Genomic DNA, 57,671 nt, shown 5'->3' with positions numbered 1-57,671 from the left:
TACGGATCAGGAAGCGTTGGATGCGCTCCAGTTGTTAAGTCGGACTGAAGGGATTATTCCAGCTCTGGAAAGTGCGCATGCGATTGCTCATACGGTTAAATTAGCCCCAACCATGTCCAAAGATGAAACTATTATCGTAAGTCTTTCTGGACGGGGCGATAAAGATGTTGAATCCATTATGAGTTATCTTGGGATAGGGAGGGAGTAAGCGATGAACCGTATTGATCAACGATTTGCCGAGCTCAAAGAACGTGGAGAAACAGCCATGATCCCATTCCTGACCATTGGGGATCCCTCTCTGGAAGCATCTTTAGAGCTTATTTTGGAGATGGAACGCGCTGGTGCTGATTTGATTGAATTAGGCGTACCGTATTCGGATCCATTAGCCGACGGTCCCGTTATCCAACGCTCCTCTGAGCGGGCTTTACAGCGTAAAATTTCCATCTTTGATGTCATTGACGTTGCCCGTCAGGCACGCAACAGAGGCTCTAAGCTGCCATTTATTCTATTTACTTATTATAACCCTGTTTTGCAGATTGGTTTGGAACGTATTTTTAAAGCTATGCAGGATAATGAAATCAGCGGCATTATCATTCCTGATCTTCCCATGGAAGAAGATAAGGAAACAAAAGCTATTGCCGAAAAGTATGGCATACATCTAATACCGCTTGTCGCTCCTACATCCAACGAGCGAGTCAAACGGATTGCGGCAGCAGCTAAAGGATTCGTCTATTGTGTTTCATCTTTAGGCGTAACCGGAGAGAGAGCGGAATTTTTCGGGGGAATCGAGGATTTCCTTTCAACCGTAAGAGAAGCGGCTAACGTGCCGATCGTGGTCGGCTTTGGTATTTCGACTCGTGAACAAGTAGAACGCTTTGAGAAGCTATGTGACGGTGTAGTCGTAGGCAGTGCTATTGTGCGCACGATAGAAGCTGCTATGCATCATCTAGAGGCCGATGCTGCACATCCGGAAGGGCTTTCGCAAATTAGAAGCTTTGTGGAGCAACTAAAAGGTAAATAAAAAGCCCTATTCATATTGAACGGCCCCCTCTAGGATAACCTTGGAAAATGATAGGTTATTATATGATAATAAGTGCACACATGCAAAGACATTGGAAAAACTCACTGGTTGATCTGATGAATGTTATCCCCTTAGAATCGACATTGGAAAACCTTTGGGTTAAGCCGATGAAATTTCTAGGGGGTGTTTTTGTTTCTTAAAGAAATAAAAAGCAGAAACACTACAAATCAATCATATATGAGTTATTCCACATACCCAAAAAGTCATAGGGGATAGTGAGCATCGAGAAAACTCACAAGCTGACATCTATAGGATTCCGGCATCAGCTTGTGAGTTGGTCTTTCTTTTCATATTTAAAACAATTTAATTATCGTTCTTTATGGTCATAACTGAACTATTTCTGGATGCAATCGATTCGATGAGTCATTAATTTCTTGGCAAAATTTATTCATTCTTAAGATATTCAAATCTTCTTTGAATGTGATTCCTTTAAGATCCCCTTTGGAATCTAAATAATTGAGAATTAGATAGTAATTTCTCTTGCCTTTTTTCTTTTTTGTTCCTATACCGGACATTCCACCGACAATTGTCCCAAGTCCCGGTAACAAGAGAGTTCCAATAATTGCTCTCCCAACAACACTTTTGCTTTGTTCAATCAATTCCTGCTCGCTTTTCACAACCGCGGCTCGTAATCGATCAAAACTGATTTCGAATTTTGATGAATCTACTTCTATTAGCAATCTGTCTTCAAAGCAGAATAATTGACATAAGGCATTCTTTCTTATGCCTAAACCATCTACATAAATAGCTTGTAGAGCAGAAATAGCCCCTTTTTGCGCGGCTTCCTGTTGCATTTTCTTGTTTTGATTTCGATTCATAATCATTATTAATACTGAGTAAATAATGATTCCACTTAATAACAACCAAAGAAATAAGGAGAATATACGATCACAGCCCACATGTTATTCCCCATCGGATGGAGTATTTGCTCTAATTATGTCAATTCTTAGTGTAGCAAATGAGTGTGAACTTGACTACAACGATTTGGTATTATCTGTTACTTTGGATTCTTGATCCACATAAATTATTTCATGTGGCGGGTGGGCGGACGGAAACTCCTGTTGTAACGCTGTTTTTCCTTGCTACAGGGGGAGAAAAGCCGGCCAACGACACTGTAAGCACGAAAAACATGCTTATAGAGATGGAAAAGTGGTGGGCGGGGGGAAACTCCAGATGTAACGCTGTTTTTCCTTGTTACAGAGGGAAAAAAGTCAGCCAATATCACTGTAAGCATGGAAAACATGCTTATAGATATCAATCAGGTGAGAATTTGTATGGTTCCGTCGATTCAGCCGCGCGCATTTTCAAACATAAAGTTGAACCCCTACTTCCGACAAAGCTTTTAATTTCTCAAATAATGGAATAAATGGATAGTTAGATCCGCTGACTGTGACGCAAATGCATCAATTTAATTTTATTTACGAATGGAAATATGAAATTTCCTATTTACTGTTTGGCTTTAAAGCGTTACACTCGTAATTGTTAGCTATCACTAAGTTGGGGAAGAACATTGATGAATGGAAGCGTACCTTCTTGCTTGATACATACATAATAGTTCATTGATCATTTGAAACAGTCCTACACGTGAAGCTTGAAAATCAGCAAATAAAGGTAAACTACCTTTTTGCATCTTAATTATTTTTGTGGGACAATTAAAAGGTTCGGACATTAATTGACGAGGTGACCACCATGAAACCGAAACAAACGATTGTGCATTTACCCGTTTATCAACCAGGCAAACCTATTGAAGAAGTAAAACGTGAGCTCGGCTTGACCGAAGTCACGAAGCTGGCTTCCAACGAAAACCCTTTTGGCGCCTCCCCTAAAGCGAAGGCGGCTATTGAGGCAGAGCTTTCCAACCTGAGTTTGTATCCCGATGGCGGTGCGGTTCAATTAACAGCTGCTGTTGCTGAATTCCTAGGTGTAGCAACCAATCAACTTATTTTCGGTGCGGGTTCAGATGAAGTCATTTTGATGCTGGCCAGAGCTTTTCTTGTGCAAGGTGATGAAACTGTCATGGCTACACATACATTCCCGCAGTACAAGCATAACTGTGAGATTGAAGGCGCAATATCCATCGAGGTTCCTTTGAAAGATGGGACTCATGATTTAGATGCTATGCTGGCAGCCATTACAGATCGAACCAAGATCCTATGGATTTGTAATCCGAACAATCCGACCGGCACCATGAATACAGATGCAGAAATTAAAGCTTTCTTAGCTAAGGTGCCTGCGCATGTGCTTGTTGTTTTGGATGAAGCTTACTGCGAATACAATACGACTGGTGAATTTCCTGACAGCATTGAGCTGATTGGACAATACCGTAATGTGATTGCTTTGCGTACTTTTTCCAAAATTTATGGCTTGGCTTCTTTACGAATCGGCTATGGAATCGGACACCCGGATGTTATCCGTTCGATTAATCAAGTACGAGAACCGTTTAATACGACCAGATTTGCTCAAGCCGCGGCTCTTGCTGCGATAAAAGACCAGGATTTTATTAACAGCTGTCGAGAAGCAAACACAGCGGGTCTACATTACTTAACAGAACAGTTTGATCTGCTAGGGTTGGAGGCTTTCCCAGCACATGGAAACTTTGTTATGGTCAATGTCAAACGTCCTGCCGGAGAAGTATTCAATGGCTTATTGCGCAAAGGTATTATTGTTCGTGGAGGACATCAGCTTGGTTTTCCGACATCCATTCGTGTCACTATTGGTTCACGCGAACAAAATGAAAAATTCATTGCGGCATTAACGATCATTCTTAATGAAGTTGCCGTACAAGCCTAATATAAATGTATAAAGGTTGATTTCATGACGAAAATTGCGATATTTGGCGTTGGACTGATCGGTGGATCACTCGCGCTATGCTATAAAGGAAAACCGGAATTTACCGTTGTTGGCCACTCACCCAATCCAAGATCTGTTGAGAAACTGCTCAAAAGGAATGTTGTTGATGTGGCTACAACGTCTATGGAAGAAGCAGTAGAAGGAGCGGATTATATTTTTCTGTGTGTACCGGTAGGTATGCTGGAGGACTATGTCAAGCAATTGGTAAAGCTTCCTTTGAAAAAAGGATGCATTATTACAGATGTTGGAAGCACGAAAGCTTCCGTGACCGAAAGTGCTGCTGCGTTAGTTAGGGAAGGCATTTACTTTATTGGCGGCCACCCTATGGCTGGCTCTGAACGACATGGGGTAGAAGCTGCTTCCGTTTATCTTTTCGAGAATGCGTTTTATGTATTGACACCTGCAAAAGGTACACCTCAAGATGAAGTAGATCGACTTGCGAATCTTTTGAAGTTGACGAAAGCACAGATTGTACAGGTGGATGCTCGTGAACACGATGATATTGTAGGAGCGATTAGTCATTTACCGCATATTATTGCTGTAGCACTGGTGAATCAAGTTAGAGAATACAACTCAACGAATCCCTTGTATCAAAATTTGGCTGCTGGTGGTTTCAGGGATATTACACGTATTGCCTCAAGTGAGCCTACGATTTGGCGAGACATTCTTCTCAATAACCGTGAGGTGCTGCTGAAGCTTTTGACCGATTGGAATCTTGGAATCTCTCGCTTTATTGCTTTGCTGGAAAACAGTGACGGTGAAGGGATCGCCGAACAGTTTCGCATGGCTGGTGAATTTCGCAGTCATCTGCCTGAACGAAGAAAAGGCATGATTACATCCTTATTCGATATTTATGTCGATATTCCTGATCATCCTGGGATTATTGGCCAAATCACAACATTACTAGGTAATGCTAGAATTAATCTGAGCAATATCCAAATCATTGAGAGCCGTGAAGACGTACCGGGTATTCTCCGTCTGTCCTTTCGTAATCAAGATGATGCAGATCGAGCAACAGGGCTGCTTGGGCAAGATTATGCTGTTCACGTCTAAATGTCATGGACATATAAAAAGCTGAATGAACCCCTTTTGATGATGGATCAAAAGCGGAGTGCATTCAGCTTTTTTGAATCTATTTTAAAAGAATACTCAAACAAATGACGGTATGCTATAATGACATCTGCTGTAGTATATTTATTACTCCAAGGGTGAGGCGAACGTGATGATGATTCGTACAATGTGGAAGTACTTATTGCTTTTTTTACTCGTATTTATTAATTTTTTTCCTTCTCTTGTGAGCGCCAAAGATGTCATTTATTCCAAAGAAGTTACTGTGCTCGTGTACCACCACATTGATGATCACCTGCAAGGCGGAGTAACCATCACAACCGAACTTTTTAAGACCCAGTTGGAAGCATTGAACCGTAATGGATTCCGTTTCATCACCATGGATCAATTTAAAAATTTCATGACCAAGGGTGCGGATATCCCTGATAATGCTGTTTTGATTACGTTTGACGATGGTTACAGAAGTTTTTACACGAATGCTTATCCGATTCTGAAAAAAATGCATATTCCCGCGGTTAATTTTGTCATAACCAAAGATCTGGAAAATCCTCAGGGAAGCCAATTGCCTTCCTTATCAAGAGAAGACATTGTGCGTATGAGAAAAGAAAATCCGAATATTGATTTTCAATCTCATTCGGATCAGATGCATGTACAGAAAGATGGCAAGCCCATGTTGAACAACAAATTTATGATTAATGGAAGCATGGAGACGGATGATCAACTTAAATTAAGAGTTATCTCCGACACAAAGAAAAGTATGGCAAAGCTGATTGAACTAAATGGGGCTAAGTCCGTCGATGCCTATGCGTACCCCTTTGGAAGCTATGATGATCAAACGATAGATTTTCTGCATGAGGCAGGCATTAAATACGGATTTACAACAAAGACAGGTATCGCTTCTTTAAAATCAGATCCTATGCAAATTCCTCGAATAAATGCAGGGAGTCCATATGTTCAAGCCCAATCTATCAACAATTTGATCAAACAAGCGAAACGTCATCAATTGCAATCATTGAAATAAAAAATACAAGTAAACGTTTTCAAAATAAGTGTTGACAGAATGAAACCGTATACATATAATAAAAGTACAGTATGGTTTCTCTCCACTCCTATCCGATAATCGCACCATAAGTGCAACCGCCGATTCGGCGGTTTTTTTTTGTGTTTTAGTACCATATTTTTGAGTTTATATTATATAATGGGAAAGAAGAATCGTTGTCTATAACTTACATTTAACCTAACGGCACAAATGAGTTCACTAACTTTTTGTCGAATGGAGCAGGATTTTCGTGATTTATCAAGAAACTTTATAGGTAAGTAATTATGAGAATAACAATTCATTAATTTTTTACAAATTATCGCAACTTTTCACTCCACCTAAAGTACAACATGTATGAACAGTTGGAGTGGTACCCGGAATCGCGAGGAGGGTCGCCACGTAATGACCGATTCCCAGTTGATTAGAGAAATCAAGGATGGAAATGTTCAGCTTTATAATGAGCTTATGCGTCGTTATGAGCGTAAAATCCTTGCCTTTATTTTCCATATGCTGAAGAGTACGCAATTGGAGGCTATTGCTGAAGATTTGTGTAATGAAACATTTTATAAAGCGTACCGCAGCTTGCATTCATTCCGTGAAGTCGAGGCCTCATTTTCCACATGGTTATATACCATAGCCAGGAATACAGTTCTCAGTGAACTGCGCAAAAATAAAAGCGTTCAAGTATCTTTGGAACAAAGCGGATTAACCCCACACGCATCCTTTGACGCTATGCCTGAACAAGCCATGCTCCGCAACGAAAAAGTATCGATGGTACGTGAAGCTATAAATAGTTTACCGGAGAAACAACGATCGGCTTTAATACTTAGAGAGTACGACCAAATGGATTATCAGGAAATCGCGAACATACTAGGTCAGACGGTAAGCTCCGTGAAATCTTTATTATTCAGAGCCAGGGCATCGGTTAAGTTGCAGTTGGATCCTTATTTCAGTGAACCGATATTTGAAGAATCGAAGGGATGAAAAAGCTATGAAGTGTAGTGACATCCAGGAATTATTTGGGGTATATTGGGATTTGCCGAATGATGACCTGAGACGTGCCGCAGTGGATAAGCATATTGAGACTTGTCCAGCCTGTGCCGAGGAATTTCTAATATGGGAAGAAAGTACGCTTCTCATACGTACGGCCGCAATGGACAAGGAACTGCCTGATTACGAGCCGATGGTTTCCGCGAAGGTGATGAATCGGATTTATGAGAATGAATCATGGCGAATTCCTGTACCAGAGCGTATGTACGCGATTTCCTACACGTTCAGAAGGAATCTCACTGCCGTTATTGCCTTTTGTTTAGCATTGTTTGTGTTTAGTTTTTTATTTGCCATTGTCTATGAGGGCACACCGCAATCCGCCGTTGCTTTAGCAGACAATTCCTTGTTCGATTTGGAAGCTCCACAAGCTCTGAAAGCTACGGGTACAGAATCTATGAATGGGCATAAAATGGGGGATGCGGTCGCAAGTTTGAATCCCAGTTTTATGGAACCTCTTCGATTCCATGTAGGTCCTATTCATTCTTATCCACACTACTTATTGGTGGTTTCGATTTTAGGTTTAATCGGGACAATAATTATTATGAATTGGTTATCAAGAACGAAAGCTTAATGCTCCTGTAGGAGCATTTTTCATTTATAGTAAGATGGAGGGGCTAGGAATGACCACGATTGGATTCATACGTCATGGAAGCACAGAGTGGAATCGTTTAGGCAAACTGCAAGGCCAACTTGATACAGATTTAACGGAAGAGGGCCGTGAACAAGCTAGATTACTGGGAATGAGATTAGCCAAGGAAGATTGGGCAGGTATCATAAGCAGTGATTTGACAAGAGCGAAAGAGACTGCACAAATTGTTTCCGAACTTTCAGGCATTCCCTTCTTACATACGGATAGAAGGCTTCGTGAGCGTAAATATGGTCTGGTGGAGGGAACTACAGCAGCTGAACGCGAAGAGCGCTGGGGGGCCGACTGGAAGCTTCAGGAACTAGGTCAGGAATCGGATGGCGATCTATGGAAACGTTGGTCAGAATTAGAAGGGGAGTTGATTCAGAACTATCCCACTAGTAAAATTTTGTTAATCTCTCATGGTGGGTTTATCGTTCAGATTCTTAGAGTTTTGAAAATGAATCATGAAGATTTTTTACAAAATACTTCTCTAACAATTCTATTACGACAAGATGAGGCTTGGGAGCTTCAATTGTATAATTGCTTAGCTCACTTGCAATAGACAATCGAATAAGCAATGGAATAGGAAACATGACGCATGCAATGTGTCATGTTTTTTTATTTGTGTTGGAATATTTTCGGGAAAAAATCCCATAATGGTTACTAGAAACTTCGGAGCTGATAGCTTCGCCAATTGGGGGATTGAAGATGGAAATGAACCTAGCGGACATGCTTAGCTATGCAGATATTCATGATTTAGGACGAATCGCACATACGTATAATTGTGAATGCAATGGTCATTCCAAAAATGAACTGATTCAATCGATATTAAACACAGCGCTGCGCCGCGAGATATTCCAAAAGCAGATTGAGAATTTAAATTTGGAAGACATCCGCTTTTTGAACTCGCTGCTCTTCGATCCTCGCAATGCATTCAGTATCGAGGAGCTGACCGCTAGAGTTAGACAAGCCAGATTTCAGCAGGAGGATAAATCCGATTGGAACCCGCGTGAAATGATTATTAAGTTTAAACAGCTGGGATGGTTGTTTAATGGCTATTCGCAGCAAACCAAGTATTTGTTTCATGTTCCCCAGGATTTGAAGAATAGATTTAGCGATGTGTTAACCAGTCAGTTCAAACAAGCTTTGAAACTAACGGATGAACCTAACGTTTACCGAGATGAACAAATGTTAATCGTAGAGGATATTTTCCACTTCTTAACATACATCTCACATCATGATGAGATTCCTTTGACAGCGGATGGTGCCATGTATAAAAGGCAGCTTCAACAAATCATTGACCGTTTGTCTGTGCAAGAAGAGATGGTTCCCAGGGGCGTATGGAGATTTGGGTATGGTCGCATGTTTAAGGAATATCCGAATCGCTTTTCGTTTATTTATGATTATTGTTATTACCATCAGTACATCCGGGAGCAAGCGCAGACGCTTCACTTAACAGAAGAAGGGAAAACAAGATTGCTGGAAAGGAAGAAGGAAAATCTGGCTGATGTGTATCGCTTCTGGCTGCGTCTCTATAAAAACCCTATTCCAAACGTTCAAAGCATTGCTCAATGGATCGAGCGTTTAGGAGGAAACTGGGTAACAGCAGGATCGCTTGGCGGAGTTCTTTGTCAATTGGTGAAGCCATTTTATTACGACACTTCGGAATCGATTGTCGAGCAGCGTATTTTACAAATGATGATGCACTTAGGTCTTATCCGAATCGGGGAGGATCAAGAAGAGGGCTCGGTGATTCAAGTCACAAAGCTTGGCAAGAAGGTCATACAAGGTACATTTGTAGCAGAAGAAGACAAGATTGAGCTATATGCGGAGCAATAAAGCAGATGACGTACCGAAAGTAAGGCAATTAGGTAAAGGCACATTCCTGCTGAAACGGGCGTTTGATGGAAGCTTTCAAGGGCTGAATGAATATGATGAAGTAGGAGCATACACAAGATTTTTAGTTTTACTTATTTCTGCGAAAATGAAGCTCCTGACAAACCGCGGACAACATTTGGAGGTAGGTCTCATGGGAAAAATGAATGTATCTAACGATGCGCTGCTGGCACTTTTCGCGGAAATGGTTTGGGATGACGCCATACGCAAACATAAAGAAGAAAATCTCTATAAAGAGATTGATTGTGCATTAGCAAAAGGGGATCAAGCTACTTTTCTGGCACTCACATCAGAGCTTAGAACCATACAATCTATGGGGTAGTATGTGTTGGTAGATGAAATAAGAATGAATAAAAAGATGTAGGGACGCTGCTCCTACATCTTTTTTTGTTGTCTATTGTCTAAAAAAGAACTAAATTCAGCTGTGATTGCGTCCATTTAATAAAGAATGACTACATACAAGAGGTGTTTTCTATGAACAAACGAATAAAAAAACCGAGATTACGAAAGCCAATTGTCATATCCCTAATGATCTTCGGTCTGCTCGCTGCTTCGGTTTCCGTTTATGCCGCTTTCATTTATAACAAAGTAAATCAAACGATCAATCATATAGCTGCGCAAGATCCTAGTGTTAGGCAGAATCAGAGCGGAGTAAATGTAAATAACATCATCCCAGTCCAGCATGTCACGAAAGCATTGAATAAACCGATTACTTTTCTTTTAGCGGCTGTAGACGAGAGAGAAGGAAGTGACGGGTCTCTGAATACGGATGTCTTAATGCTTGCGAGTGTCAATCCAATTTCGCATCAGGCAACGATTGTTTCCATCCCCAGAGATCTTGAAATCACGTCTGCAAAGTCAGGTTTGGAAACTTCACACAAAGCGAATTATTTCTATGCCTATAATTATAATAAAAACAAACAGACAGCTTTAATGGAAACAAAAAAAATGTTTAGCGACATATATCAAGTGCCTATAGACTATATGGCAATAATCAATTTTGAAGGCTTTCGCCGGTTAGTCGATCAATTTGGAGGAATGATGATCGACGTAGAAATGGATATGCGATATGAGGATGACAGTGATGGTACCCATATTCATTTAAATAGAGGAAGTCAACTGCTGGATGGCAAACAGGTGCTTGACTATGTTCGTTATCGCAAATCGAATTTAGGCACCGCGGAATCTTCTGATATCGAACGCAACCAAAGAGAGCAGCTTGTGCTGAATCAATTACTGGATAAAATGACTTCGCTAAATGGACTTGCTGCTTGGGGGAAAGTACTCGATATTATCGGGGAGACCATTAAAACGGATGTTCCCGCGGATGAACTTCGCACCTATATGAGTTCGTATCGAGATTTGAAACCATCGGCTGTCAACTTTATTCATTTGGACGGTGAGTGGGAGAGCCCATATATTGTGATTAAGGAAAAGGATCTGGATAATGCCATGGAAGCATTGCGAGGACAAACTGGGCTAGTCATTGACAGCCCGGTAAGGACGGATTAAAGTACAAGAAGAGTTCGAATCAGCTTACATAGCAAGATCAGCTTTTGTAAATGATAGGGGAGGTACCATCTTTTGAAATTTAATGAAATACCTGTGCAAGAATGGCCGGATTTGAAACCATATTTAGATACTTGCTTGCTCCCAATAACCGGTTTGACAGGTTTTGAAGACCCCGCGCAGGTAACAAGATCTTTGGAGCAATTGCGTGATGCGCTTGAAACCATCGAGCTTCCCTATAAAGGAAGAGTCGTGACCTATCCGGCGCTGCATTACATAGCGGGAGCGGATATGAGGGAGCAGTTGCAAACCATCTCTCTTCGTCTTAAGCGTTCAGGATTTCGTTATGTGATTGTGCTTTCTATACATACAGAAGCAGCGCAATGGAAAGCGGATGATACAGACTTGATGATTATCCTGGATATGGAGCAATGGACAAGCCAATCTGTCGAGATGAAGTCAAGTATCAGCAAACAAGTGCAGCAATTATGGCAGCAAGTTGATTAACTTTCATACAAAAGCGTATTATTGGAAAAAAAATGCGCAGGATAAGGGGAGTAATGGATCTCTGTGGCTACCAAAAAGTTGTGACAATTTCGTTAAAATTTGTCCGAAGGCCAAGATTTCAATCGCTCAAAAGGAGTTATGGATTCTTGACGACCTAGTAGTCGTAGGCTATTATTAGTAATGTCCTAGTTATGTAGTGTAATGTCGAACGACACGTGATAGAGGTAACTGATGTCTAAGAGGGTTCTGACATCGGCCAATGTAGGAGGGTAGACCTGAGAATGAGTGATCACAACAATCACATTGAAGAGCAGCATGGGAAGAAACCCGGGACCAAACGCGAAATGTCTCGTCGACAATTTCTTTCTTACACCCTTGGTGGCGCTGGGGGATTCATGGGCGCCGGTATTATCATTCCGATGATAAGGTTTGCCGTAGACCCTGTCCTTCAATCTAAGAAAGCATCGGATTGGATTAAAGTTGTCGAAGAAAGTAAAATTACAAATGCTCCACAAGCGTTTACGTTTCAAGTTCATCAAGTAGATGGATGGTACGAAAGTGATGCTGAACTGGTTGCGTGGATTTCCAAAGACAGCGGCGGCAAGATCTTTGCATTGAATCCAACCTGTAAGCATCTCGGATGTACGGTAAACTGGAATGATAATCCAGCTTACAAGGATCAGTACTTCTGTCCATGTCATGGTGCTCACTATACCCAAGATGGGAAGAACCTTGCGGTAGCACCGAAACCATTGGACGAGTACACAACCAAAGTTGAAAATGGTTTCGTTTACGTGGGACAACTGCATGCTAACACAAGAGTATAAGGAGGCGTCACGATCAGATGTTTAAAAACGTATACAACTGGATTGACGAACGTCTTGATATTACGCCAATGTGGAGGGATGTAGCAGACCACGAGGTTCCTGAGCACGTTAACCCTGCTCATCATTTTTCTGCGTTCGTATATTGTTTCGGCGGACTGACGTTTTTCATTACAGTCATTCAAATTTTGTCAGGTATGTTTTTAACGATGTATTACACACCTGATATTATCAACGCTTATGCGAGTGTTGATTACTTACAACATAAAGTAGCTTTCGGTGTAATCGTTAGAGGTATGCACCACTGGGGAGCTAGTTTAGTTATTGTTATGATGTTTTTACATACCCTGCGCGTGTTCTTCACTGGTTCTTATAAAGCGCCACGTGAAATGAACTGGGTGGTAGGCATGCTCATTTTCTTCGTTATGTTAGGGCTTGGTTTTACCGGCTATCTGCTTCCATGGGATAACAAAGCGTACTTTGCTACGCAAGTAGGTATGAAGATTGCAGCGTCCGTACGCTCGCGGGACCGTACATTGAGACATTGCTGCAAGGTGGAGATATTGTTGGCGCACAAACACTGACTCGTTTCTTCGCCATTCATGTATTCTTCCTGCCGGGCGTTCTGCTCGCTTTGCTTGCCGGACATTTCTTTATGATTCGCAAACAAGGTATTTCCGGACCGCTATAATTGAAAGGAGGGTCATTGCGTGGCGCATGGTCATAAGTCTGACGAAAAAATCGTTTACGTAGGAGATTCCCGCGTAGTTAAGAAATCTCAAGAGCAACGACTGATTCCTAGAGATTATTCTGCATATCCGGGAAAATCAGAAGCGTTCATTCCTAACTTCTTGTTGAAAGAATGGATGGTTGGTGTAGTTGTTCTAGTCGGTATGCTAGTACTAGTTATGTCCGATCCAGCTCCGCTAGGTTATCCTGCGGATCCTAAAAACACAGCTTTCATTCCAATGCCGGATTGGTACTTCTTATTCATGTATCAATTGCTGAAATACCCCTATACATCAGGAGATTACGTCGTTCTTGGAGCGGTAGTTGTACCTGGTTTGCTGTTTGGAGGCTTACTTCTTGCTCCATTCTTAGACACAGGTAAAGAGCGTCGTTTCTACAGAAGACCGATTGCATCATCTTTGATGATTTTGTCCTTGGTAGCATGTACGTACTTGACGTATACATCATGGTCACATTACCAAGTTGAATTAAAAGAGAAAAACATCATTCCTGAGCACATCAAGCGTGAGGAAGAATTACACGCGAATAAGGGTGCAGCTGCAGGCGGCGGCGCTTCCAAAGAAACGAAGAAAGCTGCTGCGATTGTGGCTGCGGATGATCCTGGTGCAGAACTGTATAAGAAGGCGACTTGCTTGTCTTGCCACGGTGCTGGACTTAAAGGAATGCCAGCTTCAGGCGTACCTGCTTTGCTAGGTGTTGGTGATAAGCATTCCAAAGAAGAAATTCTGGGTATCATCAAAAATGGTAAAGGCAACATGGGTAAACAATATCAAGCGAACATTGATAAAGGCTTCTCAGATGCTGATATTGATAAGCTTGCGGATTGGTTGTCGAAGCAAAAAGCGCAATAAAAAACAGAACCTGATCGCGGAAGCGATCAGGTTTTTTTAAATCGATAGGCCCAGAGGAGGAGCTTCGTTGCGGCAAGGGTTGTCCTTTTCATTATTTTGGAGCAAGTCTTTTTTATTGAGTAAAACCATGCTATGGTTATTTTTTATTTTTAACTTCTTAGGCACGGTATATGGCTATGAATGGTACTGGGCTCAAATGATCGAAACGATTGCTCAACATCCGATAGGGTATGTGTTATTTGTACCGGATAGTCCGACTGCAAGCTTGTTCTTTACGTTGTCAGTTGGTTATTTGTTAGCGGATCGAGCTTTCGACAAGCCACGAAGTAAAGCGTACAAGGCATTGCGCGGCTTTATTGAAGCGTTTGCACTTATTACTTCATTCAAGTATGGGATATGGGCCGTAACCATGATTTGGGCTGGAGCTTGGTTGGATGTTCCAGTAGGTTGGGATGGCTGGATGTTGACGATTTCTCACTTGGCGATGGCGTTGGAAGTCCTTCTGTTTGTACGTTGGTACACCTATGGTTTGACTGCAATCTGTCTTGTGGCAATCTGGTCATTTTCGAATGATTTCATGGACTATCAAAAAGGAACGTTTCCATGGCTCTCTGAAGTTCTCCATCCATATCTATTCACGATCCAATGGTTCACGATAGGATTAAGTGTTTTAGGCATTTTAATTTCGATTGTATGTCTGCTTTTGCGTGAAAAAAAGAATAATAAGTGACATCGTTCACTGGTCTAAATTGGGACAAACCTCCATATGATGATGGTGAAGGAGGGATGTCCCATGTTTCATGTTACCTTAGTGAAACGGTTCACCACTGCACTTATGTTGACACTCATGATTACAATAAGCGCTGCATGCGCGGGTGCCAGCAGGACAAGCATCCAAACTGTCCCGGTTGCGAATGCTGCGGAGATTCAGAAAATACAATTTTTGAACCAAATTGCCGATGAGATGTACAAGAACACGATGGATGGCCAAGTTATCGAAGCGCGCAGCAAGCTCATGCAATTGTCGGATCAGATTCCAAAGATCCATTTTGAGGGGATTACTTCTGTAGAAGGGCTGAACGCATTGACTGAAACGATTACGCAGGCGAAGCGGGTTTATAATGCAGTGAAGTATTCTCCGGAAGATGGACAAATCGCGGTTGCCAAAATTCGTCTAGCTACGGACGCCTTAACGCATAAAAATCAGCCTATGTGGCTTCAATATTATAAAGTGCTGCAAGATGACAGGATTGGCCTCAGTGAAGCGATAAGAGTGAATAAAAAGCAGGAAGCCATAACAAATTTTGGCAAGCTTTCTCAACACATCGCTGTAATTCGGCCCTCCATACTCATTAGTCGAGATGCGGGATCGGTAGAACAATTGGATTCTATTCTGGTCCATATCCGTTCGAATTTAGATACCTCCCCATTACCGCTTCGTCAACTAGAGTCAGGCCTGGATCATTTCGATCGCATCATTAATGAGCTGTTCATGAGAAATAAGGATGCAATGGCTTTCGTTCCAATCACAGATCCAAGACAACCAATTATTTGGTCATTAGGAATTGGCCTTATCATCGTAAGTGTCCTTTCATTTGCTGGTTGGAGAATGTATCAATCAGGAAGGCACATTGTTTCCATGAAGCAGACCAAAGAAAGTGAAAATAGGTAAAGCAGCAAAAAGGTTGAGATCGCTTGAAAAAGCCTCTCAACTTTTTGCTGCTTTATTGCGTTTTGAAGCCTTCGCCAATCACATCATGCACGTCCCCGATAATAATAAAAGCGCTGGGATCCATAGCTTTAATGAGCTCACGAAGCCGTCTTGTTTCATAACGATACACCACGCAATACACAACTTCTTTTTGATGGCCGGAATAGGCGCCTTTAGCCGGAAAGAGGGTTACACCTCTGTCCAGCTCCTTCGTAATGGATTGTGCCAAGCTGCCTGCGTGATCGGTTATAATCGTAAAGGCTTTAGCGGCGTAAGCCCCTTCAGAAATGTAGTCAATGATGCGTGAAGTAACGAATACGGCAACAAGCGAATAGAGAACTTTTTCTTTAGGTAAATAGAGAAAGGAGGAGCCGATGACAATGACATCGATGATAAGGATGACTTGTCCGACACTCCATCCTTTCTTCTTGTGTCCTATACGGGCAAGAATGTCAGAACCTCCTGTTGTGCCACCGAAACGGAACACCAACCCGAGTCCAGTCCCAAGCGTAATACCGGCATAGAGCGTTGCAAGGAAGTAATCCTGAGTGGTGTGAAAGGGGATCAGAAAGCCAATTCGGATGAGAATTTCCATAATCCATAGAAAGAAGGACAGCGACAATACACCAAGGATAGTATACAGCATCGGACCTCTGCCGAAGTTTTTCCAACCGATATAGAAGAGAGGAATATTGAATAACAAAGTGGAGATAGATGGAGGTATGTTTAATACGTACTTGAGCAGTAAGGATACGCCTGTTAATCCACCCTCCATTAACTCATTGGAAATAACAAAATAATGCAAGCCGAAAGCGTATATGGCTGTACCGATCATGATCATGATGACATTTGTAAACTGATCCGTGAATCGTTCTTTAAAGATCATTCGCGTTCCTCCATAAGCATATTGGAAATCGAAAAAATTTGTCAACGTTTCTTGTTTAGTTTAACATAGTAACGATGGCCTGTTGAAGAAGATAGAAAGAAGGGTGAACATGTCGGAACGTACACTTAAAGATATACAACAAGAGGTTGATACTTATATTTCCCAGTTTAAGGAAGGTTATTTCAGCCCTTTAGCGATGCTGGCCAGAATGACGGAAGAAGTGGGTGAACTAGCCCGAGAAGTCAATCATGCTCATGGGGAGAAACCGAAGAAAAGCTCCGAAGCTGATAATTCGATCGAATTGGAGCTCGGTGATATTCTCTTCATTACTATCTGTTTTGCCAACTCGCTGGGCATTGATTTGACGGAAGCACACGAGAAAGTCATGCATAAATTTAACACACGTGATGCCAACCGATGGACCAAAATTAACACCGAAACTACATAAGCTTCATAAACTATACCATCCCTGGCTAGCGGGAGATTTACTTTCGAAGAAGGAGGATGGGCAGATGAATGGAGAAAATCAAATACAGAAAGCTTATGAATCCATACTTGGTCATGATTTCGAAAAAGCCATAGCATGGTTTGAAGAAGCGATAGCTGCAGAGCCAAACAATGCTGCCTATCACTATAAGCTATCTATTACATTCGCAAGAAGCAATAAGCTGCTTAAAGCGATTGAATATGCGTCCAAAGCGCTGGAACTGGAAGTTGAGAATGAGGTATACCGATATCATTTGCAGGTCCTTCATGCAAGAGAATTAGTCGAAAAAGCATTAAAGCAGTTAAGTTTGGAGTCTGAACATGCAGAACGTGTGATTTTTTTATTAAAAGAAGCCATAACCTTGGATCCGCTCTCGATTGAGGCATATTTAATCCTTGGCGAGGCCTTCGCTTCACGGAAAGACTACGCAAGAGCGTATCAAACGGTTCAAGAAGCGATTCGCCTAGAACCCCATCATGAGATAGCGAAGCAGAAAGCTGCTCTTTATCAACTTAAAATGAAATAGACGAAAATATATATAGAACAAGGAGCTATCAACGACATGGAGCAAAAAATTCGAGTAGCAGTCATCGGGGCAAGCGGAAGAATGGGGCGAGAAGTTGTAAAGACGGTGCTGACCGATCCCGAAATGGAATTGGTAGCGGGTATTAGTCGATCTTCTGGACCTGTTGATTTAGGTAAAATGGTAGGCCTTGAAGAATGCGGAGTCCTGATGCGCAGCGATTTGGAGCAGGCTCTGACAGATTTAAGGCCTGATGTTTTAGTTGATTTTACAGGACCGCAAACAGCCTTTTCTCATACGAACTTAGCGATTGAGCTTGGCATACGTCCTGTCATGGGAACAACGGGTTTCACGCCGGAGCAAATTGTTGAATTGGACAAGCTGTGTCAAGAGAAAGGTATCGGCGGATTAATTGCTCCTAATTTCTCGATTGGAGCAATTTTGATGATGAAATTTGCGGCGCAAGCCTCCAAATACTTTCCGCACTTGGAAATTATTGAATACCATGGTGATCAGAAGTTGGATGCACCTTCCGGTACTGCTGTAAAAACCGCTGAATTGATTGCTGAAGTCAGAGAAGAAATTCGTCAAGGTAATCCCAAAGAAGAAGAAACCATTGAAGGTGCGCGCGGTGGGTATTACAATGGATTTAGAATACATAGTGTGCGTCTGCCTGGTATTTTCGCTCAACAGGAAGTTGTGATGGCTGAGCCAGGGCAGGCATTAAAGATTAGACATGATTCTTATGATCGCGCTGCCTATATGCCCGGCGTAGCCATAGCTATTCGTAAAGTGATGACTTATAAGGGAATGATTTACGGATTTGAGCATTTTATAGATTAATAGGCCCTGAGGGAGTGGACATCTGCATGTTGAAGATCGCATTAATTGCTCACGATCGTAAAAAAGATGAAATGGTGAATTTCGTAACTGCTTATGAGCATGTATTTCACGGTCATAAGTTGTATGGTACGGGAACGACAGGACAAAGAATTATGGATGCTACAAATCTTAGCGTTCATCGGTTTATGTCGGGTCCTCTGGGCGGAGACCAACAAATTGGCGCCCTTGTCGCTGAAAATGAGATGGATTTTATCATTTTTTTGCGTGATCCTCTAATGGCACAACCACATGAGCCGGATATTATCGCGCTTCTACGCTTATGCGATGTTCAAGGGATTCCGTGTGCGACGAATGTAGCTACAGCTGAACTGCTCGTTCGCGCATTAGACCGCGGTGACTTTGGCTGGAGAGAACTTGTACATAAATACAAGCCTGGTATTGAATAACATGAGTGAATCCTTAGATATTCTTATATTTGGCGCACATGCGGATGATGCTGAAATCGGTATGGGAGCTACGATCGCGAAACATACCGCTCTGGGTTATCGAGTAGGACTTTGCGACCTCACTTATGCAGAGATGTCATCCAATGGAACCGTGGAAACGCGGAAGGAAGAAGCAGAGCAAGCAGCTCGAATTTTGGGCGTAGCCATGCGTTCCAATCTTGGCTTGCCCGATCGGGGATTAGCGTTAACACCCGCCCATATCGAGCAAATTACCTTGGAAATACGCAAGCACAAACCCAAAATCGTCTTCGCGCCTTATTGGCAGGATCGTCATCCTGACCATGTCGCTTGTTCACAACTGCTGCAAGAAGCCGTTTTCAATGCAAAACTGCGTAAATATGCACCGGAATCAGAAGCCGTACTTGTAGAGCAACTGTTCTTTTATTTTATAAATGATGTCTATGAAGCAGATCTTTTGGTAAACGTGTCCGATCATTACGATAAGAAGATTGCTGCGCTGAGCGCCTATCGTTCGCAGTTTATAACCGGTCAAGGTACGGTGGCTACGCCACTTAACCAAGGTTATGTAGAGCGTGTGGAGGCTCGGGATCGACTCATGGGTCAGAAACGCATGATCACTTATGCGGAAGGATTCGTTTCCAAACTGCCGCTATTGGTAGATCGCTTCGATTGATCTGGAAAAGAGGTAAACGATGAGCGAGAAGCTAAAAATAGGGATAACCTGTTACCCGACATTAGGGGGATCAGGCGTTGTTGCGACAGAGCTTGGCAAGCTGCTTGCCGAGAAAGGTCACGAGGTTCATTTTATTACCCACAGCATGCCTTTTCGTCTGGGTAAATTTCATAAAAATATTTTTTATCACGAAGTGGAAGTCAGCCAATACTATGTATTCCGTTATCCACCCTATGATTTGTCACTGGCAAGCAAATTGGCGCAAGTGGCGAAAATGGAGGAACTAGACTTACTTCATGTCCACTATGCCATTCCTCATGCGGTTTGTGCGCTGCTGGCGAAACAAATGGTAGGGAGTAAACTGAAGGTTGTGACCACGCTTCACGGGACCGATATCACCGTGCTAGGACAGGATCAATCGATTTCTGACTTGATTCGGTATGCGATAAATGAAAGTGACGCCGTTACGGCTGTTTCGAAGGATTTAATTAAAGAAACTAGGGAATTATTGGATATTGACCGTGATATCGATTTAACATACAACTTTGTAGATAAAAGGGTGTATTACCCGCGTGATATCACGAAGCTTAGAGGTGAGTTTGCGAGACCAGATGAGAAAATTCTCATTCATATCTCAAACTTTAGGCCAGTTAAACGTGTTCAGGACGTTATCGACATTTTTGCTAAAGTGAGCAGAAAGATACCCTCACGTCTTTTATTCGTTGGTGAAGGACCGGATCTTTCTAAAATGATTTCAAAAGTGAAGGAACTTGGACTTACTGATAAAGTAACCTTCTGTGGCAAGCAAGACGATGTGGCGCAGGTTATTTCATTGGCGGATCTCATGCTGCTCCCTTCAGAGAAAGAAAGCTTCGGGCTAGTTGCACTTGAAGCAATGGCCTGCGGGGTGCCTACGATTGGTTCCAACGCCGGAGGAATACCCGAGCTCATCACACATGGGGAAACCGGATATTTAGCCGATGTGGGCGATACGGACAAAATGGCCGACTATGCGGTTCAATTGCTCAGCAACCATGTTCTTTATGAACAAGTGGTCCAAAACTGTCTTACACGCGCGCGACATACGTTCTGTAATGATATTACTACGGTTCAATATGAGGAAATCTATTATCGTGTGCTGGGAAGAACACTTCCCGAATCACATCGGATTACGGCTTCTTCTTGTCAGTAAAAGGAAGAGGCAGGGTTAGGAGCAACGGTTTGAATGGCTATGGAAACAAAAGTAAATGATCGCGGCGCAGCCTTCGTGCTTTCACAGCTGGCAGAAGCGGGGTATGATGCTTATCTCGTTGGTGGCTGCGTGCGTGACGCTGTGCTGGGAAGAGCAATTAAGGATATCGACATTGCTACCTCTGCATTGCCTGAACAAGTGATGTCGTGTTTTCCGAGAACGGCGCCGACAGGGCTGCAGCATGGCACGGTAACCGTCATCTTGGCGCAAGGGACGTATGAAGTGACGACGTTTCGCAAGGAGGAGCAGTATGAAGGCTTCCGCCGTCCTTCCTCCGTTGTTTACATCTCGGATTTGACAGAAGATTTGAAGCGGCGGGATTTCACGATGAACGCGATGGCGATGGACGGCGCGGGTATGGTGCTGGATCCATTTGCTGGACAAAAGGATTTGGAAGCAGGTATCCTCCGCTGTGTGGGCGTCGCGGAGGAGCGATTCGGCGAAGATGCGCTGCGCATGCTGCGCTGCATTCGTTTCGCCTCAACCTATGACTTGGAGATTGAGGCTGGCACTTGGGGGGCGCTGCTAGCGAATGCTCCGCTCCTGCGCCATATTGCGATGGAGCGCGTGCGAAGCGAGCTGCAGCGCATGGTGGAAGGCCCGAACCCAGCTCGCGCTGTGCGCTTGCTGCTGGCGAGCGGGCTTCTAGCTCATCTCAAAAAGCAGCTTCCGCTGCCTTTTGAGAATTGGCTCGCCTGTGATGCTGCGCTGGACGTTGTCAGCGCGCTAGATTGGCAGCATGACCGCTGGTCCATGCTGCTGATGCTCCTGGAAGTGCCCGCGGACACCGTCCGCAAGGCACTTCAGGAGCTGACCTTCTCCCGCGCCGATGCGGACGCGGTAACAGCAGTGCTGTCCCTGCGCGAGGCTATCGCCGCGCAGCTTGATTTAGGCGGCGCGTCCCATGACGCCGCTGCCTCGAGCACGGACCTGGCTCAGCTGGAGCGGGTCTGGAAGCTTGGCGCGGTGCGCCATGGCGCTTTGGCGGCACGCGCCTTGCTGCGGCTGCTGAGCGTGCTGCCGCAGGAGCAGGAAGCGCGTGGCGAGCTCGCGCGCTTCCTGCAAGCTGCCGCCCCGGAGCTGCTGCGCGGCGGAGAGATCTGGCTGAGCGAGGTTCCCTGCTTCAGCTTGAAGGAACTTGCCGTCACCGGCACGGATTTGGCCGAGGAACTGGATCAGCAGCCAGGCCCATGGATGGGTAGGCTGCTGCAGCAGCTGCTCGAAAAAGCGGCGCTCGGAGATATTCCGAACGAGCGCCACACTTTATTAAATGCCGCGCGTGATGCGAGTTAACTAGCGTCTTCGCGGCTTTTTTCATGATAAATTATCGAATAGATCGCGAGTGAAATCGAATGAATGAACGTATATTAGAGCTGTTTCAGGAATTTCCCGACGCGTATGTTTCCGGAGAGGAGATTAGCCGAAGACTGAACGTTAGCCGTACAGCGATTTGGAAGCATATTGAGGAGCTGCGAGGCGCTGGCTATGAATTTGAGGCTGCTCCGCGCAAAGGATACCGTCTGGTCAGTAAGCCGGACAAATGGCAAGTTAAAGAATTGCTGAGCGGTTTGAAAACGAAAGTGCTCGGACATAATCTTCATATTTACGGCGAGGTAGACTCGACTCAGACGATCGCCCACGCTCTGGTCGCTTCAGGAGCTTCTGAGGGCACGTTGGTATTGGCAGAAGCACAATCATCGGGAAGAGGTCGAATGGGCCGCTCTTGGCATTCTCCGGCGGGTAAAGGGATATGGATGAGTTTGGTGCTGACACCGCGCATTCCTGTCTATTTCATGCCGCAGTTGACGCTGCTCAGCGCTGTTGCCCTTTGTCGCGCCATTCAAAAAGTATGCCGTGTCGATATCGGCATCAAGTGGCCGAATGATCTTTTGATTAACGGGAAAAAAGTTAGCGGCATTTTATTGGAGAGCAGCGGAGAAGATGAAAGATTGAAATATGTCATTGCCGGAATTGGAATCAGCGTGAATTTAAAACGGGAAGACTATCCCGAACAACTCCGACCGATTGCTACTTCTTTAGCCATCGAAACGGGTACAGACATTTCAAGGGAAAGCCTTGTCCAAACCTTTCTATTGGAATTTGAAGAGCTTTATGCCCTCTATATCGATAAGGGCTTTGCACCGATTCGACTTCTTTGGGAAGCGCTAAGTGTCACTTTAAAACGAAAGATTCGTACGCATACGTCTTCCGGTTTGGTTGAAGGTATAGCAGATTCATTAGACGATTCAGGCGCGTTAACGGTTATTACGAATACAGGCGAGAAAATAAAGGTCTATTCAGGAGATATCGAATTGAAGTAAATGGTACCCAAAGTGAACCGTTTTTGATATAATTATAAGCGAGGCGGCATCCATCCGGAGCGGCACTCTACCTGTATGACATGTGGGATGATATTGGAATAATAACATGAAACAAGATGTTGGATTCTGCTCTGAGCCTTGCGGACCGAGACAGAAGGATCATTGGATTCTTTCTGCACGCGATCCTTTTAGCTCTTAGCTAAGAGGTTTTTTATTTTATATGAGGAAGTTGGGATTCAAGATGGAACAACGCAAAGCACTGACGACAGCGAAGATGAGAAAAATGAAGCAGGATGGTGTACCTATTACCATGGTAACTGCCTACGACTATCCTTCCGCCCGATTATCCGAAGAAGCTGGCATTGATATGATTCTCGTCGGAGATTCGTTAGGAAACGTGGTACTGGGTTATGATTCCACACTGCCTGTCACATTGGACGATATCGTGTATCATACGCGCGCGGTGGTTCGTGGAGCCGGTCATACCTTTATCGTAGCGGATATGCCATTTCTGACCTACCACAGCAGCCTGGAAGCAACGTTTCAAGGAGTTGCCCGCATCATGCAAGAAGGCGGAGCCAAAGCGGTAAAACTTGAAGGCGGAGCCGAAATTGCGGAGACGGTAAGAGCTATTACGCAAGCTGGTGTTCCCGTTGTAGGACACTTGGGTTTAACACCCCAATCTGTTCACCAACTTGGCGGTTTTCGTGTACAAGGCCGAAGCTCCGAACAAGCGGAAAAGCTGTTGAGCGATGCAAAGGCCCTTGAGGAAGCTGGCGCATTTGCGATTGTTTTGGAGCTGGTGACGGAAGAACTTGCTGCTTGGATAACCAAAGAGCTGTCCATTCCCGTCATCGGTATCGGATCCGGCCATTGTGACGGTCAAGTGCTTGTTTTCCATGATTTGCTTCAGTATGGTTCTGATAGTGCGACAAGAAAGTTTGTCAAAGCATATGCGAATATTGGAGAAACGATTCGTGCCGGCATCGGTGAATATGTGAAGGAAGTAAAGTCACGCGCATTCCCTGCGCCGGAACACACCTTTCACATGGATAATGATGTTGTGGAGTACTTATACGGTGACAAGGAGTAGTGACAGCTATGAAAGCGATCCAGACCATGGAAGTGGTTCATACCATTACTGAATTACGCACGCGCATTAGGGAATATCGTCGGATAAATGACCAATCTGTAGGATTCGTCCCTACGATGGGATATTTGCATGAAGGGCATGCCAGTTTGCTGCGAAAAGCGCGAGAGCAGAGCGGTCTTGTCGTTCTAAGTATTTTTGTTAATCCGTTACAATTCGGACCAGGCGAAGATTTTGAGCGCTATCCGCGGAATACCGAAAGAGATCTTGAACTGGCGGAAGCATCCGGGGTTGATCTGGTTTTCATGCCGGATGTCAAGGAGATGTATCCTTCGGCAAACCGAACAATAGTGAGCGTTGAAGGTGTCACGGCGCGTTTATGCGGGGCTTCTCGCCCCGGGCATTTTGATGGCGTAGCAACTGTCGTCAGCAAGCTGTTTCATATTGTTCAGCCGGATCAGGCTTTTTTCGGTCTCAAGGATGCACAGCAAATTGCGGTTATTGAGCAGATGGTCTTTGATCTTAATTTGGATGTCGAAATCGTGCCTTGCCCAATCTTACGCGAAGCTGATGGGCTTGCAATGAGCTCTCGAAATGTTTATCTTTCTAAAGAGGAACGGGAGCAAGCACTTGTGTTATCCCAGTCGCTTATGCAAGCCAAGGCGTTTGTGGAATCCAACCGGTTGTTTACTTCGGAACAACTGATTAGCAAGGTAAGCCGTCATATTGAGACTGCGCCGCTGGCGGTCATCGACTACGTGGAAGTTTTATCCTATCCGTCGTTAGAACCGCTTGAAGCTGTTAGCTCTTCAGACGATGACACCATTATTATTGCGTTAGCGGTTAAATTCGGCAAAACCCGTCTTATTGATAATCTGATTTTACAAGTTAGGAAGTGACGTTATGTTTCGTACAATGATGAAAGCTAAAATCCACCGCGCGACCGTTACGGAAGCTAATTTAAACTATATCGGAAGCATTACCATTGATGAGGACTTACTTGATCTCGTTGATATGTATCCGAATGAGAAGGTGCAAATTGTCAATAACAACAATGGTGCCCGACTCGAAACTTACATTATTCCCGGTCCCCGCGGCACAGGCGTAATTTGTTTGAATGGAGCCGCTGCCCGCTTGGTGCAAACTGGGGATACCGTGATCATTATTTCGTACGCCATGATGACAGAAGAAGAAGCCAAAACGCATCATCCGACGATTGCCATTATGGGAGCTAACAACCAAGTAGCGCAGCTGCTGAAAGAAGAAGCGCATTCCACCGTCCTTTAACTTACTGTTTAACCATGCATGAAATCGGCGCTGTTTACAAAGAATGAGGATAAGCTTTCGAAGCAAAGGTGGGATGCCAAATGTTTAAGCATTTATTTTCCACAATGAACGAAGTTTTGGAAGAAATCCAAAAAGAATATCCGACAAGTGACGTGGAAAAAAAGGCGGAGCTGGACGAACAACTGCAAGTTTTGAAAACGATGAGTGACGAATTCATCGAGGCATGGCTGCTTTTTGAGGAGAAGCTGGGAAAGTTTTATGGGGCGGTGCCAAGCAATACCCAAACCCTTCATGATGAGCTGATGGATCTCGATGTATCCGGTAAGCAATCGGATGAATTCATGAGAGGGCAGGGTTACTACAAGCTATACATGTACGATCAGGCGATCAAGCAGTTCGAAATGCTGATTGCGAAACAGCCGGACTTCTTATTAGCCCGGGTTTATCTAGCTATGGGTCATTTGCGGAAAGGCGAATTCGGAGAAGCTTATCAACATTTCCGCTTTCTCCTTCCCTTGACCGACGATTCGAAGATGAAGGCTATTTCCTACAATGCAATGGGCTGTATTCAAGTGCAGAATCAGAATATGGAAAAGGCCTTTGAATTTTTTCAAAAAGCGTACCATACTGATCCTTCTTGTATGGAGCCGCTGATCAATCTGGACGAATCCTAAAACCGAAGTGGCTAACTAGGTATTCCCTTTTCCTAATGAGATTTGGTATGCTAGGAGAAGTGCGGGACGAAGGGATTGAATGTACACGTCATGAAATTTGCAGTTTTGGATTTTGAAACGACAGGAAGTCAGCCTGCGGATGAGATCATTCAGGTTGGGCTCGTCATTATAGATCAATTTCAGATCGTTGATAGGTATACTTCTTTGGTCAAACCAGGGATTGGTATACCTTCTTCGATTACAACACTTACCGGCATTACGGAAGAGATGGTAGCGGATGCTCCTTCTTTAGATCAAGTGATGTCCGAAATGTTTCCTTTGTTATTTGATTGCGTGCTGGTCGGGCATCATGTTTCCTTTGATTTGTCCTTTTGCAAAAAGGGCTTACCTATACAGGCTACCCGCCATTTTCAGGACGAGTTCTGGATACAATGGATATGCTTCGCGTCCTATTTCCTTCGATTTCCAGCTTGCAGCTCAGCATGGTAGCTGCTTTATTCGGTATTGATCACGAAAGGCCGCATCAAGCAGATAGCGATGCTGAGGTGACGGCGCTGATCTGGATAATTTGTATGGAGCGTTTGTTAAGCTTACCGTTATTAACCGTGCAACGGCTTCATCACATTTTCGAAAGCGGTGCCAGTGATTTAGGTTGGTTTTTGGACGAAATTTGTTTGTATAAAGAATCAATCACGAGTGTGGACATGGATACAAATCGCTATTTCAGACAGTTTACGATCAACGTAAGCGACTGGGGCGATGAGGAAGATTTACGCAAGGAAAGCGATGAAGACGGTCTGGGAGCATCGTTTGCGGATTTTCACAAGCAGATAAAAACCGCGCTCCAAGAAAAATTTGAAATCTTCGAGGATCGTGAATCGCAAGAACAGATGATTCGAGAAGTGGAGAAGTCGCTTGAGGACGATCAGCATTTGATGATTGAAGCGGGAACAGGAACTGGAAAATCGCTTGGATACTTAATTCCTTCGATCTATTATGGGATTAAGTATGAGAAGAAAGTGATCGTTTCCACACATACCATCAATTTACAGGAGCAGCTTCGAGAGCGGGATATCCCGTTGTTGAAAGAAATTTTTCCTGTACCATTCAAGGCAGCCGTTCTTAAAGGACGCAGTCATTACTTATGCTTGCGTAAATTCGAGACCAAGCTGACAACACGCGATTATGAGAATGGCAAAGAAGATCCAATTACGGCGGCCCAGATGGTCGTATGGTTAAGTGAGACTGAGCATGGGGATGAAGAAGAGCTGCATTTCGGAAATAAAGGCGCGCAGTTCTGGTATACGGTTGCCAGTGACACCGATTCCTGTTTAAACCGCATGTGCCCATGGTATAAGAAATGCTTCTATCATCGCGCACGCAATGACGCCAATACGGCGGATGTGGTGATCACGAACCATTCCCTCCTTTTTACAGACATGAAGGCTGAGAATCGCCTTCTACCTGCTTATAAACACCTTGTCATCGATGAGGCTCATCATTTTGAAGAAGTGGCGAGCAAGCATCTGGGCATCGAATTGCATGCTTCGGCCTTTTACCATTCCTTGCTATGGCTGTACAAAGATAATCGCAGCGGCCAATTGCCGATGCTGCGCTTCCGGTTGCAGAAATCGGATGAACAGCCTGAGCGTGTCGCGGTTTGGTGTCAGACCATCGACGCTGTTTTTCCGAAAATTGTCAAGATCAAAGAAGATTGGGATCGGCTCAGTGAATCGCTTTATGAGCTGTTGTCCAGCCACAGTGATCCATCCCAAAGCGAAAACTCGCAATATGTGCTGCGGATGAAAGCAGAAACGCTGCCTTCCAATTGGCGCGAGCTTCTCATTATGGAAGATAACATTTATTTGAATTTCAATGATTTGCTGCGGACTCTGGAGAAGCTGCTGGCAGAAATTAAAGAGATGCAGGAAGTTTTTGGCGTTCAAGGGCTTGTGACGGATCTGAATGGCACTGTGAAGGAGCTTTACAATCATAAAGATGCCTTGCACTTTTTCATGAAGATGACGGATGAGGGCTATGTGTACTGGATGGAGGCAGGAACTTTTGCAAGATCGAAGTCTTTGCAGCTCCTTTCCGTCCCTACAGATGTGAGTGCACTGCTGCAGCAGCATTTCTTCGAAACCAAAGATAGTATTATTATGACATCCGCGACATTGTCAGTGAATAAATCATTCCAGTACTCTGCTGATCAATTAGGATTGGCTATTCCGCAGGACGAAGAGTCCGGGAAACTGAAGACCGTCCAGCTGCCATCACCTTTTAATTATCGCGAGCAGGCTTTGGTCGTCATTCCTCGTGACTTCCCAACGATTAAGGGAGCCTCTGGTGATCCCGTATTCATAGGTGCACTCATTCAATCGTTAAGCGATGTGGCTCTCATTACCAAAGGACGCATGTTGATTCTGTGCACGTCTAATCGAATGTTGAAACTGATCTATGCAGGTATGAAGGATGTTCTGAAGCCGCATGGCATTACGGTGCTTGGGCAAGGCGTAGATAGCGGCAATCGCAGCAAGCTGACTCGCATGTTTCAAGACAATAAAATGTGTGTTCTACTCGGCACCAGCTCATTCTGGGAAGGCGTTGATATTCCCGGCGACGCGCTTAGCTGTCTAGCGATTATCCGATTGCCTTTCCAGCCGCCTAACCACCCGCTCGTTGAAGCCAAATGCGAAAATATTAAAAAACGCAATGAGAATCCATTTATGAAGTTTTCAGTGCCGCAGGCTGTTATTCGATTTAAGCAAGGATTCGGCCGACTGGTGCGACGGGCATCGGATAAAGGAATTGTGATCATCTATGATACTCGTGTTATTGATACGTACTATGGCAAACACTTCCTCTATTCCCTGCCAGGACCAAAGATTGAACATATGACGACAGAGCAAATGCTACCGAGGATAGAGCAGTGGATGGGGGAGGCGTAGAGATGAAGTCACAGAAGATATCGGAAGCAGTCGTCCGAAGATTACCTATCTATTACGTTTTCTGAATGAGCTCGCGATGAAAAATAACTTGACTGTTTCCTCACAGGACCTAGGACAGAAATTAGACTTGAATCCTGCTCAAATTCGCAAGGATTTGGCGTATTTCGGAGAGTTTGGAAAAAAAGGAATCGGCTACGATATCGCCTATCTGATTGAAAAAATTCGTCAGATCCTGAAGCTGGATCGTCATATTCAAGTCGCGCTTGTTGGCGCGGGCAACTTGGGGCGTGCGTTGTGTAATTACAATACGTATTTGCGGAACGATATGAAAATTGTAGCCGTCTTCGATGCATTGCCAAGCAAAACCGGAGAGAGTATCAATAATTTGATTGTACAGCCGATGCACGATATGCAAGCTACTTTGTCCCAACTGGGCGTTCGTATCGGTATCATCACCGTGCCAGCGACAGAGGCTCAAAATGTGGCGAATCAGTTCGTTGAATGCGGTATAGAAGCCATACTCAACTTTGCTCCCGTTATTATTAAAGTTCCGCCTGAGGTTCGCGTTCATCATGCGGATTTCACTACGGAGCTGCAGAGCTTGGCCTATTATTTAGATTAAAATAAACGGCGGATGACAAAAAGGCACGATACTCATTATGGAGATCGTGCCTTTTTGGCGTTAAGAATGGAAAGTTTGCATACATTTGATTCTAGCTATTCTAGGTTGCAGAAATTTGCTTTTCTACAGTAACTGACTCATAGCGATTAAAGGGCAAAACTTCTAGAGTTGCCCGATAGTCTCAAAACTGACTTACAGAGTCGAAAATGTGGGGAGCCAGCAGAAACCTGCGTTGTAAAGCTGTTTTCCAGTGTTACAGAAGGAACCAAACCTAGAAACGGCTCTGTAAGAAGGAGAAACCGCCTTACAGAGGTCGAAAAGGATCTGAACCAGTAGAAACTTGCGTTGTAAAGCTGTTTTTCCAGTATTACAGAAGGAACCAAACCTAGAAACAGCTCTGTAAGAAGGAAAAGACCGCCTTACAGAGGTCGAAAAGGGATTGAGCCAACAGAAACCAGTACATCTTCACTTTAACCCTGAAAATCGTGATTACAGATAGAAATTTAGATGGAAAAACAAAATGGCAGAGTTCTGTTAAAATAAAGTGTCTAGACTAAGATGTTTGGTTCCTCCGGACGAGAAGAACCCAGGTGCGTGAACTGTAGCAGCCCAAGAAGGCCTCCTCCTCACCGAGATGCAAATAAGATCAGATTAGAGAAGTTGGTCCTTCACGTTTATAGACTGTCAATCTTAGGGTCTGAACTTTACGCCAGTCATTTCCTCACAGAGCAGCCAAGCCGCTCTGCAAAGCCCAGGATGATCACCCAAGGAAGTACACCGGACATCACTTGACCAAACCCATGCAAGTCTTCAGCCTTAATGACATTGCCAATATCGGCATCCATGCAATAAATGCCGCCTTTGCCATCAAGCTGAGGACTCGTCAAGCACCATACGCTGGTTGCAGCTCCCTGCTCAGTGGTCTTGAATTCCACACCTGCCGCGTACTTTTCTTCATCCGACATATAACGCACCAGATTGGTCATGATTCTCCCAGAATGGACAGAAAAGGCACGAACGCCATACGCAATGCCTAATCGGTCCAGCTTAACCGCAAATAATGCATTGGCAGATTTGGACTGCCCATATGCCTTCCACTTGTTATACTCCTGATGTTCGAAGTTTGGATCTTCAAAATCAACGCCTCCGAAGCGGACACCGGTAGAAGAGACGGATACTATACGCGCGTTTCCTGTTTATTTCAAAGACAGCCAGAGCCGAGTGGTCAACTGAAAGTGCCCCAAGTGATTGGTCGTGAACTGGGATTCGTAGCCGTGCTGATCGCGCACCAGCGGAGGAGCCATGATACCTGCATTATTAATGAGCATATCCAACTGCCGGCCAGTGCTCAGAAACCGCTGTGCGAATGCGTCGATGGAATCGGAGGCCATAAGATCCAATTCCTCCAGCTCCACTCTCGGAATATCCGCAATAAAAGGGCTTGATTTCTCCGGCGTACGCGCGGGTACAATTATTTTCGCGCCTGCTTCTGCCAGAGTGCGAGTTGTTTCAAGTCCAATGCCGGAGTACCCGCTAGTCACAATGGCGAACTTGCCGCTCAGGTCAAGTCTAGCTAGGGTATCCCGCGCTGTTGTTTGGGGACCGAAGCCCGAAGGGATGGGGGCTTGAGCTGTTATCTGTGGGCATCGCTCATTCTCCTCCTAAGCCTGTGAACGCTTCATCAGGTCCTTAAAGTGGTCTAGCTTGTAATTCATCATTTCCAAAGAGGCTTGCATTTCGGCCATCTGCGACTCAATTTTCAGTTTGTGCTCATGAATGATTGTCTGCTATGAGTTATTGTCGGTAGATCCATACCATTCAATACAATGGCTCATGTTCTGTCAATTATGTGTGGACCTACACAAAAAACCGTCAGGAGAATTTAAATTCCCTGACGGTCCATTTTTGACAGCCTTTTACTTACTGTCCAAGAATAAGTCTAAACAAAATAAAGTAAATGGAGAAAGCAAGAGCGATACTGATTGGAATCGTAATGATCCAAGTAATCAGCATGCGGCCAACCGTTGCCCATTGAACCTCATGAAAACGCATGACACTGCCTGTCCCAATAATTGCGGAGGAAATAACGTGAGTTGTTGACAGTGGTTTACCGATATGTGTTGAAAATTGGATAACAAGGGAGGAGGTCAAGTCTGCCGCAAAACCATTGATCGGCTCAATTTTAACAATTTTACCTGAAATCGTTTTGATAATACGCCATCCTCCGATGGAAGTACCGAGTCCCATAGCCAAAGCAGCGGAAATTTTGACCCAAAGCGGAACGTTCAAATCACTTTGATAATTCGCCGCGACCAGACCGAAAACGATAATACCCATCGCTTTTTGGGCATCGTTTCCACCATGTGAGTAGGAAAGCAAGCCTGCCGATAGAATTTGCAAGGTACGAAACATGCGATTTAGCTTAGAACGCGATTTATTCCCGGACCATAGTATAATATATTTGATTAAGACCATGATGAGATAACCAAGTGCGAAAGCAATAATCGGCGATAAAATAAGAATGATAATAATTTGTGTGAAACCATTCCAATTGACGGCATGTAATCCTGCTCCAGCAATAACGGCACCGGCCAAGGAACCGAGCAGCGTATGTGAGGAGGAAGAAGGGATCGCCAAGTACCATGTCAATAAGTTCCAAATGATCGCTGCAAGTAAAGCAGCAATAACGATCTGGACGCCATTTTCAATCTTAGCGGGGTTGGCAATGCTGCCACCAACGGTTTGGCAACTTCCGAAGAGACGATGGCTCCGACGAAGTTAAGAGTTGCAGCCATGATAACGGCAACACGCGGACTTAACGCGCGGGTGGAGATGGATGTTGCAATCGCATTGGCCGTATCGTGAAATCCGTTAATGAAATCAAATAGTAAGGCAAGTACCACGATGACGATCAGATAAGTTAACATGATTTCCTCCTAAGAGTTGGGAAGCGGAAAACTTGGTTTGCATATATAGACATGAACGATGCCTATGAATAACGCAGGACTACACTATCAAGAATGTTAGCAACATCTTCGCAGGCATCCGTAGTTTCTTCTAGGCGCTCATAAATTTCTTTTAGTTTGAAATCTTCATAGGGGTCTTTACGGGTTTGGAATATTTGACGAATGCCTTCGCGCATCAAACGGTCCCCATCATTTTCCAGTGAGTTAATAGCAACGGTATGCTCAGGGATTTGCATGTATTTCTTCTTGGCCAACAGTTTGAAGGCGTCAAGCATGTGCTGACACGAGTCTACGATAACGGCGGAGAATTCTTTCATAAACGAATCGGTATGAGAAACACTTAAGTAATCGAAACGAGCGATTGTCGCTTCAATGCCGTCTGTCACATCATCCACTTTGGAAGCAAGCTCCATAATATCTTCACGATCTAATGGTGTGATGAACACTTTGTTCAAGCCTTTGAAGATTTCGTGGGTAATCGAGTCACCTGCATGCTCTAAATCATGGATGGGTTTTACGTATTCGATCGGTGGTTTATCACCCATCATGGCTGTTCGAAATAATTGAGATGTTTGCAGGGCGTTTTCGGCGGCACGGATTAGAAGTTGCAAGAAATCGACTTCATTTTTTTTCGTGAACAGCGTTGTCATAGAATCCTCCTAGATTTTTACTATATGTACAAAATATTGATCGAATTTTAAGAATAATTGGACCATTTTTGTAGAAAAACTCACAAAGTTAAAAATATCATAATATTCGTTCCTAAAGCAACGGTTATTCCGTGACAATTTACAATTTCTCAACAATCGGATCCTTTCTTGATTTTACATGCCTGAAGTTGTACAGTTGAAAAAGCAATGTTTGTTTATAGAATGCGTTGAGAGAGGGATCATTTAGCATGAAAAAAACATTAATAACAAATGGATATTTTATTTTTAATAATGAAGGAAAATCTTGGATCAAAGGCCATATGGTTATTGAGGACAATCGAATTACATACATAGGTGAGCAAATACCGGAACCAAAAGAAAGCTATGAGAACATTATTGACGGCACGAATAAACTATATATGCCTGGATTGGTCAATTCCCATGGGCATGCAGCTATGTCGCTTTTACGCGGTTATGGAGACGATCTGGCCTTGCAAGTATGGTTAGAAGAGAAAATGTGGCCGATGGAAGCCAAATTCACTTCCCAAGATGTGAAATGGGGTTCACTGCTTTCGATCGTTGAAATGATTAAAGGTGGTACAACAACTATCGTTGACATGTATGACCATATGAATGAGGTTGCTCAAGCAATCGAATTATCAGGGATGCGCGGTGTTCTGACTCGTGGCGTTATTGGGCTATGTCCGCCCGATGTTCAGACAGCAAAATTGCAAGAAGCAATGGAGTTCGCAAAAAATTGGCACGGACAAGCGGGCGGAAGAATCACGACGATGATGTCGCCTCACGCTCCTTATACATGTCCTCCTGACTACATTGAACGAATCGTGCAGGCCGCTCATGACTTGAACTTGCCGATTCATACGCACATGTCGGAGACAAAGCGTGAAGTACAAACGAACGTAGATCAATATGGACTAAGACCTGTCGCTCATTTAGAGAAGATTGGCGTTTTCAGCAGACCGACGCTTGTAGCTCACGGTGTCCATCTCACGGATGAAGAAATTGATATTCTACAAAAATATGATGTTCGCGTTTCCCACAACCCAGGGAGCAATCTTAAGCTTGCTAGCGGCGTAGCTCGTGTTCCTGAATTGCTTCGTGCAGGTGTTAAGGTTTCATTAGGAACCGATGGCGCAGCGTCGAACAATAACTTGGATATGTTTGAAGAAATGAGACTAGCCGCGCTTATCCATAAAGGCGTGTCCGGCGATCCTCTGGCTGTTCCGGCAGCTGAAGCTCTTCGATTAGGAACAAAAATGGGTGCTGAATCCGTATGGCTAGAGGATGTTGGCGAACTTTCCCCAGGGATGAAGGCTGACTTTATCGCATTGGATATTGATCAACCGCACTTCATGCCGAAAACTGATTTTGTTTCTCATATTGTTTACTCCGCATCTGCAAAAGATGTAGTCGATGTCTGCGTAGACGGAAATTGGATCGTACGTAATGGCGAATGCTTAACGCTTGATGAAGAGAAGATCAAGCGTGAATTTGAACATAGCTTTGAGAAGCTGATTGGGTAATGCTGCCTTAAGTTCGTCTGTAGGAGGTGAACGGCTTTCATGAATTGGAAACGTAGAATTGCTTTCGGTGTGTTTATTATAGTGACGTTGGGTGTCGTGCTCAGCCGCTTCTACCTAAACGTTCAGAATGACCACTGGGCAGGCAAGAGTCAAGCTGTGGAAACAGCTTATGAGAAAAGTATTTTAGCCAAGGCAACCAAAGTGGATAACTTCTATGGAGATGAATCGTTTCAGATTGTCTATGGGGAAGATAAGATCGGTCAGGGAGTTATCGTTTGGGTATCTGATCAAGAAGTTCATGCGGAAATGACCGCGGATAATTTTACGGAAGAGCAAGTTCGCGACATCATGCTCAAAAAAGGATCCGAATATGAAGTTGAACGTGTGATGCCTGGCAAGCTGGGAAACGACTATGTTTGGGAAGTTTTCTATAAGAAGAAGGACGATAGTGGAACACGCTATTTCTACGATTATTATAATTTCAAAGATGGACATAGTTTGGATACTTACAGACTCAGCCTGCAATAGGCTGAGTTTTGTTGTTTCCACTCATTTCATAAAGCTAATAGATATATCGCGTGATATACTAATCGTATAGCAATCGCGATGAATAATAAAATCAAATCATAGAAAGGGGACGTTGACTGATGAAGCTGCGTCTCTTACCTGTCGTTATCAGTATTGTCATTTCTTCTGCTGTGTTGTTCGGAGGGTGGTTCGCTTATACGAGTTTCGCTATGGAAAACCCGTTATCCAATCTCATTAGCCAAGTTCCCGGTGTCGCGAGCTCGACCATGAAATTGACCAATGATCGTGTTGATATAGAAGTAAACTTAAAGGCTGATGCCAATCTGAAGACTGTCGTAGATACGATTCATAAAGAGGGTGCTTCGATTATTGGCAAACGTACTGTGAGGATTGATGTCAAGGGAAATCCATCTGCCGATCTAGAGCAGTGGTGGTCCAAAGCCTTATTTGAAGTAGCGCAAGCCATGGAAACAAAACATTATGCAGATATACCAACGACCTTACAGAAATATGCTGCGGATGTGCCGAATATGAAGGTGGACAGTCAAATGGACGAAAACAATGTATACATCCGTTTGACGAACGGAGATGCGACTAAATTTATAATGCTTCCACGGAAATCTACACAGATGGGAGTGTGGCCGAATGAGTAAATTATATAAAGAAATCGGTATTGGTTTTGTACCGGTTTTACTGATATTCTTAGCTTTTGTTGGCGTCAATATTGTTCCGCTTTTATTTGTTGCTGTGCTCGGAGTGTCATTATTTTATATGATTCGCAGTCGCGGCGGAGCGGGAGTTTCAGCTGGCGGTGAACGGAAAAACAGGAACAGAACGCCTTCCTACTTGACCTTTGAGGAAATCGGAGGACAGGATCGAGCAAAGAAAGAACTTATGGAAGCTCTTGATTTTCTGATTAAACACGAAGAAATTAAAAAGTTAGGCATACGTCCGCTAAAAGGTATTTTGCTAACAGGACCTCCAGGGACAGGGAAAACATTAATGGCTAAAGCAGCGGCACATTATACGAATTCTGTCTATATAGCTGCTTCAGGCAGTGAGTTTGTTGAAATGTATGTCGGTGTTGGAGCTAGTCGCGTACGCGACCTTTTTAAAGATGCAAGAACGCGAGCAATCAAAGAAGGCAAAGAAAGTGCCATTATATTTATTGATGAAATTGATGTTATTGGCGGTAAGCGTGATGGTGGGCAGCATCGAGAATACGATCAAACGCTGAATCAGTTATTGACGGAAATGGATGGGATTCATACCCACGACGCTCCGCGTGTTCTTATTATGGCAGCGACGAACCGGAAAGAAATGCTCGATAGCGCACTTTTGCGTCCAGGTCGATTTGATCGTCATATTGAAGTGGATTTACCTGATAAGAAGGGGCGTCTGTCCATTCTGGATATTCATGTGAAAAATAAACCGCTGGCTGATGGAGTCTCTTTGGAGCAGATTGCAGACCAAACCTTCGGATTCTCCGGTGCCCAGTTGGAAGGCGTGCTGAATGAAGCTGCCATCTACGCACTTCGTGAAGATAAAATAGCCATCGAGCAGCAGCATCTGGCATCGGCCATCGATAAGGTGATGATGGGCGAAAGAACGGATAAAGAAACGGCGCAGGAAGAAAAGGAACGCGTAGCGTATCATGAACTTGGTCATGCCATCATTGCTGAGTTGGTTCGTCCAGGCTCGGTATCACAGGTGACAGTAAGTCCAAGAGGAAAAGCGCTCGGTTATGTGCGTCATAATCCACCGCAGGATCAATATTTGTACACAAAAGATTATATTGAGCAGCAAATGATGATTGCCTTGGGCGGCGCGGCTGCTGAAGAAATGTTCTATGGTGGACGAAGTACAGGATCTCGCAATGATTTTGAGCAGGCACTTTCGATGGTTCGCAATATGATGGATTCAGGTCTAACGGGTTTAGGCATTATCGATCGTGAGATGGTAACCAAAGAACAGCTCATGAACGAAAATACGGCGATTCTAGATGCACTTATGTTAAGAACGAAACACTTATTGGAGCAGCAACGAAGCGTCTTCGAACATTCTTTGCGATATTGATGAAAGAAGAAGTGCTTTCTGGAGACACTTTTCGCACATTATTTGATGCTTCCGTTTCATACAGTGCTTGATAAACCGCTGACCTTAGGTCAGCCTTTTTTGTTTTGTTCAGGGTGAGGAAGATAGGGTAAGGGGTTTATTGACCGGTGGCCATATATTCGACACACTTTACTATCATAAATATGTCGAATTTAAGAAAAGCTGATGAATGTTTCGTGTATACTAATGAAATCAGGATGCAAAAAAATGTATGATGGTAATAGATTCTATTGAGAATCTGTTGAGAATTATATAGGACGCTGCTTAGAGAAGGAGAAACAAGTATGGCATTCAAAACGATTGGTGTAATAGGTGGAGGAACGATGGGACAGGGGATAGCGGAGATGCTGGCAGCCCGAGGTCTTGACGTTATACTCGCTGAGAAAACAACGGAAAAGCTGGATCGTGCGATCGAACAGATCACGGTTAGTTTAGATAAGCAAATCGAACGCTGGGCGTTGACTGAAGCAGAAAAGAAGCTAATCATAACGAAAATCAGAAAAGCAGAGTCACTACAAGACATGGCTGCTTGCGATATGGTTATTGAAACCATTACAGAGGATTTGAATGCAAAAAAACATGTGTTTTTTCAACTAAATCAAATTTGTCCTTCATCCATTATTTTAGCGACGAATACATCTACGCTAAGTGTTACCGAAATAGCAGCTGTGACAACCCATCCTGAACGTGTCATAGGTATGCATTTTCTACACCCTGTTGCAAAGATAAATCTCGTTGAAGTCATACGTGCGATGAAAACATCGGATGAGACGTTTGAACAAACGCGAAAATTTGTTGATGAGATTATTTACAAAAAGAGTATTAAGGTCAATGAATCGCCGGGCTTTATTACAACTCGACTGATTTGTACGTTGATCAATGAAGCTCTGCATACGTTGTCAGAAGGTGTTGCTTCAGCGGAAGATATCGATACGGCGATGCGGATAGGTTATGATTTTAAGCATGGACCTTTAGAGATGTGCGACCGCTTTGGGCTAGATTCTGTTCAGGCGGCATTAGAAGGCATGTTCCGCGATTATGGAGATATTAAGTACCGTCCTTCCTTTTTGTTGAAGCAAATGGTGCGAGCCGGCCATTTGGGTACGAAGACAGGCGAAGGTTTCTTCCGTTATGATAAGGACGGTGATCGGTTATGAATGTTTTAGTTATTAATGCGGGGAGTTCTTCGCTCAAATATCAATTGTTCCAAATGCAGGATGAATCTGTACTTGCAAAGGGCAGAGTTGAACGTATCGGTATGGAAACAGCTATCATAACGCATGAGCCTACTGGAAAGCCGGACGTTCATGAGGTTAGTGAGATTCTTGAGCATACGACAGCTATTCGGCGAGTGATCGAGATGCTCGTTCATCCGGTTCATGGTGTGCTAACTTCGACCGCGCAAATTGATGCTGTGGGCCACCGTGTTGTTCACGGCGGAGAATCCTTTAAGCAGTCTGTTATAGTGGATGAAGCTGTAAAAAAAGAGATTAAGCGGCTCTTTGATTTGGCGCCGCTGCATAATCCGGCGCATATGCTCGGCATCTCTGCGGTGGAAATAAACATGCCTGGCGTTCCTCAGGTTGTTGTCTTCGACACGGCGTTTCATCAATCGATGCCCGCGACGGCCTATCTCTATCCGGTACCGATGGCTTTATACCGGAAACATAAGGTTAGGCGCTATGGCTTCCACGGGACCTCACACAAGTACGTTAGCGAGCGTGCCGCAGACTTCCTAGGACGCCCGCTGGAGCATCTGAAGCTCGTTACCTGTCACATAGGTAACGGAGCTTCCTGCGCGGCCATACTAGGCGGCCTGTCTGTAGACACGAGCATGGGGATGACCCCGCTCGAAGGGCTGATGATGGGCACGCGCAGCGGCGATCTCGATCCCGCCATCGTCCCTTACGCGATGGGCAAGGAAGATTTGACGCTGAGTGAGGTCAGCTCCATGCTGAACAAACACAGCGGACTGCAAGCGATCTCAGGCATTTCCAGCGATATGCGCGAGATCGTGGAAGCGCTTGAGGCAGGGGATAAAAACGCTACGCTGGCTTTTGACATGTACGAATACCGGCTGCGCAAATACATAGGGGCTTATGCAGCGGCAATGAATGGCATAGATGCCATTGTTTTTACCGCAGGTGTTGGCGAGAATTCAGAATTGCTGCGCAAAACTGTGTGCCAACAGCTATCTTTTCTTGGCGTAGAGTTCGATGAAGAAGCCAATCAAAAGGGGAGAGGCCTAGAACGACGAATTTCCAAAGCAGGTTCTAAAGTGGAAGTGCTCGTCATACCTACGAATGAGGAATTGGTCATCGCCCGAGATACCTACGAATTAGTACAAGAAAAGGTCGACTGAATCTTTGATGAAAATAGTGTACAATAGATAAGATGTTCAATTTGAGAAGAAGATTCAAGCAATACAGTGGATATGAACTGGATCATCTCAACCATAGGTAGAAGGGGGAGCGGATGAATAAACAGATGAACGTTCAACAGCATCATATCGAAGCCGTTTTATTGGCCGGATTTCAAGAAGGCAGCGTGGCCGTGCCTGTTCTTTTGCTGAAAAATTATCGTGCGCTCCAATTAAGCGAAATCGAAGTCATGACGCTCATTCAGTTGATTTCATTTTTGGATAAGGAAAAGAATGACTTTCCAACGATTGAAGAAATACAATCACGCATGTCAGCGACGCCGGATCAGGTAATTGCCAGCCTGCAAAAGTTAATTCATGAGCACTTCATAGCTATTGATGAGAATACGGAAGAAGGCACAGGATTTCGCAGCGAAAAGTACAATGTAACGCCCTTATATCGAAAATTAGCCGAAGTCGTGGCTCAGCAGCAAATGGCTGCGCTCACGGCGGTTCGCACCCCAGTGCATGCCGATGCGAACGCTAAAAATATCTTCACGACGTTCGAGCGAGAGTTTGCGCGCCCGCTCACACCGATGGAGCTTGAAACGATCAGCAGTTGGCTGGACAAGGATAGCTACAGGGAAGAGCTCATTCTGACAGCCTTGAAGGAAGCTGTATTCGCGGGTAAAGTCCACTTTCGTTATATTGATCGGATTTTGCTGGAATGGAGTCGGAATCGAGTGTCGACGGTGGAACAAGCCAAAGAATATTCCCAAAGGTTTCGCCAGTCGAGATAAATAGGTGTTTAAATGAAAAAAACGTCCCAGCTTTCTCTTATGAGCAAGCTGGGACGTTTTTTTACTTAAACTTGTCTTCGTATCTGTTACCGGTATTACTTCTGGAGTAAATGCGAACGGTACGCATATTCGAAAAGAAACTCGAAGGCTTCCAAATGGCGCTTCGCTTCAAATGCATTCGCACCCCAGGCATAGATCCCATGCTTGCGCAGTACGATCCCAGGAATTCTAGGAACAATAGCTCCTTCAACCAGCGCAGCAATACGAGGGATTTCAGCGTAATTCGGTAAGATCGGAATCTCGATTTGAGCTTCTTCATCCCAAATGTTGAACGCTTTAATAAGCTCGACGCCGTTTATTGGAATACTCTTGCGATCCCCGTAGAGCTCGGAAACTAAATTATTAAAAATGGTGTGCACATGGAAAATCGCGCCTGCGCCCGTTAATCGGTAAATTTCGCTATGAATTAATGTTTCAGCAGACGGTTTGAGGCTAGTCGCTTCGGTGGGAATTCCTTTTTCATTCACGAGAAGAAAATCTTCCGGAGTTTGAATGGATTTATCCCGTCCACTTGACGTGATGGCGAATGTGAAGGCTTCAGGTTGGAACCCCCCAACACGAACGGAAAGATTGCCGCTAGTTGCCGGAAACCATCCTCTGGCTGCTAAATTGGCTTTTATTTCTCGCAGTTCAGTGAACGCACGCTGTTTTTCTTCCAAAAGAATGCTCATTAGTTAGATTCAGCCTCCAGTTGTTTCATAATATCAAAGAAGGTTTCAAAGGGGTGATACGGATAATCCAGTTGTTTACACATATCGATAAGGTGTGATCTTGCGAAAATCGTATCCACTAGTTTTGCGCCTTCGAAATCAGTAATGCTATCCCCAATGATGATCCGCTCAAAGCGTTCTGCATCATAAGAGCGGATGATGCTCGTTTTGCACATGCCACAGTCCGTTACGCAGTGTGCGTCACAAGGATTAGGCCACAAAATGGTTATGGTTGTTCCTTCAAAGGAACTGGCGTTGCAGTAAATATGCTCGGTTGGGATCGGGAAAGGTTTAAGCAATGGGTAGATAAAAAAATCAATCCCTCCGCTCGTAATAAGCAGCGTGGTATTCTTCGCTTTACAGTAATCCACGAATTCGCGGAAACCGTCACGGATCGTTGCATTGCTGATCGCATAAGCGACGATCTCATCCTTACGAGAAGTAGGGAGCAGGGCGAACATTTCACCGACACCTTGGCGAATGGAGATTTTTTTATCGAGCAGCTGCTTTACGATCTCTTCCCATCCTGGCGGGTTAAAATGCTTCATGATCGCCACGATATTATCATTTACCGTAATCGTCCCGTCAAAATCGCAAAATATAATGCGTTCCTTACTCATTCTTTAATCCCCCAAGTTTCAATAGCTGCTTGTAATTCTGGATGTGTTTGGGCGTATTCCTGAAGCGATATTTTCTGCAGGGTTGCGTCAATCGCTTGACGGAACGCTTGTCCACCGGCAATGGTGCCCATCGGGTGGCCATGAATGCCTCCTCCTGCATTCACAATAACGTCCTCGCCAAAATCTCGAAGGATGAGTGGAACCAGACCAGGATGAATACCGGCCGATGGTACGGGAAAGCTCGCGGCAAGCTTCAAAGGAGCATTAGAAGATGCTTGATAGGCGTAATCCTTGCGCAGCTCATTGGTCAATAGCGCATGCTTAATGGCCAAATTCTCTTCCCTTGGCATGACTACGGAGCCATAAGGAGAAGGGAAGAGCACCAAATCAGCTCCGGCCAAGCGCATAAGTTTGCCAAGCAGAACAGAAGCAGAAATGCCGTAATGCGGTGACGGATAAGTAGCTCCAGCCATCGCGGGATGCGCCATAATCGGAATGTTGATCTCCGGATCTGAGCTTAACTCATGCAGGACATCAAAGCCATAAGCAAGGACGTTGAATAGGAGAGCGTTCGCTCCCGCGCTGATCGCTTTTTTCGCTTGTAGGGCCAGTTTGGATGTTGGACCCGTCAAATTTACGGCATACAGCAGTTTTTGCCCGGTTTCTTTAGATGCTTGAGCAGCTGCTTCCAGACAAACCTCAATCCGTTTTTCAAGCGGTGTCAGCGGATTTTCGAACAAAATTTCATCGTCCTTAATTAAATCAACGCCACCTGCGGCTTGCAAATAAAATTGTTCGCGCAAAGCGGGGAGCTCATACCCGACAACGGATTTGAAAATACTCATCAACAAAGGACGATCCTTTACGCCGAGCAGGTCGCGCACGCCTTGCATGCCGAATTTCGGACCCGCAAAACCGGAAAGGAAGTCGGAAGAGAAAGCTAAATCGATCAACTTGATTTTGCCGTCCATAGACAGCTTGCCAAAAACGGTAACGAGCAAGGCAGGGATATCGCGGCTGAAATTAATGTCTGGGTAAGCAATCGTAATATCCGCATAACGCGCACTGATGGACTCCTCAGTACCGGGTTCGTGGACTTCTACAGAGATGACCTTGCCCAGATGTTTCTCCATCTGCGTTTTCTGTGCTTCCGGCAGTTCTGTCCAGCTGCCAACGGTTAGACCGACAGCTATGCTGGTCGCTTTTTTATGAAAATCGGCTTTCTCATCGAAACTCCGATAGGTAGCTAAACAATATTGGCTCATGGAGTGGTTCCACCTGCTTTACTATAGAATAAGTCGGATAACGGATGACTAAGATTTGGCTACCGGACTTGAGGCACCAATTTGCTCTCCCATTTCTTTCGAACGGTTGGCTGAACTATGGACGGCTTGCAAGATAGCTTCGCTGAAATGATATCGATCCAAAGCTTCAATAGCGGCTTGTGTTGCCCCATTTGGCGAGGTTACTTTTCGGCGCAGCTCAGCCGGATCTTCCTGCGTACGCTGAACCATATGTGCGGCTCCGAGAACAGTTTGCAGCGTTAATTCACGCGCATCCTCCTCAGTCAAACCACCGCCTACAGCGGCCTTTATCATAGCTTCCATAAAATAATAGATATAGGCGGGTCCGCTGCCGGAAACGCCGGTCACGATTTCAAGTTTATCCTCTTCAACAATGGTAACAATGCCAACAGCTTCAAACATTTGAGTCGCTAATTGTTTATTATTCTCATTTGCCGCTAAGGAGAAGCTCATCCCCGTTGCTCCTAATCCTATGGTGCTGGAGGTGTTTGGCATCGTTCTGGCAATGGGCATTTGTGATTGCAGCAAAGTTTCTATTTTGGCGATTGATAGACCTGCAATGACTGAAATGAGAAGCTGCTGCTCATTCAGCAGCGGCTGCAGCTCAGCAAAAGCAGTAACAACATCTTTGGGTTTCATACAAAGTACGACGACATCAGCTTCGCGCAGGTAGGATTCTTTGATTACAGAATCGGAAGTTGCGTGAAGACCGTATTCAGAACAAAGATAAGCTAGTCTGTTTTGATCCGAATGATTCATTACATATAGATGATGCGGTTGAGCGACTTGCTGCTCGATCAGTCCGCGAATGATGGCCTCAGCCATGGAACCGGCGCCTACAAAGGCTATTTTTGCTTGAGATAATGTCGTAGACATGGGGTGGGTTCCTCCCTGATATTTTCTATTCAATGTTACTCACGAATTTGCCCGTTTCCGTAAACGCGATATTTGGTTGAAGTTAAGGCTGGCAAACCCATAGGCCCGCGAGCATGCAGCTTCTGGGTGGAAATGCCTATTTCTGCGCCAAAACCGAATTCAAAGCCATCCGTGAAGCGTGTTGATGCATTATGATACACAGCAGCGGCATCGACTTCCTGCAGAAAGCGTTCTGCATGGTCAGCATTTTCCGTTACGATACATTCTGAATGCATAGTCCCGTATTCACGAATATGGAGGAGTGCTTCATCCAGATCTTTGACGACTTTAATGGAGAGAATGTAGTCTCCGTATTCTGTACGCCAGTCTTCTTCCTCTGCCACATGCATGGTAGGGACCAGTGTTCTTGCCTGATCGTCGCCTCTAAGTTCAACGTTAGCCGCTGAAAAGGCTTCGGCAATGGCTTGAAGATGTTTCTCAGCCATGCGTTCATGTACAAGCAGGGTCTCCATGGAATTACAGACAGAAGGGCGTTGAGCTTTGGCATTGATGCCAATGCGTATAGCCATATCCAGCTGAGCACTCTCATCTATGAAAGTATGACATACACCTGCGCCTGTTTCAATGACAGGGACGGACGCGTTCTTGACAACATTTTGAATAAGTGAATGGCCGCCTCTAGGAATGAGGACATCAATGAGACCGTTCAGTTTGAGCATTTCATCAACCGAACTCCGGTCAGGGCTAAGAATTAGTTGTAAAGCATCAACTGGAATGGCTGAACGGCTTAGAGCACCGTGCAATACCTCAACGATTTTCTCATTGGAAAATAGAGCCGAGGAACCTCCGCGCAGCACGACGGCATTGCCGGTTTTGAGACATAAGCCTGCCGCATCGACCGTAACATTAGGTCTTGCTTCATAAATAATACCGATGACACCCAATGGGACACGGAGTTTACGGACTTTAAGACCATTAGGACGGTCAAAGGATTCCAGTGTATCTCCAATTGGATCTGGCAGCTCAGCAATTTGACGAAGACCTTCCGCGATGCCGGCGATGCGCGATTCATTGAGAGCCAGACGGTCCAGCAGGGAGGAGCTCGTTCCTAGTTCTTTGCCTCGTTGTAAATCCTTAGCGTTCGCTTCGATAATGGCTTGCTGTTCGGTTACGAGGGCATCGGCCATGAGAAGCAAGGCGGCATTTTTTTGCTCGGTAGTTAAATTGCCCATTTTTTGGGCGGCTTGTTTCGCTAGTTTGGACTTTTGAACGACTTCACTCATGGGAAGATCGACCTCCTGATTGAGAATATGATTGGCATTGTGTAAGTATTTGATCAAAGGAAAGTTCAGATTGTTTTCCGCTGCAGCGTTCTTTAAACTCCACGATTCGCTCATTTGCACGCTTACCCACGGTTATTCGAAGCGGGAAGCCAAACAAATCGGAATCATTGAATTTCACGCCGGGACGTTCATCGCGATCATCCCATAAAACAGCATAACCCGCTTGTGTTAGCTTTTGATAAATTTCCTCGGATAATTGTATTTGAAAGTTATCCTGGGTATGAACAGTGATAAGATGAATATCAAATGGCGTGATGGACTTCGGCCAAATGATGCCGCGTTCATCATGATTTTGTTCGATCATGGCAGCAAGCACTCGTGAAATGCCAATGCCGTAGCAGCCCATAACCATTGACTCCGAGCACCCATTTTCATCAGTAAAGACGGCTCCAAGTTTACTGCTATATGTGTTGCCAAGTTTAAAGACATGCCCCACTTCAATACCTTTTGCAAAAGAAAGCTCGTGGCCACAATATGAGCACAAATCACCTTCAGCGACATTACGAACATCTGAGTAACTCATTGTTGGAAGATCACGCTCGATATTTACATGCATGAAATGGTGATCGGACTCATTAGCTCCGACAATGGCATCATTCAAACCTAAGATTGAACAATCTGCTATTATACGTACACTTTGGAGTCCGATAGGACCTATGAATCCGGCTACAGAACCCAATTGTTGAATTTCTTCTTGGGAAAGCATGACAATTTCATCTGCTTCAAGCCATTGCTTTAACTTGATCTCGTTTAATTCGTAATCACCGCGAAGAAGAACGATAATAGGTGTGCCATCGGCTTTTAAGGCGATGGATTTAATAATACGATCGGATTCAATCTGAAGAAAATGTGCTAGCTGTTTGATGCTTGCTACATGCGGCGTGTGAACTTTGACTGGCTCCTTATTAAGCAGAGAATGATGATTATTAGTCGTAAGATGCTCAGGAGACGTTCCAATCGCTTTTTCTATGTTGGCGGCATACTGGCAGGATGTGCAATGGACAATTGTATCTTCACCAACTTCAGCCAGTGCCATAAACTCGTGCGTATCCGTGCCGCCAATTGACCCGGAGTCGGCTTCCACGGCTCGAAATTGTAAGCCGCACCGCGAGAAAATTCGAACATACGCGTCGTACATAATAGTATAGCTAACATCCAGTCCGCTTACCGAACGGTCGAAGGAATAAGCATCTTTCATCAGAAATCTCTCCCGCGAAGCAGACCGAAACGAGGTCTTCGCTCATCTCGGAATTTGGTTTGAATTTGATATAGTGTAACTGGCAGCTTTTTATAGGAATGAATTTCGTCCTTCACAAGTGTTGTTATGACTTCCTCGTGCGTTGCTCCTAAAGCAAATTCCCGGCCATTGCGATCTTCAAGCCGCATAAGCTCAGGACCATATAGGTCCCATCGACCGGATGCTTTCCACAACTCAGAAGGATGAAGGGCAGGCATCAGCATTTCTTGGGCTCCTGCTGCTTCCATTTCTTCACGGACAATTGTTTGTATGTTTTGTAAGGCTTTGAGACCTAGTGGTAAATAGGTATATATACCACTGGAAAGCTGACGAATCAAGCCTGCTCGCAGCATGAGGCGGTGACTAGCAGCTTCGGCATCCCCTGGAACGTCACGCAATGTAGGAATTAGCAATCGCTTTTGTCTCATGGTGGGAGAGCCTCACTTTCAAATTAGATATAATTGCAGAATCAGTATACTATTCATTACCTGCAATTAAGGCAACGGTACCCACTCATCACGATGAATAACCTCAATACGGGCAACCTCGACACGCTTCTGGACTTCATCAGTCGACAAGCCTGCGGCGGCTTGCACCTGCCATGCCGCATAATTGACCACGCCGCGCCCTAACAGCGCTCCTTCACTGCAAAGCACCTCGACGACGTCGCCGGGGTGGAACTCTCCTTCCACGCCGATAATACCGGCGGGGAGCAAGCTCTTGCCGCCGCTGATCAGCGCCGCTTTGGCTCCGTGATCAACGCTTATTTGCCCTTGGGGCAGCGAGTGGAAGCCGACCCATTGTTTCTTGACCGGCAAATTGTTTAGTGCCGTGTCAAAATAAGTTCCTCTGCCGCTGCCATTTACGGCGAGGGCCAAATCATCGGGTTCCAGCACGCGCCCGATGAAGACAGGCACACCTCCGCGCATCGCGATGCGTGCTGCCTCAACTTTCGAGCGCATGCCGCCGGTGCCGACTGCGCTTCCGGAACCGCCAGCGAAGCTGAACAATTCGTCGCTGATCGCATCTACGCGATCGATACGCTTTGCGTTCGCATTTTTACGGGGATCGTCCGTGTATAAGCCGTCCATATCTGTAATAATGATCAATTTGTTAGCTTTTACCAGATTGGCTACAAGGGCTGACAAGGTGTCATTGTCACCAAATTTAAGCTCATCTACGGAGACTGTGTCGTTCTCGTTAATAATCGGTACAACACCTCGCTGCAGCAGTTCATCGATGGTCATTAGCGCATTCTGCACGCGCTTGCGGTTGGAGAAGTCGTACCGAGTTAGCAAAATTTGCGCCACACTGACTTGATGGGCTGCAAATTCTACGTGATAAGCTTGCATGAGAAGCGCTTGGCCTACAGCGGCTGCAGCCTGTTTCTCATGAAGCACCTTGGGCCGCGTTCGGTAGCCTAGGGAGGTAAAGCCTGCGGCAACGGCCCCTGAGGTGACGAGCAGCACTTGATTCCCATTCTGCTGTAGACGTGCAATTTCGGATGCGAAAAAACGTATTTTATCCGGATTCAAACCACCCGAATCGGAGGTTAGAGAGCTGCTGCCAATTTTGACGACGATTCGCTGAGTCATAACAATCCCATCCTTTTGTTTCTGGCTATGTAAATACAAAAAAGACTCCCGTCCTTAATATAAGGACGAAAGTCTGTAACTTCCGCGGTACCACCTTAGATTGGCGCACGCCAAAGGCTGCACCCAACTCTAGATTCCCTAAATAACAGCAGGGCACTGTTCAACTCATCGTTGACTGTTCAGGGGCGGGTTCGAAATCGGTTCACGGTAAGCTCTCTCAGTCGATGGAGCCTACTCTCTGTTACGTGTCGCACGTTTCCTACTATTCCCATCATAACATTGCGATATAGAAGTTTTTGAGGACTTCCTTTTTTGGTTCTATCTAGAATAGCACGCTGTACAAGCATTTGTAAAGAAGCATAAGCCTGTTACTTTGCGCTTAATCGAACAGGTGAAGCTTGCCAATCCGTTGTACAGCTTCCTCAAGTCGCTCCTCGGTAGACAATAAGCCAAGTCTTACATACCCTTCACCATGGGTACCGAAGCCAACGCCCGGTGCAACAACAACTTTGGCTTCTTGCAGAAGCAAATCGGCCAGACTTTGTGAGTTGTGCCCCTTTGGGACAGGTAACCAAGAGAAAAAAGAGCCTTGAGACGGACGAGCTTGCCAACCTATACCGGCAAGTGAGGTATATAGAGCGTTGCGACGGCTTTCGTATACGTCACGCAGCTCCGTGACACAGTCTTGCGAAGCCGTAAGCGCTGTTGTAGCTGCTGCTTGAATACCACCGAACAGAGAGCAGTAGTAGTGATCTTGCATCAAGTTAATGAGTCGGATCACTTCGCGATTGCCGAGTGCAAAGCCAACGCGCCAGCCTGCCATGTTATAGGTTTTGGATAGCGTGTAAAATTCGATGCCTACTTCTTTAGCGCCAGGTGTTTGCAGAAAGCTGATGGGTTTCTCTCCATCAAAGCCAATGGCTCCATAGGCAAAATCACTGGCGACCACAACACCATTTTTCTGAGCAAATTCCACAGTTTCTTCATAGAAGGAAGCGGGAGCGGTTGCGCCTGTAGGGTTATTCGGATAATTAATGAACATGAGTTTAGCTCTATTCAGATCCGACTCTTTCAAAGCGGAATAATCCGGTAAAAACTGATTATCTTCTTTCAACGGCATGAAGGCCATCTCAGCTCCGGCTAGGGCCACACCTGACCAATAGTCAGGGTAACCAGGGTCAGGTACGAGGCAAACATCACCTGGATTAAGCAAGCATTGAGCAATCTCGATCAGACCTGTTTTGCCGCCAAACAGAATGGCGACTTCGGTTTCAGGGTCAAGATCCACATTGTGATCTTCTTGATAACGCTGAGCAACCGCTTGTTTGAGAAAGGGAAATCCACTGAATGGGGGATATTTATGGTACAGAGGGTTAGCTGCTGCTTCTTGCAAGGATTTTACGATATGTGGCGGAGTAGGGCGGTCAGGATTCCCTTGTCCGAGATTTATAACGTCGTGACCGAGCGCGATTTGCTCATTCGCTTTTCCCACGAGCGTAGCGAAAAACTGCGTCGGCAGTCCTTTCATACGTTCAGCAGGCTGAATGGAAAATGAAGATTGAGTACGAGCATTGTTTGCCATTTTTAATTCACACTCCGGAGGTCGGGATTTTGATAATAATATTAATGTACCATGATTAGATGGTGGTGTATAGGGAGCGCAAAGCATAATTACAAGGAACTACTCAATTCATGCATGTAAGTTTACCCTTTTGTTTATTGGTTAGACTGTAAGGAATGACGTATCTGACTTGGAGAATAGATTCTGATGCAGACTGATAACCTCATTATTAATCGAATCATGTCGAGCTTGGCTTCCTCCGTGGACTTGGAAACCAAACATTTGAACAATGGGAAATTTGAAGTGGAAATCGTGTATCTTTCTTCAATGATTGAGCATACACAAATTAATAAAAACGTTTCTCTTCCTTTTCTAGTAAGTGATAGCTTTGAAAACTTTGAGCATGCCATCACTTCCTGCGGTGCTGAAAAAGTTGCCGACTTTTCACAAATCGCGAGTTTTTTGCTGCAAGGGTATGTTGTCATTGGCTATTTTTCGGACATCTATTGCTTGTCCGTTAAACGAGCTTTAAACAATGATCCTGAAGAAACGAAGACTGAAAATACGGTGATCGGGCCAAGCAAGGCTTTTGCCGAAGATTTATTTACGAATTTGGCACTTATACGGTTCCGTTATAAAAAGCGGGAACTCACGGTGGAGCCTTACGAAGTCGGAACTTCTTCAAAGACGAAGATTTTACTGGCATTTGACGCTTCTTTAGCCAAACCATCCATGATCGAATTGGTGCGGGATAAACTTAAAGCGATCGATGTAGATATGCTGCAGGCTTCAGGTCAATTGGAGAAATTGCTCAACGATACGAATTATTCCCTGTTTCCTACCGTGCTAATTACGGAACGCCCTGATCGAGCTGTTTTGAATTTGTCTCATGGTAAAGCCGTGTTACTAATTGAGGGGGCGGCTTTTGTTATTGTGCTTCCGGCTGTTTTTTTTGATTTTATGTCAGCTATGGACGACTTGTATCAATCTTTTTGGATAACTCGATCTTTGGTCTTTTTGCGTTATGTTTCGTTGGTGATTACGGTCTTACTTCCAGCTATATATGTTTCGATTGTGTCCTACAACCCAGAATTATTCCGCGTTCAGTTAACGTTGTCCATTTCAGGAAGTCGTTCAGCCGTACCGTATCCTTCCTATGTGGAAGTTTTCATTATGCTGTTTATGATCGAGGCACTGACTGAAGCGAGTCTAAGGCTTCCGAAGTTCATTGGCTCAACGGCGACCACAGTGGGTGGGCTCATTCTTGGGCAAGCTGCACAACAAGCTGGACTAGTCAGCAGCATTATGATTATCATTACTTCCGCTGTGGCCATTTCGAATTATGTTATTCCTATTAATTCCATGAGCTTTGCCATGCGTTTTGTGAAGTATGTGTTGATTGCCTTCGCCTCCTTTTTCGGGATTATTGGAACATCTGTCGGTTTTTTCTTGTTAATCAGCTATTTGGCCAGTTTAAGAAGCTTTGATGAACCCTACTTGAAGCTATTTATCGGGGAAAAGAATGTAAGTTATCCTGAATCAGAAGGTGATTCGACTTGAACCGGTACTTTTATTATCCGGTCATCGTCTGTATGTTGACGAATACGATTCTTTTTATTCCCAGCATTCTCATTAAAAATCGATTTCATGGGGCAATTCCTGCTATGGTGCTCAGTGTGATTCTTGGCACACTGTTAGCTCATCTGTTTACCAGAGGGATCATGCGTTTTCCGGGAAAAGGGGTACCTGAGGTTCTAGCTATGTATGCGCCAAAGTGGGCAAGGGTTAGTTTATTGCTTTTTTTGAGCTGCATGTGGTTTACCGCCGGAGGAATGGTCTTAGTTTGCTACTGCCGTATTTTACAACGTTTTGTAAATCCTGATTTTAGTATTTTTATTTTGATCGGGTTTGTTGGATTAGTTTGTGCCTGGTCAGCGTCCAATGATAGCAAAACGGTGTTGTATATCAATGAGATTGTTATCATTTTGAACTTACCCTTTATCGGGTTCATTTTATTCAAAGCTTTGGCCAGCCAGAATATGGATTGGGATGCCGTAAGAGTCATGACCCATTATTCATTCGGCATTCCTTCCTGGGAATCGCTTGCTAGCGCATCGCATATATTTACGGGTTATGTGAATTGGACGATCTTTAATCGAAACTTTCAAGTGGATGCCAAACGGCAATTCTTATGGTTGATTCCATTAGTAGGTACAACTGTATTGATTACCACCTTTTTTATCCCTATTGGCTTTCATGGCACCTATGGTGTGGATCAATTGAATTATATTTGGGAAAGTACAGCAGATTCCATGCGGGTTGAGTTTGGATTTATCGAGCGCGTACTGTTTATTTTTTTGTTGCTCTATTTAAGTATTGCGATGATTTACATTATGACAACTTGGCATCTTGGCAGCGAACTTATGAAATCAGTGGTGCCACGAAAAATGAATCCGTTATTAGTCAATCATGCGAGATGGTCGTCTTGGATAATCATTTGCTTTTTTGCTGTAATAACAGAGATCTCAACCTGGCTTTTTGATGAAAAAAAATATATGGTTCTGTCTTCTGCATGGTTTCAGCTTCGTTTAATAAGCGAAGTCGTGCTTGTTGTTGTTATCTATTGGATTGGAAAGAAGAAAGGAAAAACATGAAACGTTCTATATTCGTGTGTCTTCTGGTAGGGTTAATATTAAGTGGATGCGGATTTAAAGATCTCGATAAGAGATTTTTCGTGCTTGCCATTGGGGTAGATAAATCGGAAAATCCGGAGATGGAGTACCGCGTTTCACTGAAGCTCGGTATTCCATCTTCGCGAATAGAGCCTGGGCAAACCAATAGATATCAAGTAGTCACGCAAGAAGCCAAAACAATCACGGAAGCTATACGTTTATTGAAATCACAAGTAGATAAAGAATTGGATTTTGGTCATGCCAAGATGATTGTTTTTGGAAAATCGCTTGCGGAGGAAAATGTCCAAAAACCGTTGGACTGGTTTATGCGTCGAAGAGATATTCAAATGGTGGGTTTCGTAGCGATCGGAGATCCTTCGGCCATAGAAGTTCTGGATACAAAAGTGCTTTCTGAGAGATTGCCTGCCAATTCACTGTTCTTAAGTTTTGATCGAGAAGGAACGGAATCTTCCTATATCATCACTGAAAATTTATCTGATTTCTACAGAAGATTGACGGAACGCGGGAAGGACCCGTATTTACCGATTATTCAACCGCAAAAGAACAGCTATACGATTGACCAGGTTGCCATTCTAGATAAAAATAAGGTGATAGCAATTCTTACGCCCGACCAAACCCGGGTCTTGAACGAGCTAGCCAGACAATTCCATAAGATCGAAATTCATACGGAACAGGGGCAGGATACGTTTGAACTCGCAATTAACCATTATAAAATGACTTATAAATTGGAACATCTGAAAGACAATGAAGAACCTCAAATTAATGTTCATATTTCCATGGACGGGATGGCAGAAGAGGCCACCTTATCTATTTTTGATCAAAATTGGATAGAACTTCAAAAGCTCGCCGAAAAGCAAAGCAAGGATCGTGCTTTAGAAGTATTGCATATTTTGCAGAAGAATAAGGTAGATCCCATCGGTTTTGGACTTCGATATCGGGCAATGGGGTATGTATCTGAGAACGATTGGGAGCGATGGCAGTCCCATTATCCGGACATACAGATTAACGTAAAAGTGAATGTGAAAATTCTAGGCTCGGGTGTTATTAAGTAATTGGCAGGCTCCATTGACTTTTTTGTTATTTTGGCAGTAAGTTAACTAATAATCTAGGATGGAAGGTGTGAAGAAGAATGTCAGTAAACACGGATGTAGGCCGTATTTTTGTACAAGAAAGTATTCGTGCCTTTGAAAGTATGAAGCAGCTTGCTGATCGTACATTTGCCCAAGTGGAGGAAGAGCAATTTTACCTTACTTTGGATAGCGAATCCAATTCACTGGAAGTTCTTATCATGCACATGCATGGGAATATGTTGTCTCGTTGGACCGATTTCTTAACGAGTGACGGAGAAAAGGAAACGCGTGAACGCGATGGTGAATTTGAAAACAAACAGCTCAGCAACGAGGAACTGCTCGCTCTATGGGAAGAGGGGTGGGGTGTGCTTTTGGGTACACTTCGATCACTTACACCTGATGATTTGCTTAAGACCGTTTATATAAGGGGCGAGGGAAATACCGTTGTCAATGCCATTCAAAGGCAAGTTTCTCACTATGGCTACCATGTTGGTCAAATTGTATTTCTGGGCAAGCATTGGGCAGCGATCACTGGAAAACGCTGAGTATTGCCAAAGGTCAGTCCAAATCTTTCAAACCATTGAGTTCATGACTGAATTCAACTAGAATGAATGGAAAAGCGTATTTCTGCCCCTGAAAGGAGAATCAGTACAGATGAAAGACCCGGTTGCATACCATATTGCACTTATCCAAATGGATATTAAGATCGGCGAGCCCGATACGAACTTTGCACGTTTAAACAAGCTTCTTGAGGAATCGCTTCAAGCCGCAAATAAACCGGACGTGATTGTTTTCCCCGAAATGTGGAACACAGGTTATGCGTTAAATGAGATCCAGCAGCTTGCTGATCCCAGTGGAGAAAGGACAAAAGCCTTTCTGAGCGAATTTGCTCGCAAACATCAAGTTAATATTATAGGTGGATCGATTGCGGATAAAAGAGAAGACCGTGTATTGAACACGATTTATGCCTTTGATCGAGCAGGCGTGGAAACAGCTGAATATTCCAAAATTCATCTGTTTCGTCTCATGGATGAGGAAAAATTCCTTCATAGCGGTGACCAGCTTGGACTTTTTGAACTTGAGGGTGTTCCTGCAGGCGCAATGATCTGTTACGATATTCGGTTCCCTGAGCTAGCGCGTAAGCTTGCACTGGAAGGAGCGCGAATTTTATTTGTTCCCGCGGAGTGGCCGCATCCACGCCTGCATCACTGGCGGACCCTCCTAATGGCCAGAGCCATAGAGAATCAAATGTATGTGGTTGCTTGCAATCGTGTCGGAACAAGTGGGACGACGAATTTCTTTGGACATTCCATGGTCATTGATCCGTGGGGTGAGGTGCTCGTTGAAGGCGATGAAAGCGAAGCTGTGTTACATGCTACCATTGATTTAAGTGAAGTTGTGCGCGTTCGTGATAAAATTCCTGTCTTCGAAGATCGCAGACCCCATCTTTATTAAAACTTAAATTGAAACTCAATCAACCTTTTGATCAAAAGTGATTTGATTTTTTTTCTTTTTTTCTGTAAACTAAAGCCAATTGAATGATCAATTGTGGCTGTGAGGGATGAATAGTACTTGAGACAACTTCATGTTCAGCGAGCTGGGGACGGTGAGAGCCCAGACTGAAGCTTAAGGAAAAGGCTATCCGGAGCCAATACGATAAAGGGGATATGTCCGTTTTTTGGCGTATCAACTAGGGTGGAACCGCGGGTGCTGAAGCTCTCGTCCCTAGGCATTATTTGATGCCTTTGGATGGTGAGCTTTTTTTGCGCGTCAGCCCATCTCCAAATGGCATCAACTCGTAATACATACAGTGATTAAGAAGCTGAAGGAGAGAATGAGCAATGAGTGTAACGATGGATCAAGTTGTGGCGTTAGCGAAACACAGAGGTTTTGTATTCCCAGGCTCCGAAATTTATGGCGGACTAGCCAATACGTGGGATTACGGTCCACTTGGCGTTGAATTGAAAAACAACATCAAACGAGCATGGTGGAAAAAATTCATCCAAGAATCTCCGTATAATGTCGGTCTTGACGCGGCGATTCTCATGAACCCTCAAGCATGGGTAGCTTCAGGGCATGTAGGAAACTTCAATGATCCGATGATCGATTGTAAAGCTGTAAAGCGCGTCATCGTGCAGATAAACTGATTGAAAATAAGCTGGCTGAGAAAGATATCGAAATCGTCGTAGATGGCATGACATTTGATGACATGATGAAACTGATCGTTGAAAATGAGATCGTTTGCCCAGATTGCGGCAGTAAAGATTTCACAGACATTCGACAATTCAACCTCATGTTCAAAACCTTCCAAGGCGTAACAGAAGCTAGCTCTAACGTCGTTTACCTGCGTCCGGAAACCGCTCAAGGCATTTTCGTTAACTTCAAAAACGTTCAGCGCACAATGCGCAAAAAATTACCATTTGGGATTGGTCAAATCGGTAAAAGCTTCCGCAACGAAATTACGCCGGGTAACTTTACGTTCCGTACACGCGAATTTGAACAAATGGAGCTTGAATTTTTCTGCAAACCGGGCGAAGATATGAAATGGTTCCAGTATTGGAGAAGCTTCTGTCACAACTGGCTGTTGTCTCTTGGAGCGAAACCGGATAATTTGCGTCTGCGTGATCATAATGATGATGAGTTGTCTCATTACAGCAATGCAACGACGGATATTGAGTACAAATTCCCGTTTGGTTGGGGAGAGCTTTGGGGGATTGCAGACCGTACAGATTTCGATTTGAAACAACATATGGAGCATTCCGGAGAAGACTTCAACTACATTGATCAAGAAACGAATGAACGTTATGTTCCTTATTGCATCGAGCCTTCACTGGGTGCAGACCGTGTAACGTTAGCTTTGTTGATTGACGCATTTGAAGAGCAAAAGCTCGAAGGGGATGACAGCCGTACGGTGCTGCACTTCCATCCGGCACTAGCACCGATTAAAGCTGCAATTTTCCCTCTTTCCAAGAAATTGGGAGAAGGCGCTCAAGCGGTATTCGCTGATCTGGCGAAGCACTTCATGGTCGACTACGATGATACCGGATCGATTGGCAAAAGATACCGTCGTCACGATGAAATCGGAACGCCGTTCTGCATCACGTACGATTTTGAATCCGAGACAGATGGTCAAGTAACGGTTCGTGACCGTGATACAATGGAACAAAAGCGTATCCCGATTACAGAACTGAAGGCGTTCATCGAGAATTCACTTCAATTTTAATTTCTGCGTGTCCAATTCCCCGTAGCTTGCTTCGGGGAGAATTCATTAAGACCTGTGTTTCGCTTATTCGGCGAGATGCAGGTCTTTTACATACAACCATCCTCATTGAAGCAAAACTAGAAGCTTTTTAGCTGAATGGGGGTTACTACACAGGTCTTCCTACTCTAAGGAGATTTTTTTACCACACGCCAGTATAAGTTTTCGGTTCGCGAAAACCGCTTTCTTATTGGCGATAAAACCTAATATAGGGATCTGGTCGAAGACCAAAGATCCCTATATTAGGTCGCTCATCATTGAATGGCCTCGATAGAGGTTTTCTCACGGAAAAGAATTTTTATGTTTTTGAGAAAAGTTAACGTTTTCCAAAACCAGCGATACAAGTCAAGAATTCAGCTTGCTCCCCTTTTTCACCTCTTGTAAGCAGGTTTTTCATGCTTACAGAGCCATCAGCGGGGTTCGTATCCTCTGTAACGCTGAAAACGAGGCTGTCGATTAATTGTGGATATCATTAGCCAATCGCCTAATTTGAAATCAGTCAAAAACAGCCGAAATATTCATAAAAAGAGGTATTTACTCACTC

54 protein-coding genes and 6 pseudogenes (1 of these 60 running past the window's edge) are annotated in these 57,671 nt (G+C 44.4%); 46 read left to right on the top strand and 14 right to left on the bottom strand.

Annotated features, from left to right (window positions below):
- Both trpB and trpA read left to right on the top strand, forming a co-directional pair.
- A protein-coding gene (gene trpB / locus FU659_RS16725) for a tryptophan synthase subunit beta (protein ID WP_147948624.1) crosses the window boundary here: on the top strand, positions 1-208 show its end. 989 nt of this gene lie to the left of the window's left edge; only the last 208 of its 1,197 coding nucleotides appear in the window; its start codon lies beyond the left edge, outside the window; its stop codon occupies positions 206-208.
- Positions 209-211: 3 nt separating this feature from the next.
- Positions 212-1,021, top strand: a complete 810-nt coding sequence (trpA, locus tag FU659_RS16720) for a tryptophan synthase subunit alpha (RefSeq protein ID WP_147948623.1) — start codon at positions 212-214, stop codon at positions 1,019-1,021.
- A 383-nt stretch (positions 1,022-1,404) separates the two neighbouring features.
- Here trpA and FU659_RS16715 read toward each other — a convergent pair whose 3' ends face one another.
- Positions 1,405-1,899: a hypothetical protein gene (locus FU659_RS16715; RefSeq protein WP_187274195.1), complete on the bottom strand. Its 495-nt coding sequence runs from the start codon at positions 1,897-1,899 to the stop codon at positions 1,405-1,407.
- Positions 1,900-2,051: 152 nt separating this feature from the next.
- Here FU659_RS16715 and FU659_RS16710 point away from each other — a divergent pair, with 152 nt between their 5' ends.
- From FU659_RS16710 to FU659_RS16635, 16 genes and pseudogenes are all read left to right on the top strand, one after another.
- On the top strand, positions 2,052-2,447 hold the full coding sequence (locus FU659_RS16710; protein WP_147948621.1) for a hypothetical protein: 396 nt from the start codon (positions 2,052-2,054) through the stop codon (positions 2,445-2,447).
- A gap of 323 nt (positions 2,448-2,770) precedes the next feature.
- Positions 2,771-3,871 carry a histidinol-phosphate transaminase gene (gene hisC, locus FU659_RS16705; protein ID WP_147948620.1) on the top strand — a complete coding sequence of 367 codons (1,101 nt, stop codon included), beginning with the start codon at positions 2,771-2,773 and terminating at the stop codon, positions 3,869-3,871.
- Positions 3,872-3,895: 24 nt separating this feature from the next.
- On the top strand, positions 3,896-4,984 hold the full coding sequence (locus FU659_RS16700; protein WP_147948619.1) for a prephenate dehydrogenase: 1,089 nt from the start codon (positions 3,896-3,898) through the stop codon (positions 4,982-4,984).
- A 169-nt stretch (positions 4,985-5,153) separates the two neighbouring features.
- On the top strand, positions 5,154-6,020 hold the full coding sequence (locus FU659_RS16695) for a polysaccharide deacetylase family protein (RefSeq protein ID WP_147948618.1): 867 nt from the start codon (positions 5,154-5,156) through the stop codon (positions 6,018-6,020).
- 420 nt (positions 6,021-6,440) lie between these two features.
- On the top strand, positions 6,441-7,022 hold the full coding sequence (locus FU659_RS16690) for an RNA polymerase sigma factor (RefSeq protein WP_147948617.1): 582 nt from the start codon (positions 6,441-6,443) through the stop codon (positions 7,020-7,022).
- Between the two features lie 7 nt (positions 7,023-7,029).
- Positions 7,030-7,659, top strand: a complete 630-nt coding sequence (locus tag FU659_RS16685; protein ID WP_147948616.1) for an anti-sigma factor family protein — start codon at positions 7,030-7,032, stop codon at positions 7,657-7,659.
- A gap of 49 nt (positions 7,660-7,708) precedes the next feature.
- Entirely contained in the window at positions 7,709-8,278 is a 570-nt protein-coding gene (locus FU659_RS16680; RefSeq protein WP_147948615.1) for a histidine phosphatase family protein, read from the top strand.
- Between the two features lie 152 nt (positions 8,279-8,430).
- Positions 8,431-9,555 carry a hypothetical protein gene (locus tag FU659_RS16675; protein ID WP_147948648.1) on the top strand — a complete coding sequence of 375 codons (1,125 nt, stop codon included), beginning with the start codon at positions 8,431-8,433 and terminating at the stop codon, positions 9,553-9,555.
- Positions 9,542-9,934: an IDEAL domain-containing protein gene (locus FU659_RS38865; RefSeq protein ID WP_397355907.1), complete on the top strand. Its 393-nt coding sequence runs from the start codon at positions 9,542-9,544 to the stop codon at positions 9,932-9,934. The genes FU659_RS16675 and FU659_RS38865 overlap by 14 nt, the downstream gene beginning before the upstream one ends.
- A 152-nt stretch (positions 9,935-10,086) precedes the next feature.
- On the top strand, positions 10,087-11,124 hold the full coding sequence (locus tag FU659_RS16665; protein ID WP_147948614.1) for an LCP family protein: 1,038 nt from the start codon (positions 10,087-10,089) through the stop codon (positions 11,122-11,124).
- Positions 11,125-11,196: 72 nt separating this feature from the next.
- On the top strand, positions 11,197-11,628 hold the full coding sequence (locus FU659_RS16660; protein ID WP_147948613.1) for a DUF2487 family protein: 432 nt from the start codon (positions 11,197-11,199) through the stop codon (positions 11,626-11,628).
- 281 nt (positions 11,629-11,909) lie between these two features.
- A complete protein-coding gene (locus FU659_RS16655) occupies positions 11,910-12,455 on the top strand; it encodes a QcrA and Rieske domain-containing protein (RefSeq protein ID WP_147948612.1) in 546 nt (181 codons plus the stop codon).
- A gap of 17 nt (positions 12,456-12,472) precedes the next feature.
- Positions 12,473-13,143: pseudogene (qcrB, locus tag FU659_RS16650) on the top strand (menaquinol-cytochrome c reductase cytochrome b subunit).
- Positions 13,144-13,162: 19 nt separating this feature from the next.
- On the top strand, positions 13,163-14,053 hold the full coding sequence (locus tag FU659_RS16645) for a menaquinol-cytochrome c reductase cytochrome b/c subunit (protein WP_147948611.1): 891 nt from the start codon (positions 13,163-13,165) through the stop codon (positions 14,051-14,053).
- Positions 14,054-14,120: 67 nt separating this feature from the next.
- On the top strand, positions 14,121-14,783 hold the full coding sequence (locus tag FU659_RS16640) for a DUF1405 domain-containing protein (protein ID WP_261807869.1): 663 nt from the start codon (positions 14,121-14,123) through the stop codon (positions 14,781-14,783).
- Positions 14,784-14,846: 63 nt separating this feature from the next.
- Positions 14,847-15,725, top strand: coding sequence for a sporulation protein YpjB (locus FU659_RS16635; RefSeq protein WP_187274194.1), 879 nt, complete (start codon positions 14,847-14,849; stop codon positions 15,723-15,725).
- 52 nt (positions 15,726-15,777) lie between these two features.
- Here the strand turns inward: FU659_RS16635 and FU659_RS16630 are convergent, their stop codons facing one another.
- Complete coding sequence (locus FU659_RS16630; RefSeq protein ID WP_147948609.1) at positions 15,778-16,650, bottom strand: YitT family protein; 873 nt, start codon at positions 16,648-16,650, stop codon at positions 15,778-15,780.
- Positions 16,651-16,759: 109 nt separating this feature from the next.
- Here FU659_RS16630 and FU659_RS16625 point away from each other — a divergent pair, with 109 nt between their 5' ends.
- The 15 genes and pseudogenes from FU659_RS16625 (at position 16,760) to FU659_RS16560 (ending at position 29,837) form a co-directional block, all read left to right on the top strand.
- Positions 16,760-17,098, top strand: a complete 339-nt coding sequence (locus tag FU659_RS16625) for a nucleotide pyrophosphohydrolase (RefSeq protein ID WP_147948608.1) — start codon at positions 16,760-16,762, stop codon at positions 17,096-17,098.
- Between the two features lie 64 nt (positions 17,099-17,162).
- Positions 17,163-17,663: a tetratricopeptide repeat protein gene (locus FU659_RS16620; RefSeq protein ID WP_147948607.1), complete on the top strand. Its 501-nt coding sequence runs from the start codon at positions 17,163-17,165 to the stop codon at positions 17,661-17,663.
- Positions 17,664-17,699: 36 nt separating this feature from the next.
- Entirely contained in the window at positions 17,700-18,503 is an 804-nt protein-coding gene (gene dapB / locus FU659_RS16615) for a 4-hydroxy-tetrahydrodipicolinate reductase (RefSeq protein ID WP_147948606.1), read from the top strand.
- Positions 18,504-18,529: 26 nt separating this feature from the next.
- On the top strand, positions 18,530-18,949 hold the full coding sequence (locus FU659_RS16610) for a methylglyoxal synthase (protein ID WP_147948605.1): 420 nt from the start codon (positions 18,530-18,532) through the stop codon (positions 18,947-18,949).
- Position 18,950: 1 nt separating this feature from the next.
- Complete coding sequence (gene bshB1, locus FU659_RS16605; protein ID WP_147948604.1) at positions 18,951-19,643, top strand: bacillithiol biosynthesis deacetylase BshB1; 693 nt, start codon at positions 18,951-18,953, stop codon at positions 19,641-19,643.
- 19 nt (positions 19,644-19,662) lie between these two features.
- Entirely contained in the window at positions 19,663-20,835 is a 1,173-nt protein-coding gene (gene bshA, locus FU659_RS16600; RefSeq protein ID WP_147948603.1) for an N-acetyl-alpha-D-glucosaminyl L-malate synthase BshA, read from the top strand.
- 39 nt (positions 20,836-20,874) lie between these two features.
- Positions 20,875-22,188 carry a CCA tRNA nucleotidyltransferase gene (locus FU659_RS16595; RefSeq protein WP_147948645.1) on the top strand — a complete coding sequence of 438 codons (1,314 nt, stop codon included), beginning with the start codon at positions 20,875-20,877 and terminating at the stop codon, positions 22,186-22,188.
- Positions 22,189-22,247: 59 nt separating this feature from the next.
- A complete protein-coding gene (locus tag FU659_RS16590; protein ID WP_147948602.1) occupies positions 22,248-23,216 on the top strand; it encodes a biotin--[acetyl-CoA-carboxylase] ligase in 969 nt (322 codons plus the stop codon).
- A 241-nt stretch (positions 23,217-23,457) separates the two neighbouring features.
- Positions 23,458-24,309 (top strand): 3-methyl-2-oxobutanoate hydroxymethyltransferase, encoded by an 852-nt coding sequence (panB, locus tag FU659_RS16585; RefSeq protein WP_147948601.1) that lies wholly within the window; start codon positions 23,458-23,460, stop codon positions 24,307-24,309.
- A 26-nt stretch (positions 24,310-24,335) separates the two neighbouring features.
- On the top strand, positions 24,336-25,205 hold the full coding sequence (gene panC / locus FU659_RS16580) for a pantoate--beta-alanine ligase (RefSeq protein WP_147948644.1): 870 nt from the start codon (positions 24,336-24,338) through the stop codon (positions 25,203-25,205).
- A gap of 4 nt (positions 25,206-25,209) precedes the next feature.
- Entirely contained in the window at positions 25,210-25,593 is a 384-nt protein-coding gene (panD, locus tag FU659_RS16575; RefSeq protein WP_147948600.1) for an aspartate 1-decarboxylase, read from the top strand.
- Between the two features lie 80 nt (positions 25,594-25,673).
- Positions 25,674-26,267, top strand: coding sequence for a tetratricopeptide repeat protein (locus FU659_RS16570; RefSeq protein WP_147948599.1), 594 nt, complete (start codon positions 25,674-25,676; stop codon positions 26,265-26,267).
- 90 nt (positions 26,268-26,357) lie between these two features.
- Complete coding sequence (locus FU659_RS37250; RefSeq protein ID WP_261807868.1) at positions 26,358-26,756, top strand: 3'-5' exonuclease; 399 nt, start codon at positions 26,358-26,360, stop codon at positions 26,754-26,756.
- Positions 26,639-29,215: an ATP-dependent DNA helicase DinG gene (dinG, locus tag FU659_RS16565; protein ID WP_261807867.1), complete on the top strand. Its 2,577-nt coding sequence runs from the start codon at positions 26,639-26,641 to the stop codon at positions 29,213-29,215. Before FU659_RS37250 ends, dinG begins: the two co-directional genes overlap by 118 nt.
- A 2-nt stretch (positions 29,216-29,217) precedes the next feature.
- A pseudogene (locus FU659_RS16560) lies at positions 29,218-29,837 on the top strand (redox-sensing transcriptional repressor Rex).
- Positions 29,838-30,550: 713 nt separating this feature from the next.
- Here FU659_RS16560 and FU659_RS37245 read toward each other — a convergent pair.
- The 4 genes and pseudogenes from FU659_RS37245 to FU659_RS16545 form a co-directional block, all read right to left on the bottom strand.
- Complete coding sequence (locus tag FU659_RS37245) at positions 30,551-30,823, bottom strand: SDR family NAD(P)-dependent oxidoreductase (protein ID WP_261807866.1); 273 nt, start codon at positions 30,821-30,823, stop codon at positions 30,551-30,553.
- A 210-nt stretch (positions 30,824-31,033) separates the two neighbouring features.
- On the bottom strand, positions 31,034-31,378 hold the full coding sequence (locus tag FU659_RS37240) for an SDR family NAD(P)-dependent oxidoreductase (protein WP_261807865.1): 345 nt from the start codon (positions 31,376-31,378) through the stop codon (positions 31,034-31,036).
- Positions 31,379-31,757: 379 nt separating this feature from the next.
- Positions 31,758-32,764, bottom strand: a pseudogene (locus tag FU659_RS16550) (anion permease).
- A gap of 62 nt (positions 32,765-32,826) precedes the next feature.
- Positions 32,827-33,453, bottom strand: a complete 627-nt coding sequence (locus FU659_RS16545; protein ID WP_147948598.1) for a DUF47 domain-containing protein — start codon at positions 33,451-33,453, stop codon at positions 32,827-32,829.
- 248 nt (positions 33,454-33,701) lie between these two features.
- On the opposite strand from FU659_RS16545, the gene FU659_RS16540 reads away from it, so the two are divergent.
- The 7 genes and pseudogenes from FU659_RS16540 (at position 33,702) to FU659_RS16510 (ending at position 40,799) form a co-directional block, all read left to right on the top strand.
- The gene (locus FU659_RS16540; protein WP_147948597.1) at positions 33,702-34,997 is read left to right on the top strand and encodes an amidohydrolase; all 1,296 of its coding nucleotides are present in this window, start codon (positions 33,702-33,704) and stop codon (positions 34,995-34,997) included.
- A gap of 39 nt (positions 34,998-35,036) precedes the next feature.
- Positions 35,037-35,525, top strand: coding sequence for a cell wall elongation regulator TseB-like domain-containing protein (locus FU659_RS16535; RefSeq protein WP_147948596.1), 489 nt, complete (start codon positions 35,037-35,039; stop codon positions 35,523-35,525).
- 119 nt (positions 35,526-35,644) lie between these two features.
- The gene (locus tag FU659_RS16530; protein ID WP_147948595.1) at positions 35,645-36,178 is read left to right on the top strand and encodes a hypothetical protein; all 534 of its coding nucleotides are present in this window, start codon (positions 35,645-35,647) and stop codon (positions 36,176-36,178) included.
- Positions 36,171-37,672: pseudogene (locus FU659_RS16525) on the top strand (AAA family ATPase). The gene FU659_RS16530 and the pseudogene FU659_RS16525 overlap by 8 nt, the downstream one beginning before the upstream one ends.
- A 252-nt stretch (positions 37,673-37,924) precedes the next feature.
- On the top strand, positions 37,925-38,797 hold the full coding sequence (locus tag FU659_RS16520; protein ID WP_147948594.1) for a 3-hydroxyacyl-CoA dehydrogenase family protein: 873 nt from the start codon (positions 37,925-37,927) through the stop codon (positions 38,795-38,797).
- A complete protein-coding gene (locus tag FU659_RS16515) occupies positions 38,794-40,002 on the top strand; it encodes an acetate/propionate family kinase (RefSeq protein ID WP_147948593.1) in 1,209 nt (402 codons plus the stop codon). Before FU659_RS16520 ends, FU659_RS16515 begins: the two co-directional genes overlap by 4 nt.
- Positions 40,003-40,115: 113 nt before the next feature.
- Positions 40,116-40,799, top strand: a complete 684-nt coding sequence (locus FU659_RS16510) for a DnaD domain-containing protein (protein ID WP_261807864.1) — start codon at positions 40,116-40,118, stop codon at positions 40,797-40,799.
- A 95-nt stretch (positions 40,800-40,894) separates the two neighbouring features.
- Here the strand turns inward: FU659_RS16510 and mtnB are convergent, their stop codons facing one another.
- The 8 genes and pseudogenes from mtnB to FU659_RS16470 form a co-directional block, all read right to left on the bottom strand.
- The gene (gene mtnB, locus FU659_RS16505; RefSeq protein ID WP_147948592.1) at positions 40,895-41,530 is read right to left on the bottom strand and encodes a methylthioribulose 1-phosphate dehydratase; all 636 of its coding nucleotides are present in this window, start codon (positions 41,528-41,530) and stop codon (positions 40,895-40,897) included.
- On the bottom strand, positions 41,530-42,189 hold the full coding sequence (locus FU659_RS16500) for a 2-hydroxy-3-keto-5-methylthiopentenyl-1-phosphate phosphatase (protein WP_147948591.1): 660 nt from the start codon (positions 42,187-42,189) through the stop codon (positions 41,530-41,532). The genes mtnB and FU659_RS16500 overlap by 1 nt, the downstream gene beginning before the upstream one ends.
- Complete coding sequence (locus tag FU659_RS16495; protein ID WP_147948590.1) at positions 42,186-43,454, bottom strand: 2,3-diketo-5-methylthiopentyl-1-phosphate enolase; 1,269 nt, start codon at positions 43,452-43,454, stop codon at positions 42,186-42,188. The genes FU659_RS16500 and FU659_RS16495 overlap by 4 nt, the downstream gene beginning before the upstream one ends.
- 48 nt (positions 43,455-43,502) lie before the next feature.
- The gene (gene proC, locus FU659_RS16490; RefSeq protein WP_147948589.1) at positions 43,503-44,369 is read right to left on the bottom strand and encodes a pyrroline-5-carboxylate reductase; all 867 of its coding nucleotides are present in this window, start codon (positions 44,367-44,369) and stop codon (positions 43,503-43,505) included.
- A 35-nt stretch (positions 44,370-44,404) separates the two neighbouring features.
- Positions 44,405-45,652, bottom strand: a complete 1,248-nt coding sequence (locus FU659_RS16485) for a glutamate-5-semialdehyde dehydrogenase (RefSeq protein WP_147948588.1) — start codon at positions 45,650-45,652, stop codon at positions 44,405-44,407.
- Positions 45,645-47,377: pseudogene (locus tag FU659_RS16480) on the bottom strand (proline--tRNA ligase). The gene FU659_RS16485 and the pseudogene FU659_RS16480 overlap by 8 nt, the downstream one beginning before the upstream one ends.
- A gap of 66 nt (positions 47,378-47,443) precedes the next feature.
- Positions 47,444-48,544, bottom strand: coding sequence for a glutamate 5-kinase (proB, locus tag FU659_RS16475; protein ID WP_147948587.1), 1,101 nt, complete (start codon positions 48,542-48,544; stop codon positions 47,444-47,446).
- A gap of 379 nt (positions 48,545-48,923) precedes the next feature.
- The gene (locus FU659_RS16470; protein ID WP_147948586.1) at positions 48,924-50,126 is read right to left on the bottom strand and encodes a pyridoxal phosphate-dependent aminotransferase; all 1,203 of its coding nucleotides are present in this window, start codon (positions 50,124-50,126) and stop codon (positions 48,924-48,926) included.
- A 186-nt stretch (positions 50,127-50,312) separates the two neighbouring features.
- On the opposite strand from FU659_RS16470, the gene FU659_RS16465 reads away from it, so the two are divergent.
- The 6 genes and pseudogenes from FU659_RS16465 to FU659_RS16440 all read left to right on the top strand — a co-directional run bounded on the left by FU659_RS16465 (position 50,313) and on the right by FU659_RS16440 (position 57,091).
- Positions 50,313-51,665: a spore germination protein gene (locus FU659_RS16465; RefSeq protein WP_261807863.1), complete on the top strand. Its 1,353-nt coding sequence runs from the start codon at positions 50,313-50,315 to the stop codon at positions 51,663-51,665.
- On the top strand, positions 51,662-52,759 hold the full coding sequence (locus tag FU659_RS16460) for an SLC5/6 family protein (RefSeq protein WP_147948585.1): 1,098 nt from the start codon (positions 51,662-51,664) through the stop codon (positions 52,757-52,759). The genes FU659_RS16465 and FU659_RS16460 overlap by 4 nt, the downstream gene beginning before the upstream one ends.
- Positions 52,756-53,850 carry a Ger(x)C family spore germination protein gene (locus FU659_RS16455; RefSeq protein ID WP_187274193.1) on the top strand — a complete coding sequence of 365 codons (1,095 nt, stop codon included), beginning with the start codon at positions 52,756-52,758 and terminating at the stop codon, positions 53,848-53,850. The genes FU659_RS16460 and FU659_RS16455 overlap by 4 nt, the downstream gene beginning before the upstream one ends.
- A gap of 77 nt (positions 53,851-53,927) precedes the next feature.
- Positions 53,928-54,413, top strand: a complete 486-nt coding sequence (locus tag FU659_RS16450) for a DUF1572 domain-containing protein (RefSeq protein WP_261807862.1) — start codon at positions 53,928-53,930, stop codon at positions 54,411-54,413.
- 109 nt (positions 54,414-54,522) lie between these two features.
- On the top strand, positions 54,523-55,323 hold the full coding sequence (locus FU659_RS16445) for a carbon-nitrogen family hydrolase (protein ID WP_261807861.1): 801 nt from the start codon (positions 54,523-54,525) through the stop codon (positions 55,321-55,323).
- Positions 55,324-55,709: 386 nt separating this feature from the next.
- Positions 55,710-57,091 (top strand): annotated as a pseudogene (locus FU659_RS16440) (glycine--tRNA ligase).
- The last annotated feature ends 580 nt before the right edge of the window (positions 57,092-57,671 follow it).

This window comes from Paenibacillus sp. N3.4 (assembly GCF_008017805.1).
Classification (GTDB): domain Bacteria; phylum Bacillota; class Bacilli; order Paenibacillales; family NBRC-103111; genus Paenibacillus_E.
The sequence above is the reverse complement of the archived record's forward strand: the minus strand, read 5'-3'. Positions and strand labels throughout refer to the sequence as shown.

Bases quoted from the DNA above. Each gene is read 5' to 3' on its own strand.
- trpA (WP_147948623.1), top strand. From the start codon at position 212: ATGAACCGTATTGATCAACGATTTGCCGAGCTCAAAGAACGTGGAGAA.
- FU659_RS16715 (WP_187274195.1), bottom strand. From the start codon at position 1,899: ATGAATCGAAATCAAAACAAGAAAATGCAACAGGAAGCCGCGCAAAAA.
- hisC (WP_147948620.1), top strand. From the start codon at position 2,771: ATGAAACCGAAACAAACGATTGTGCATTTACCCGTTTATCAACCAGGC.
- FU659_RS16700 (WP_147948619.1), top strand. From the start codon at position 3,896: ATGACGAAAATTGCGATATTTGGCGTTGGACTGATCGGTGGATCACTC.
- FU659_RS16695 (WP_147948618.1), top strand. From the start codon at position 5,154: ATGATGATTCGTACAATGTGGAAGTACTTATTGCTTTTTTTACTCGTA.
- FU659_RS16690 (WP_147948617.1), top strand. From the start codon at position 6,441: ATGACCGATTCCCAGTTGATTAGAGAAATCAAGGATGGAAATGTTCAG.
- FU659_RS16685 (WP_147948616.1), top strand. From the start codon at position 7,030: ATGAAGTGTAGTGACATCCAGGAATTATTTGGGGTATATTGGGATTTG.
- FU659_RS16680 (WP_147948615.1), top strand. From the start codon at position 7,709: ATGACCACGATTGGATTCATACGTCATGGAAGCACAGAGTGGAATCGT.
- FU659_RS16675 (WP_147948648.1), top strand. From the start codon at position 8,431: ATGAACCTAGCGGACATGCTTAGCTATGCAGATATTCATGATTTAGGA.
- FU659_RS38865 (WP_397355907.1), top strand. From the start codon at position 9,542: ATGCGGAGCAATAAAGCAGATGACGTACCGAAAGTAAGGCAATTAGGT.
- FU659_RS16665 (WP_147948614.1), top strand. From the start codon at position 10,087: ATGAACAAACGAATAAAAAAACCGAGATTACGAAAGCCAATTGTCATA.
- FU659_RS16655 (WP_147948612.1), top strand. From the start codon at position 11,910: ATGAGTGATCACAACAATCACATTGAAGAGCAGCATGGGAAGAAACCC.
- FU659_RS16635 (WP_187274194.1), top strand. From the start codon at position 14,847: ATGTTTCATGTTACCTTAGTGAAACGGTTCACCACTGCACTTATGTTG.
- FU659_RS16630 (WP_147948609.1), bottom strand. From the start codon at position 16,650: ATGATCTTTAAAGAACGATTCACGGATCAGTTTACAAATGTCATCATG.
- FU659_RS16625 (WP_147948608.1), top strand. From the start codon at position 16,760: ATGTCGGAACGTACACTTAAAGATATACAACAAGAGGTTGATACTTAT.
- FU659_RS16620 (WP_147948607.1), top strand. From the start codon at position 17,163: ATGAATGGAGAAAATCAAATACAGAAAGCTTATGAATCCATACTTGGT.
- dapB (WP_147948606.1), top strand. From the start codon at position 17,700: ATGGAGCAAAAAATTCGAGTAGCAGTCATCGGGGCAAGCGGAAGAATG.
- FU659_RS16610 (WP_147948605.1), top strand. From the start codon at position 18,530: ATGTTGAAGATCGCATTAATTGCTCACGATCGTAAAAAAGATGAAATG.
- bshB1 (WP_147948604.1), top strand. From the start codon at position 18,951: ATGAGTGAATCCTTAGATATTCTTATATTTGGCGCACATGCGGATGAT.
- bshA (WP_147948603.1), top strand. From the start codon at position 19,663: ATGAGCGAGAAGCTAAAAATAGGGATAACCTGTTACCCGACATTAGGG.
- FU659_RS16595 (WP_147948645.1), top strand. From the start codon at position 20,875: ATGGAAACAAAAGTAAATGATCGCGGCGCAGCCTTCGTGCTTTCACAG.
- FU659_RS16590 (WP_147948602.1), top strand. From the start codon at position 22,248: ATGAATGAACGTATATTAGAGCTGTTTCAGGAATTTCCCGACGCGTAT.
- panB (WP_147948601.1), top strand. From the start codon at position 23,458: ATGGAACAACGCAAAGCACTGACGACAGCGAAGATGAGAAAAATGAAG.
- panC (WP_147948644.1), top strand. From the start codon at position 24,336: ATGGAAGTGGTTCATACCATTACTGAATTACGCACGCGCATTAGGGAA.
- panD (WP_147948600.1), top strand. From the start codon at position 25,210: ATGTTTCGTACAATGATGAAAGCTAAAATCCACCGCGCGACCGTTACG.
- FU659_RS16570 (WP_147948599.1), top strand. From the start codon at position 25,674: ATGTTTAAGCATTTATTTTCCACAATGAACGAAGTTTTGGAAGAAATC.
- FU659_RS37250 (WP_261807868.1), top strand. From the start codon at position 26,358: ATGAAATTTGCAGTTTTGGATTTTGAAACGACAGGAAGTCAGCCTGCG.
- FU659_RS37245 (WP_261807866.1), bottom strand. From the start codon at position 30,823: ATGACCAATCTGGTGCGTTATATGTCGGATGAAGAAAAGTACGCGGCA.
- FU659_RS16545 (WP_147948598.1), bottom strand. From the start codon at position 33,453: ATGACAACGCTGTTCACGAAAAAAAATGAAGTCGATTTCTTGCAACTT.
- FU659_RS16540 (WP_147948597.1), top strand. From the start codon at position 33,702: ATGAAAAAAACATTAATAACAAATGGATATTTTATTTTTAATAATGAA.
- FU659_RS16535 (WP_147948596.1), top strand. From the start codon at position 35,037: ATGAATTGGAAACGTAGAATTGCTTTCGGTGTGTTTATTATAGTGACG.
- FU659_RS16530 (WP_147948595.1), top strand. From the start codon at position 35,645: ATGAAGCTGCGTCTCTTACCTGTCGTTATCAGTATTGTCATTTCTTCT.
- FU659_RS16520 (WP_147948594.1), top strand. From the start codon at position 37,925: ATGGCATTCAAAACGATTGGTGTAATAGGTGGAGGAACGATGGGACAG.
- FU659_RS16515 (WP_147948593.1), top strand. From the start codon at position 38,794: ATGAATGTTTTAGTTATTAATGCGGGGAGTTCTTCGCTCAAATATCAA.
- FU659_RS16510 (WP_261807864.1), top strand. From the start codon at position 40,116: ATGAATAAACAGATGAACGTTCAACAGCATCATATCGAAGCCGTTTTA.
- mtnB (WP_147948592.1), bottom strand. From the start codon at position 41,530: ATGAGCATTCTTTTGGAAGAAAAACAGCGTGCGTTCACTGAACTGCGA.
- FU659_RS16500 (WP_147948591.1), bottom strand. From the start codon at position 42,189: ATGAGTAAGGAACGCATTATATTTTGCGATTTTGACGGGACGATTACG.
- FU659_RS16495 (WP_147948590.1), bottom strand. From the start codon at position 43,454: ATGAGCCAATATTGTTTAGCTACCTATCGGAGTTTCGATGAGAAAGCC.
- proC (WP_147948589.1), bottom strand. From the start codon at position 44,369: ATGTCTACGACATTATCTCAAGCAAAAATAGCCTTTGTAGGCGCCGGT.
- FU659_RS16485 (WP_147948588.1), bottom strand. From the start codon at position 45,652: ATGAGTGAAGTCGTTCAAAAGTCCAAACTAGCGAAACAAGCCGCCCAA.
- proB (WP_147948587.1), bottom strand. From the start codon at position 48,544: ATGACTCAGCGAATCGTCGTCAAAATTGGCAGCAGCTCTCTAACCTCC.
- FU659_RS16470 (WP_147948586.1), bottom strand. From the start codon at position 50,126: ATGGCAAACAATGCTCGTACTCAATCTTCATTTTCCATTCAGCCTGCT.
- FU659_RS16465 (WP_261807863.1), top strand. From the start codon at position 50,313: ATGCAGACTGATAACCTCATTATTAATCGAATCATGTCGAGCTTGGCT.
- FU659_RS16455 (WP_187274193.1), top strand. From the start codon at position 52,756: ATGAAACGTTCTATATTCGTGTGTCTTCTGGTAGGGTTAATATTAAGT.
- FU659_RS16450 (WP_261807862.1), top strand. From the start codon at position 53,928: ATGTCAGTAAACACGGATGTAGGCCGTATTTTTGTACAAGAAAGTATT.
- FU659_RS16445 (WP_261807861.1), top strand. From the start codon at position 54,523: ATGAAAGACCCGGTTGCATACCATATTGCACTTATCCAAATGGATATT.